The sequence below is a fragment of the Acidobacteriota bacterium genome, assembly GCA_040754075.1.
In the GTDB taxonomy this organism is placed as follows: Bacteria; Acidobacteriota; Blastocatellia; order UBA7656; family UBA7656; genus JBFMDH01.
The window spans coordinates 57672-100983 of the sequence record JBFMDH010000028.1 but is presented as its reverse complement, the minus strand read 5'-3'; the positions used below and the strand labels follow the sequence as shown (position 1 = coordinate 100983).

The 43312-nt window shown below is 51.2% G+C and carries 35 protein-coding genes (1 of these 35 running past the window's edge); 6 read left to right on the top strand and 29 right to left on the bottom strand.

Annotation, left to right across the window (positions count from 1 at the left end):
• Positions 1 to 220 precede the first annotated feature (220 nt).
• Entirely contained in the window at positions 221 to 1480 is a 1260-nt protein-coding gene (locus AB1757_24225; GenBank protein MEW6130165.1) for an exo-alpha-sialidase, read from the top strand.
• Positions 1481 to 1517: 37 nt separating this feature from the next.
• Here the strand turns inward: AB1757_24225 and AB1757_24220 are convergent, their stop codons facing one another.
• The 4 genes from AB1757_24220 to AB1757_24205 form a co-directional block, all read right to left on the bottom strand.
• Positions 1518 to 1910 (bottom strand): four helix bundle protein, encoded by a 393-nt coding sequence (locus tag AB1757_24220; GenBank protein MEW6130164.1) that lies wholly within the window; start codon positions 1908 to 1910, stop codon positions 1518 to 1520.
• A gap of 81 nt (positions 1911 to 1991) precedes the next feature.
• Positions 1992 to 3101 carry a M28 family peptidase gene (locus tag AB1757_24215; protein ID MEW6130163.1) on the bottom strand — a complete coding sequence of 370 codons (1110 nt, stop codon included), beginning with the start codon at positions 3099 to 3101 and terminating at the stop codon, positions 1992 to 1994.
• A gap of 44 nt (positions 3102 to 3145) precedes the next feature.
• Positions 3146 to 3610: a hypothetical protein gene (locus AB1757_24210; protein ID MEW6130162.1), complete on the bottom strand. Its 465-nt coding sequence runs from the start codon at positions 3608 to 3610 to the stop codon at positions 3146 to 3148.
• 52 nt (positions 3611 to 3662) lie between these two features.
• Positions 3663 to 5486: a DUF885 family protein gene (locus AB1757_24205; protein ID MEW6130161.1), complete on the bottom strand. Its 1824-nt coding sequence runs from the start codon at positions 5484 to 5486 to the stop codon at positions 3663 to 3665.
• Positions 5487 to 5725: 239 nt separating this feature from the next.
• Here AB1757_24205 and AB1757_24200 point away from each other — a divergent pair, with 239 nt between their 5' ends.
• Positions 5726 to 6895, top strand: a complete 1170-nt coding sequence (locus AB1757_24200) for an NAD(P)/FAD-dependent oxidoreductase (GenBank protein ID MEW6130160.1) — start codon at positions 5726 to 5728, stop codon at positions 6893 to 6895.
• Positions 6896 to 7022: 127 nt separating this feature from the next.
• Complete coding sequence (locus AB1757_24195; GenBank protein MEW6130159.1) at positions 7023 to 8990, top strand: DUF3857 domain-containing protein; 1968 nt, start codon at positions 7023 to 7025, stop codon at positions 8988 to 8990.
• A 68-nt stretch (positions 8991 to 9058) separates the two neighbouring features.
• Here the strand turns inward: AB1757_24195 and AB1757_24190 are convergent, their stop codons facing one another.
• The 18 genes from AB1757_24190 to AB1757_24105 all read right to left on the bottom strand — a co-directional run bounded on the left by AB1757_24190 (position 9059) and on the right by AB1757_24105 (position 28355).
• Positions 9059 to 9487: a surface-adhesin E family protein gene (locus AB1757_24190; protein ID MEW6130158.1), complete on the bottom strand. Its 429-nt coding sequence runs from the start codon at positions 9485 to 9487 to the stop codon at positions 9059 to 9061.
• 235 nt (positions 9488 to 9722) lie between these two features.
• A complete protein-coding gene (locus tag AB1757_24185; GenBank protein ID MEW6130157.1) occupies positions 9723 to 10634 on the bottom strand; it encodes a cytochrome c3 family protein in 912 nt (303 codons plus the stop codon).
• A 1-nt stretch (position 10635) separates the two neighbouring features.
• Positions 10636 to 11211, bottom strand: coding sequence for a hypothetical protein (locus AB1757_24180; protein MEW6130156.1), 576 nt, complete (start codon positions 11209 to 11211; stop codon positions 10636 to 10638).
• A 51-nt stretch (positions 11212 to 11262) separates the two neighbouring features.
• Entirely contained in the window at positions 11263 to 11838 is a 576-nt protein-coding gene (locus tag AB1757_24175; protein MEW6130155.1) for a DUF2231 domain-containing protein, read from the bottom strand.
• A gap of 115 nt (positions 11839 to 11953) precedes the next feature.
• Positions 11954 to 12634 carry a ferritin family protein gene (locus AB1757_24170; protein MEW6130154.1) on the bottom strand — a complete coding sequence of 227 codons (681 nt, stop codon included), beginning with the start codon at positions 12632 to 12634 and terminating at the stop codon, positions 11954 to 11956.
• A 221-nt stretch (positions 12635 to 12855) separates the two neighbouring features.
• Positions 12856 to 14259, bottom strand: a complete 1404-nt coding sequence (locus tag AB1757_24165; protein ID MEW6130153.1) for a sigma-54 dependent transcriptional regulator — start codon at positions 14257 to 14259, stop codon at positions 12856 to 12858.
• The gene (locus AB1757_24160) at positions 14237 to 15613 is read right to left on the bottom strand and encodes an ATP-binding protein (protein MEW6130152.1); all 1377 of its coding nucleotides are present in this window, start codon (positions 15611 to 15613) and stop codon (positions 14237 to 14239) included. The genes AB1757_24165 and AB1757_24160 overlap by 23 nt, the downstream gene beginning before the upstream one ends.
• A 287-nt stretch (positions 15614 to 15900) precedes the next feature.
• Positions 15901 to 16677, bottom strand: coding sequence for an enoyl-CoA hydratase/isomerase family protein (locus AB1757_24155; GenBank protein MEW6130151.1), 777 nt, complete (start codon positions 16675 to 16677; stop codon positions 15901 to 15903).
• A 98-nt stretch (positions 16678 to 16775) separates the two neighbouring features.
• Complete coding sequence (locus tag AB1757_24150; GenBank protein MEW6130150.1) at positions 16776 to 18155, bottom strand: tryptophanase; 1380 nt, start codon at positions 18153 to 18155, stop codon at positions 16776 to 16778.
• Positions 18156 to 18169: 14 nt separating this feature from the next.
• Positions 18170 to 18724 (bottom strand): hemerythrin domain-containing protein, encoded by a 555-nt coding sequence (locus AB1757_24145; protein MEW6130149.1) that lies wholly within the window; start codon positions 18722 to 18724, stop codon positions 18170 to 18172.
• Positions 18699 to 19013, bottom strand: coding sequence for a hypothetical protein (locus AB1757_24140; GenBank protein ID MEW6130148.1), 315 nt, complete (start codon positions 19011 to 19013; stop codon positions 18699 to 18701). The genes AB1757_24145 and AB1757_24140 overlap by 26 nt, the downstream gene beginning before the upstream one ends.
• Positions 19003 to 19815 carry an acyl-CoA dehydratase activase gene (locus AB1757_24135; GenBank protein MEW6130147.1) on the bottom strand — a complete coding sequence of 271 codons (813 nt, stop codon included), beginning with the start codon at positions 19813 to 19815 and terminating at the stop codon, positions 19003 to 19005. Before AB1757_24135 ends, AB1757_24140 begins: the two co-directional genes overlap by 11 nt.
• Positions 19812 to 20630: an acyl-CoA dehydratase activase gene (locus tag AB1757_24130; protein MEW6130146.1), complete on the bottom strand. Its 819-nt coding sequence runs from the start codon at positions 20628 to 20630 to the stop codon at positions 19812 to 19814. Before AB1757_24130 ends, AB1757_24135 begins: the two co-directional genes overlap by 4 nt.
• 19 nt (positions 20631 to 20649) lie before the next feature.
• On the bottom strand, positions 20650 to 21936 hold the full coding sequence (locus AB1757_24125) for a 2-hydroxyacyl-CoA dehydratase family protein (protein ID MEW6130145.1): 1287 nt from the start codon (positions 21934 to 21936) through the stop codon (positions 20650 to 20652).
• Positions 21937 to 21956: 20 nt separating this feature from the next.
• Entirely contained in the window at positions 21957 to 23123 is a 1167-nt protein-coding gene (locus AB1757_24120) for a 2-hydroxyacyl-CoA dehydratase (protein ID MEW6130144.1), read from the bottom strand.
• Between the two features lie 100 nt (positions 23124 to 23223).
• Complete coding sequence (locus AB1757_24115; GenBank protein MEW6130143.1) at positions 23224 to 23997, bottom strand: SDR family NAD(P)-dependent oxidoreductase; 774 nt, start codon at positions 23995 to 23997, stop codon at positions 23224 to 23226.
• 47 nt (positions 23998 to 24044) lie between these two features.
• A complete protein-coding gene (locus tag AB1757_24110) occupies positions 24045 to 24899 on the bottom strand; it encodes an amidohydrolase family protein (protein ID MEW6130142.1) in 855 nt (284 codons plus the stop codon).
• Positions 24900 to 25178: 279 nt separating this feature from the next.
• Positions 25179 to 28355, bottom strand: coding sequence for a putative Ig domain-containing protein (locus AB1757_24105; protein MEW6130141.1), 3177 nt, complete (start codon positions 28353 to 28355; stop codon positions 25179 to 25181).
• A 338-nt stretch (positions 28356 to 28693) separates the two neighbouring features.
• On the opposite strand from AB1757_24105, the gene AB1757_24100 reads away from it, so the two are divergent.
• On the top strand, positions 28694 to 29386 hold the full coding sequence (locus AB1757_24100) for a glycosyltransferase family 2 protein (protein MEW6130140.1): 693 nt from the start codon (positions 28694 to 28696) through the stop codon (positions 29384 to 29386).
• Between the two features lie 219 nt (positions 29387 to 29605).
• Positions 29606 to 32896: a fused MFS/spermidine synthase gene (locus tag AB1757_24095; GenBank protein ID MEW6130139.1), complete on the top strand. Its 3291-nt coding sequence runs from the start codon at positions 29606 to 29608 to the stop codon at positions 32894 to 32896.
• 93 nt (positions 32897 to 32989) lie between these two features.
• On the opposite strand, the gene AB1757_24090 is transcribed toward AB1757_24095, so the two are convergent.
• From AB1757_24090 to AB1757_24060, 7 genes are all read right to left on the bottom strand, one after another.
• Positions 32990 to 35509, bottom strand: a complete 2520-nt coding sequence (locus AB1757_24090; GenBank protein ID MEW6130138.1) for a DUF2339 domain-containing protein — start codon at positions 35507 to 35509, stop codon at positions 32990 to 32992.
• A gap of 87 nt (positions 35510 to 35596) precedes the next feature.
• Complete coding sequence (locus AB1757_24085; GenBank protein MEW6130137.1) at positions 35597 to 36064, bottom strand: tRNA (cytidine(34)-2'-O)-methyltransferase; 468 nt, start codon at positions 36062 to 36064, stop codon at positions 35597 to 35599.
• A 46-nt stretch (positions 36065 to 36110) separates the two neighbouring features.
• On the bottom strand, positions 36111 to 36548 hold the full coding sequence (locus AB1757_24080) for an NUDIX hydrolase (GenBank protein MEW6130136.1): 438 nt from the start codon (positions 36546 to 36548) through the stop codon (positions 36111 to 36113).
• 323 nt (positions 36549 to 36871) lie between these two features.
• Positions 36872 to 37597 (bottom strand): OmpA family protein, encoded by a 726-nt coding sequence (locus tag AB1757_24075; protein ID MEW6130135.1) that lies wholly within the window; start codon positions 37595 to 37597, stop codon positions 36872 to 36874.
• Positions 37598 to 37933: 336 nt separating this feature from the next.
• Positions 37934 to 40297 (bottom strand): glycoside hydrolase family 3 N-terminal domain-containing protein, encoded by a 2364-nt coding sequence (locus AB1757_24070; GenBank protein MEW6130134.1) that lies wholly within the window; start codon positions 40295 to 40297, stop codon positions 37934 to 37936.
• 334 nt (positions 40298 to 40631) lie between these two features.
• The gene (locus AB1757_24065; GenBank protein MEW6130133.1) at positions 40632 to 41888 is read right to left on the bottom strand and encodes a tetratricopeptide repeat protein; all 1257 of its coding nucleotides are present in this window, start codon (positions 41886 to 41888) and stop codon (positions 40632 to 40634) included.
• Positions 41889 to 41980: 92 nt separating this feature from the next.
• Positions 41981 to 43048 (bottom strand): diacylglycerol kinase family protein, encoded by a 1068-nt coding sequence (locus tag AB1757_24060; protein MEW6130132.1) that lies wholly within the window; start codon positions 43046 to 43048, stop codon positions 41981 to 41983.
• 177 nt (positions 43049 to 43225) lie between these two features.
• Here AB1757_24060 and AB1757_24055 point away from each other — a divergent pair, with 177 nt between their 5' ends.
• Positions 43226 to 43312, top strand: partial view of a dipeptide ABC transporter ATP-binding protein gene (locus tag AB1757_24055; protein ID MEW6130131.1) — the start only. 963 nt of this gene lie beyond the right edge of the window; only the first 87 of its 1050 coding nucleotides appear in the window; the start codon lies at positions 43226 to 43228; its stop codon lies off the right edge, out of view.

Sequence of the window (43312 nt, the reverse complement as noted above, 5' to 3'; positions counted from 1 at the left end):
TGAACAGTTTCTGGAGATGATTATTTCAAAGTTAGCTCTGGAGCCAAGTTTGATAAAAAATCATCCTGAATACGATTCGTTACGAAATTATGCGGTTATTGCCGCTTAGTTTTGTCCGAACCATTGATCATGAAGAAATTAAGAAATTAGCTAGTGATCAGGTTATCGGCATTTTAACCTTGTTTTAATTTATCTAAATTTTCTGCCCACGCTACGAACAATGAAAATCATAATTCCCCTTTCACTTTGCTTAATCCTCGTTTGCGCGCAGGTCATCGCGTCCAATCAAAAATCAGCCGCGCCGTTTTATGAAGCGGAAATTATTTTCCCGCTCGAACACTGGCACAATCACGCCTCGTGCATCGTTGAATGTCCGAACGGCGATTTGCTGGTTTGCTGGTTTCACGGTTCGGGCGAACGCACCGCCGATGATGTCAAAATCGAAGGCGCAAGGCTTCGCAAAGGCGCGCGCGCGTGGAGTCCGCGATTTACTATGGCAGACACGCCAGGCTACCCCGATACCAACTGCACCATGTTCATTGACCCGATGCGGCGTTTGTGGCTGTTGTACCCGACCATCCTCGCCAATCAGTGGGAAACCGCTTTGATGAAATACAAAATTGCCAGCGATTATCAAAGAGACGGCGTGCCGCGCTGGATAGTCAACGAAGTCCTGCACATCACGCCCGGCGCGGAATTCGAGCAAACCGTCAACGCATTCCTCAACGATTTTGAACCGCAAATCAATGCGTTTCCCGAACTGTTGCAAAAGCGCGCGCGCGACCTCGCCAGCGAAACCCGCAAACACGCCGCTGATAAATATTTTCGTCGAATGGGCTGGATGACGCGGGCGCACCCTTTCGTTTTGGATGGCAAGCGGCTCATTGTGCCGCTCTATTCCGACGGCTTTTCATTTTCACTGATGGCAATCACTGACGATTGGGGCGCGACCTGGAAGACCAGCACGCCGCTTGTCGGACTTGGCAACATTCAACCGAGCATCGTCAAAAAACGCGACGGGTCGCTCTATACATTGATGCGCGATAACGGTCCCGCGCCAAAACGTCTGCATCAGGCGACCTCAACCGACGAAGGTATGACGTGGAGCAAAGTCACAGATTCGGATATTCCCAATCCCGGCGCGGGCGCAGAAATCATCACTCTGCGTAATGGACATTGGGCGTTGATTTATAACGACACGGAAATCGGTCGCCATAGCCTCGCAGTTGCCATCTCCGATGATGAAGGCAAGACCTGGAAATGGAAACGCCATCTCGAATACGACGCGCCGGGCGCAGAAGCGGGCGCTTATCATTACCCATCCATCATTCAAGCCCGCGACGGTTCACTACATGCTTCGTACAGTTATCACCTCAACAAAAAAGATATTGGTAACGACAGCGACGGCAAACCCGCGAGAAAGACCATCAAACACGCGCACTTTAACGAAGCCTGGGTATTGGCAGGCGACGAGAAGTAAGAAGGGGAGAAGGGGAGAAAGGGACAATCGTACTGTTTTACTTTCTCCCAGATGGTAAAACCCAAGAGGTTGGATTGTTAATCATCGTGACTAAAATAGCGATTATCTCGTCATAAACTTTGAATAAAGAAACGGCTGTAGCTCTTTCCAAGTAGTCACAGCGCACAGCAAATTCAAGCCAAGTTTGTGTTTCGGCAGACTCTGCTTCTGAATCGTTCAATTTACTGACAAACGCTGCTTCATATCTTCGTTTTCTCCACGCCTCGGCAAGGTTAGCGCAAACAGAGCGTGATGCTCTACGGATTTGATCGGTTAAAGAATAGGTTTCTTCTTTTGGGAATTTTTTACTTATTTCAAAAATCCTCATAAAAGCTTCAAATGCTTTTTTGTAAACATCCAAATCCTGATGCCGGATAATTTTTTCACTCATTAATTGCGCCTCATAACTTTCAAAGTGAATTCCCCCCCTTCTCCCCTTCTCCCTTTCTCCCCTTCTCCCTTTCTCCCCTTCTCATTTCCCGTGTCGCGCTTTCCAGGCTTGCACGTACTTTGCCGCTTTGGGATTGGCTTCGTTCCATTTCGGCTCTTGCGGATTGTTGGCAATGGTCAACACGGCAAATGCGATGGTGCGATTGATTTTTGCCATGTTGTCGAAATCCACTTTATCCCAGTGGTCGCTGACTTTGTGATAGTCGGGGAAAATATAAGCGACGCTCACGGTATGCGCGGGAACGCCCTGGTCGGCTAAAGCTTGATTATCGCTTGCGCCGAAAAAGCGGTCGCTATTGACCGGGTGTTTAAAAATTTTCACACCGGTCGCTTCACCGGCTTTCTGCAAAAGGGTTCCGACTTCGGAAAAATCGAATCCGGTCACCGCAGCCGCGCTCACTTGCGCGCCTTCGGTGTCGTCTGTACGTCCGACATGTTCCAAATTTATATTGGCAACCGTTTTTTCAATCGGGAAAATCGGATGCGCGCCATAATAACGCGAACCCACAAGCCCGCGTTCTTCACCGAAAAAAGTCATAAATACCAAAGTGCGTTTCGGGCGCGTTTTCATCGCAGCGAATGCCGATGCAAGCTCTATCACCGACACCGTACCGCTGCCATCATCATTTGCGCCATTGAAAATTTTGTCGCCTTCGAGATTCGCGCGAATGCCTAAATGGTCGTAATGCGCGGTGATTAAAACATAAGTGTCTTTAAGCAGAGGGTCAGCGCCGCGCAGAATGCCGATAACATTGCGAACTTTGGTTGGTCCTTCGGTCGTGGGCGTGGCGTTCGGATTTCGCGCTTTCAGCAATTCATTCCAATCGGCGGTCTGGAAATAGCCGTCATCGCCTGCGGGTTCAAGCCCGGCGCGACGAAATTGTGCGGCGATGTATTCGGCGGCAAGGTCAAGCCCGCGCGAAGGCGTGCCGCGACCTTCGAGTAAATCCGATGCGATAAACGACAGATGTCCGCGCAAAGAGTTTGCGGAAATCTGATTCATCAGGCTTTGCGCATCAGGCGCTATTTTAGTTTTTTGCCGTGCCGCTTGTTGTGCGGCAACCGGCGCAATCGTCAAAGTGATGATGATGACAATGGCAAAGAATGTTTTAGTACGTGAATAAACGTGCATTCGCTGGTTAGCCTCCAAAATTTGTCTTGCTGGATTCCTAAAGTTTACTTGAAGAAAATATCGACGTAATCGGTGACCTGGTCGCAAGGGTTGTCCATCTCCTGCATGCGCCAGTAGCGGCGATTGCCTTTGATGGCAAAGGTCAACTCGCCTTCGCGTTTGCAGATTTCGCCTTGGTTGATGTGGCTGACGCGCATTTCCACTGTGCCGGTGAATTTGAATTCGCTTGCCGTGACTTCGGTAATCACGCCACGCATCTTGAGGTAATCGCTGCCCTTTCGCGCTTTCTGTTCGCCGGTGATGAATAAGCTGCCGCGTTTTTCGCTGACAATCGCTTTGCCGAAATAATCCCAGCTAATCCACTGCAAAGAGAAGCGGTGCGTGCCGAGCAGCATCTGTTTCGCCTTGGCGCTTTTGACAACGGTTTTCGGTACATCTTGCGCGAAGGCGCTCAGGCAAATACCGGTTAAGAACAACAGGATTGAGAAAAATATTTTTAAACGATTCATGGCGGTCTCCGCCGATTGCATACGTTGCAACCGGAATTGAAGTTTGACCGGATTATCTACCGGCAGGATTTTCGCCGTAAAATTTCCAATTGGTTTTATAATCGCGCGCCAGTTTCACGTTCATCAAACTGGCTCTCACCATTTCAATCGGCATACTGTTGTTTTTCAAAATCGCATCGTGAAATTGTCGATTGGTCAGCTTGTTCGTTTCCACCAACTCTTTTCTGAGCGATTTGATTTGCATGCCGCCGAGCAAATATGCCGCCTGATAAAGCGGTCCGTATTCGCCTGCAAACGACCGGCGCACTTCCGCTGTCGCATTGTCGAGTTCATGCCCGACACGCTTGACCAGCAAATTAACGCATTCCTGCGGCGTCATCTTTTCGAGATGGAAACTGAGCGAAAAAATAATTCGCGCGCATCTGTGCATACGCCAGAACAGCATGCCGATTTTATTTTCCGGCGTTTTCGCAAACCCTCTATCCCACAAAATCAACTCCCAGTAAAGCGCCCACCCCTCGCCCCAGAACGGCGTTCCAAAAATACTGCGATAGGGTTTGTAACGGTCGCGCATAAAGCCTTGCAGGTGATGCCCGGGAATCAATTCGTGATGCACGGTGGCACGCGAAAAATGAATATTGTTGCCGCGCATACTCATCATCTTGGCTTCGTGCGCCATAGTATTGGTCGGATAGGAAACCTGAATCATTTCGCCGCCCAGGAAAAACGGACTGACGAGTTGGCGTTCGGGCGTCATCATTTCCATGCGCCAGGTCTCTTTGGCAAGCGGCGGCACGGTGACGAGGTCATTTTTTTCAACATAGTCAATCGCTTCGAGCGCCAGTTGCTTGACCAGTTCGGGTTGTTTGCCGGGTTCAACATATAAGGTCTTTACATGTTCCAGAGCTTTGTGCCAATCGTCGCCGTAACCGAGTTCGCGCGAAGCTTTTTTCATTTCATTTTCGCACCAGTCCAATTCTTTATTGGCGATGGCGATTAACTCTTCGGGAGTGTAAGGAACCATTTCGTATTCGAGTTCGCTCATCAAGGCTTCGCGTCCGATAGGGTCGCCGATAATCGTTTCTTTGTCATCGGCTTTGACGCCCACCACTTTTTCGCGCAGGAAACCCGCGTACTCTTCGATTGATTTATCAAGTTGTTTGTAAGGTTCCGCGACCCACCAGGTAAACATCGGGTCGTAGCCGTTGTGAAAAGTAAACCAGTTTTTCAAAGTATTGCGCAGTGCCGCAAGCGTCACCGCAGCGCGATTGGCGACTGTCTTTTTCACCGGGATGTTTTCTTTATTGGCTTTGATTGCGGCATCAATCGTCTTACGTTTTTCGACGACCTGTTTTTGCAGGTCAGTAAACAGCGCAGCCGTCTTTTGACCGTTGACCGGTTCAAGGCGGCGACGCGCATCTTCGAGCGCCATAATCGTCGCGCCGAAGGGAATGAGCGATTCGATTTCGGCAAATTGTTTGACGCGAATATCGACCTGACGCAGTTCGTGTTCGAGATGATTTTTAAAGAGCACATAATCGACTTTGCCGTCCTGACTCATGGCGTCGAAATTCTGACGAGCGATTTCGGCAAGCCAGTCGGTATAAAATTTGGTCATCTTGGCGCGTCGGGCTTCGGAGTTTTGCACATTGTAGAAGCGATTGAGGCTGCTGCGGTCATCCGCGTAGCGTTCAATCAGCGGGCGCATTTCACTATTTGAAGTATCGTAATCATTGGCGACAGGCGCGGCAGGGTTTGCGGCTTTATGGTTTTTGCCATCCGCAGCCAGAACTTTTGCAGTCATCATCGTTGATGATGAAACCATCATCGCAATCATCAACAGTACAAAGACCAAACGAATTCGCGGTTTATTCATGGTGAATCCCTCTCGAAAAAGGATGTTTGGGAAAACCCTTCCACTGATAGTTGAAGCGGTGAAAAGAAACAGATGCAAGATACCGAACAAACCCCGTTTCCGTCGAGTCAACACGCTGTTTTGCGCGAAAGTTTTTGCTATAGTTTTTCCCCTGACGCAGTGATTTTTTAGAAAAGGGTTGAAAAACGGTTAAAAGCTCTGCGGAGCTTGGGTTTATCACGCCGGGAAATAATTTGAGTATCACAAAAGATGTCATCATCATTGGCGGCGGCGCGGCGGGATTGTTTTGCGCCATCGAAGCGGGTAAACGCCGTCGCCGGGTGTTAGTCGTCGAACATAACCCTGTAGTCGGCAAAAAGATTTTGATTTCCGGCGGCGGGCGTTGCAATTTCACCAACCTCTACACCGCGCCGAAAAATTATCTCTCCGCTAATCCGCATTTTTGCAAATCGGCACTGGCGCGCTACACCCCGCAGGATTTCATCGCGCTGGTCGAAAAACACCGCATCGCTTATCACGAAAAGAAACTCGGACAATTATTTTGCGACGGCAGCGCCCAGCAAATTATCAATATGCTCCTGGATGAATGCCGCTTTGCCGGTGTCGAAATCGGTGTGGGCTGTCGCGTCACTGGCGTAGAAAAATCCGCCCATTCGTTTATCATCGAAACCTCGCAAGGTCGCGTTGAAAGCGCGTCGCTGGTCATCGCTTCAGGGGGACTGTCGATTCCCAAAATCGGCGCAAGCGATTTCGGCTATCGCCTCGCCCGCCAGTTCGGACTCGCAATTCAAGCGACGCGCCCGGCGCTTGTGCCACTCACCTTCGCGCCGCAAAAACTCGAAGCCTTGATGAATCTGAGCGGCGTATCGGTTGATGCCATCGCGCGTTGTAACGCCGCCGAATTTCGCGAAAATCTGTTGCTCACGCATCGGGGACTCAGCGGTCCCGCGATTTTGCAAATCTCTTCCTACTGGCAACCGGGCGACACAATTGAAATCAACCTGCTGCCCGAACTCGATGCCGAAAGCCTGTTACTGGATGCGCGAACCAGCGACCTTCATCTGGTCAATCTGCTCTCGGAACATTTGCCGCGTCGTTTTGCGCAAATGTGGTGCGAGCAATTCGCGCCGTCGCGCGCGATGCGAACTTATTCAAACGACGAACTCACAGCCATCGCGGGGAAACTCGCGCACTGGCAACTCACGCCGGACGGAACCGAAGGTTATAAAAAAGCCGAAGTCACAGCAGGTGGCGTTGACACTCGTATGCTTTCATCGAAAACCATGGAAGCGCGTGAGGTTGCCGGGCTTTATTTCATCGGCGAGGTCGTGGATGTCACAGGGCAACTGGGCGGATACAATTTTCAATGGGCGTGGGCATCGGGTTTTGCCGCAGGGCAGCACGTTTGATGACCTGAAATAAAAGTTTTGAACTCAAGGCTGATAGCAGAGTAAAATCTGCTTGGTTTCAGCAGCCAGACGCTAGAATTTTTCGGCAATCTTAATCAGGCAGTTTCAGCAACGTGGTGAATTGGTTATGCGACACCGATTCATGTTTCTCTTTTCATTTTTACTGGTCGCGCCATTTGCCTTCGCAGCAAAACCGGCGGCAGGGTGGAAACCTGTCACCCCCGAAGATTTGCGCCTCACTGCCAAAGACCTGGGCGATGCGGAAGCCGACGCCGCGATTCTTTTCCGCGAAGGCGTGCTCAATGACGATGACAACCAGGGCACCAGTCTTCGCCTCTACATCCGCATCAAAATTTTCAATGACCGGGGGCGGCGTTTTGCAGACATTGAATTGCCTTACAAAAAAGAACTCGGAAAAATCACTGACGTCAGCGCCCGCACCATCAAACCCGATGGCACGATTATCGAAGTCGCCGACCGCGATATTTTCGATAAGTTGATTTTCAAAAGCAGCACGCGCACCGAACGCGCCAAAGTTTTCACTCTATCGGGCGTCGAACCCGGCACGATTATCGAATACCGCTATCGCCAAACTTACCCACAGGGCTTTCGCTATTTTGCCTTCGATTTACAATCCGAACTGTTCATCAAACAACTCAGCTACACCATTCAAACGCCGTTTATGACCAATGCGGATGTGCGCTGGGTAACTTTCAATGTGAAGGATGAAAAACGCTTTCATCCCGCCTGGGACGGTGCCTTTAAAATCAATGTCGAAGATATTCACCCGTTCAAACGCGAGCCGATGATGCCACCGGAACTTGCTGTGAAGATGTGGGGCTGGCTCTACTATTCAACCGAACTCGAACAGAAACCCGAAAAATACTGGCGCGATTATGCGCGACGCATGTATTACCGCGCGCTCGGTGAAACCACGCCGAGCAAAGCGATTCGTCAGGTGGTGGCAAGCATCACCAATCCGACCGATAGCCCGCAAGATAAACTCGCCAAGCTTTACAAGTATGTGCAAAACGAAATCCGCAACCTTGGCGATAAAGACAAAGCCGATGACGCAGACCCGGAAGGCGCAGAAAGCAGTGAAGACTTTAAGAAGAACGATACCGCCGATGACACCTTGAAACGCCGGTATGGCACGCCGCGCGAAATCAATCGGTTGTTTGTGGCAATGGCGCGAGCCGCAGGATTTGAGGCGCGCGTGATTGAACTCGTCACCCGCGACGAAAACCTTTTTCACCAATCGTTCACCGATGCCTTTCAATTCAATGGTGAAGCGGCAGTGATTATCAATCGCGACGGCGCTTTGCAATTTTTCGACGCCGGCACCGCATATTGTCCAGCGGGGTCGCTGGCGTGGGAAAAAGAAGCGGTGACGGCTCTGCTGTACGGCGATAAAGACTGGCGCTTTGTCGAAACTCCTGTAAGCGATGGCGAACGCAATAACGAAGACCGGAAATTGCGCGTCACGCCGTTTGCCGATGGTCGCGTCGAAGTGCAGGTTGAATCGAAAGTGACGGGTCTGAGGGCGCTTGAACTGCGCAACGAATTGCAGGGACTCACCCGCGAAGAACAGCGCAAGCGGATATTGTCGGCGGCGCGCGACCGTTTGCCGTCGGCGACGATTAACGAATCATCGGTGACGATTTCGGATGCCGTGAAACCGCCGAGCGCGTTAAGCGAAGCCTATCATCTCACCTTGCCGCAAGCCGCGACGGTGACGGAAAAGCGGTTGTTTTTAAAACCGGCATTGCTGACGCGGCGCGATGAAAATTTTTTACCATCAGCGACTCGCGCCAATAATTTGCGGTTTCATTTCGCCTGGTCAGAGAGCGAACAGGCGGTGATTGAAACGCCTGATGGTTACGAAATTGAACAGGTGCCCGAAGCCATCGAAGTTGACATCGGCGCGGCGCGTTACCAGGCGAAATTCACCCGCGCAGGCGACCACATCATTTACGAAAGAAAATTACTGGTAAACGGCATCAACTTCACGCCGAAACAATATGCGATTGTTAAAACTTTCTTCGACCGCGTCCATCAATCCGACCGCGCCTTGATTTCCTTCAAGCAGAAATGATGCGAATGAAATCCATTCCCGGTTTCACCGCGCTCGAATGAGCGACGAATTGTTTATCCCCCAGTGTTTTATGAATTGCCTTTCTTTTCCGCAATGAGGCGACACGCGGCAACCAACCATTGCTCCATAATGCCTCCGGCTCTTACAGATTGCCATTGGGTTTCGGGGGCAGGTTTTTCTACATCTAACGGTTTGCCTTTGCTATCGAACATCAGCGTCTCAAACACACGATATTTTCTCTCTTCGCAAATGAAATCTATGGTTTGAATCAGGCTCCGATATTTGAGAGTTTGCCCTTTCGATACCGGTTCAGATTTTGCAAGTTCAAGGCGAAACCGAACGCGCCCACTGAACGATGTGCTGAATGTTACGTTGGAAATATCAAGACTCACGATAGAATCTTCGTAAGTGGCAATGCGCTGCCATTTGGTTTTTTCCTGAGCTTGGACGAATGGCACCAATATGAAAAAGAGAAGTCCACCACCTATTAATCGCATTCTGCTACCCTCGGAATCGAAATTCTATGCTGTCCAATTTTGAATTGGCTTTGGCTGCGGTAAATTCGCTTTTAGCTGTACTCGCGTACAATGCGAAATCAGGTTGGGCTGGACAGGCAAATGATAATGGAATTTCGTATGACGAACAAAATCAATTTCCTGGTTAGCGGGTTTGCTATTGCGAGCAACATCTATTTCATATTCTTCCTGGACTATTCTTGTTCATACATTCAGCCTAATCATCATCCCGGTCGCGTTTCGTTTTGCCAGCCGCCGGGTTAGCATCTTGATTCGCTCTTCCTTCACCTTCGCGTCGGTGTTCCGCTTCATCAGCATTGCCGCTACGATGGCAGTTCACGCAGTTCTCATAGTTGCGAATTCCTTCTTCCAGGTGCTCGGCGGCGATATTTGCCGGTGTGTGTTCGTGACAACCATAGCAGGTGTATTCGGAAAAACTTTTGGTATTCACATGACAGGTGTTGCACGTTGAAGGGTGATTGCCATCAAATCGAAAGTAAGCGGTATGCTCGAAGGTCGCGCCGCGCCAGTTCGTCGTCGAATGGCATTTCGCGCAGTCATCACCAATCTGTTGGTGTAAAGGGTCAGCGGGTTTGTTTTTCTGGTGGCAGAAAACACAACTGTTCTGCCCTGCCAGCCGTTGATGATCGAAAGAGACAACGCGCCAGCCGGTCGTTTGATGACACACCACACATTGAGCGCCAACCTGTTGATGCAGGCTGTCGGCGGGCTTTTGCATTTGGTGGCAGGAAGCGCAGTTATTCTTTGCGGCTTCCTTCAAGAAGTTGTGTTTAAACTTCTCTGTCGCTCGCTTTCCCCTTGCGCTCGTGTGAAGGGTGTGGCAACCCGTGCAATCGGAATTTGCGAGGCTTTGATGGAAAAGCGATTTCCCGGCGCGCGCGAGCGCAACGCCGGTAGTGGTGATGCGCCCGATGTCGGCGGGCTTATGACAAAATATACATTTTTCCGCAGTCGCTCCCTGTAGCGGGGTGTGACAGGCAAGACAATCCTTATTCAATCGCTGATGCGCGTTTGACAGAACTCCCGGTTTGATTGCCCAGTTTGGATAGGCAAAAATAAAGGCGAGCGAAAAGACCAGCGTGCTGATGATTGCAATTAACGATTTCATTTTACCACCGCCAAAACAGCAGGATTGCCAGAATGTGCAGAATTGCCAGGGTCGCAAATATCGTCGTAATCGGGATATGAAAAGCGCGCCAGTTCTTCATCAAATCAACGGAGATACTGTCAAGAAACAGGCGCTTTTCAATCTCTTCCATGCCGATGCCCTGCTGGCGCAAGGCTTCCTGCCGCCACCTCAGTTTTTCCCTCGCCTCTTTGAGGAGAAATTTGCCTGTGAAGCCGCTCGCCACCACCACAAGCATCAACACAATAGCCAGCCAGGGCAGAACCGCGTTGAAATGCACGCCCGCATGGACGAGGATCAGGAGCACGCCCGCCCAACTCAAATACTCGTGGACATCGAGCAAAGTTTTGGGCGAGCCAACTTGCAGGATTTTGCGCTTGCGCATCGAGTAGGCAAACGAGCAGATGATGAACGCTGTGCCGAGGATGCCGAAATAGCGCCCTATCCAGGACAGGTTCGCGCGGTGCAAGACAAAATCCAGCGCGATTGCTGAAGCTACCAGCAAGACATACCCGGAGAACAGAGGAAGGACCCGTTTGACAAACAGAGAGTGCCGCATACTTTTTAAATCTCCTGCATGGCGACTGACTAACTTTTCTCAAGCCGAAAATCAGTCATCGTCATCACCATGTTTCGCCTCGCCCTTTTGAGCAGGCGGCGCTTCATTGGTGTTCGCTTGCGCGTTGCCGCCGTTGGTTGTGACCATTGCCCGCACGCCCAACTCATGAACCAAACGCCCGCCCTGATGCGCCGTGTTAGCCAGAACCAGCGCGCCCGCAAGGTAAAACACCAGAAAGGCGATGTTGAGAATCATTGAACTGGCGCGTCCCAGATTCTTTTTTAGTAGCGCGGGCAGAAAAAGCATGGCGGCGAAGATGATGGTCAACGCAGTGAAAGTCGTCCGCGTGGTTTCTGCCAGTTCTTCGTGCTGTTCGAGCACGTTTTCGACGTTCACCATGCGCTCGGCAAGTTCGCCCGCCGCCTCACCCGTAGATGTCGCAACGAACACGGCAATGGTGCCGATGATCATCAGCACCAGGGCGGAAAGAAAGAACCCTTTACTATACTTTGAAAGCGTCAGACCGAGGATGATCAAGATCGGCGCAATCAGCAGGAGCGCGATGGGAAAATGTACAATTAACGGATGCAGTCCATCCCAACTGGGAATCGGTGGAAATACGTTCATAATTTACCTCCAGAACAGATGAGAGAATTTGTTTAACCGGTCACATCCCGCTTTTTATCGGTCTTCACCTTGAACGATAAAGACCGATGAAAAGCAGGCAGCGACCAGGTTGTCATCAGCTTACCAGTTCAAATTGCTCGCGTGGCGAAAAGCAAGAGGGACACTTCTCGAAGTCCGGATCGGTCGTGGTGAAACCGCACACCGGACAGACATAGAATCCTTTCGCTGGCGTTTTCCAGGAAGCCAGTTCGGCACGCGCTTCGGAATAAAGTCTGGCATGTTCGGCTTCCGCAGACCTCGCAAGGTTAAATGTCCGAACTGCTTCTTTCAGGTTGTCTTCGCGAGCCTGCTTGAGAAATTCAGGATACATGGTGTCGCGCTCATAGGATTCACCTTCGACGGCGGCTTTGAGATTCTCGGCAGTAGAGTTCACTTCGGGCGTTTTGATGTCCGCTTTCGGTGTGCCGCCGAGTTCGTTAATCACCTTTGCATGATTGTTGGCGTGAATCTCTTCGGCGCGGGCTGCCGCCCGGAAGAGACTCGCAGCTTTGGCATATCCTTCGGCATCCGCTTTTTTCGCAAACGCCAGATAACGAGTGCGAGCATTGCTTTCGCCGTTATACGCGGCAAGCAGATTCTCCATCGTTTTCGATTTACTTCCCGCGACCGCCTCCGGCGCGCTGACTTTTTTATCTGCTGCGACCTTTGCAGAGCACCCCGTATAAAGGGCTGCGACCAAAGCAAGCAGCAGCAGTCCGAGAGTTCTTTGGCTGTATGACATCGGCACAATGTTCATTAAGAAACCTCCTGATAATAATCGTGCGTCAACTTGAGCTGACGCTTTACCATTTGGCAATGGCTGTGCCTTGGTTGGAAAAAGCGCGCGCGGTTTGTTTACAGGATTTAGCGAAGTGATGATTGAAAGGCGACGGTTAGGCTGTCAAAAAATTCGGACAACCAACCGGTCATCTGTCAAAAAACTTGAACGGAAATCAGGAAGCCGACGAGAGACAGTTATCAGGAATCTGTGAGGGCATATTTTTTCATCTTGTAGGCGAGGTCGCTGCGCGAGATGCCCAAACTCCGCGCCGCTTCGGCTTGAACGCCATTGGCTTCTTTTAAAGCTCGCGCAATCAATTCGCGCTCGGTGTTCTCAAGCATTGCCCGCATATCGAAACTTGCAGGCAAGGATGCCATCCAGCGCTGCAAAAGATCAGCCGATGGTTTCTCCGCATCTTCGCTTACAGGCGGGCTGCCTGTGGGATTGATGACAAAATCATCAGAGGCAAGTTCCGCGCCTTTCGCAAGAATGCAGGCGCGTTCAATCAGATTGCGAAGCTCTCTGATGTTGCCCGGAAAATCATAATGCGCCAACCTTTCGATTGCTTCATCACTGATGCGGCGAAACGGAATCTTCAAATCGCGGGCTACCTGTTTCATCAAATGTCCGATCAGCACCGGTATATCTTCGGGACGTTCGCGCAGTGGCGGAATTTCAATTGGCACGACTGCCAGGCGATAATAGAGGTCTTCGCGAAACCAGCCTTCCTTGACGCGCTGCTGCAAGTTTCGATGGGTGGCAACGATGATTCGCACATCCACTTTTCTAGGAGTTGTCGCCCCGACGCGCAAGACTTGCCCGTCGGTCAACACTCTTAACAGTTTCGCTTGCAGCGGCAGCGACATCTCTCCGGCTTCATCAAGAAAAAGCGTTCCGCGATGGGCGGCTTCAAACAACCCTTGACGCGCGCGGTCTGCTCCGGTAAACGCGCCGCGTTCGTGTCCGAAGAGTTCGCTTTCGAGAAGCGATTCGGGAAACGCTGCGCAATTGACTGCGATAAAGGGCGCGGCGGCGCGATGGCTGCCTTTGTGAATCGCCCTTGCCACAAGCTCTTTGCCGGTTCCCGTCTCTCCGGTGATGAGCGCAGTCGCGTCGGTCGGAGCCACCCGCGCAATCCTCTCTTTTACTTCATGAATAGCGGCGCTGTTACCAAGGATGTCGTCGTCGAAAGAGAGCCGTTTGACTTCGCCTTTCAACCGTTCATTTTCGCGCAGCAATTCGGCGCGTTCGGAGGCGCGTCGAACAACGGCGCGGACGACTTCGGGAACAAAAGGCTTGGCAATGAAATCGAAAGCGCCCTGCTTCATCGCTTCGACGGCAAGCTCGACCGTCGCAAACGCCGTCAACATCACAACAGGCATATCGGGGTCGGCTTCTTTAGCGGCGGCAAGAACCGCCAAGCCATCTCCGTCCGGCATCTTCTGATCGGTGATGACCAGATCGAGCGGCGTGGATTTGAGGAGCGCCAGAGCTTGTCTTGCGCCTTCCGCTTCCGTAATGGCATGACCATCCTCTTGCAGGATGACCGATAAAATACGTCGCATGTGCGACTCATCATCAACGATTAGAATGCGCGCCATTGGATACTCCGCCAGGTTTCGATGAAGAGAGCCGCGCGGCGTCTGGAATGGCGAGAAGAAATCGCACACGTCCGGTCTCGTTGATAGCCAGCGAAAGCTCGCCGCCGTGAGCGCGGGCGATGTTGCGCGCTATTGCCAGACCCAGTCCAGTCCCTTCGGGTTTGGTTGTAAAAAACGGCTCGAATATCCGCGCCTGAACTTCACTGCCGACCTCTGTGCCGGAGTTTTCCACGTAGATATTCAATTCATGGTTTGAGCCAGCGCGCGCGCCAATTATCACGTTGCCATTTTGCGGCGTCGCTTCGGTTGCGTTCAATGCCAGATTGAGCAGCGCCTGCTGAATCTGAAAATCATCAATCGTTGCCATCAAATCAACCGGGCAATCAACCTCCAGGTGAATGGAGGCTTTGGCGGCGCGGGCTTTCACAAGGCTGGCAATGTAGTGAAGCGTCGTTCCCACCGACACAGGCTTGCGTTGTGGCTCTTTGACGCGGGCGTAAGCCAGAAAATCGGTGGTCAATTTTTCAAGTCGCGTGGCTTCCTGTCCGGCGATCTCGAACATCTCTTCGCGCAGGTTGTGATTGGCGCTCGGTTGCCTTGCCATAGCAAGCGAGCTTGAAATCATCGCTACAGGATTGCGGATTTCGTGCGCTATGGCGCTCGATAATCGTCCCACTGCCGCGAGTTTTTCTTCGGCGACAAGCAGGTCTTTGGTGCGATGAAGTTCCGCGAGACTGCGCTTGAGGGCAGCTTGTTCATGGCGCAGGTAACCGACCAGCAACCGGACGACGAGCGCAATCACGATAAAAATAAGCGCCACCGTCGCGGCTTCAAAATACTCTGAGATGTCGGTGGGAGGACGCCTTTTGAAATACAACCAGACCTGCAAAAAGGTGAGCGAAACGGCGACCGCGACAACGCCGAAGGTTCCCACAATCCCGAACCGGAAAGCCGCCGAGATAATCGGCAGCACCATCAGCACCCAGTAGTGACTATCGGCGAGACCTCCGAGATTGGAAGCCAGAAAAGCAAACGCCAGATTAATTAAGATTGAAAATTGCGAATAAGCATTTGCGACTCGCGCAGACAGCGGGGCTTTCAGACTTTGCAGCCAGAATAACTCAAAGACCTGTGAAAGAAATCGCGCGGTCAAGACCAGAAGAAGAAGTTTTGAAGGCGCTCCAAGTAAGGAAAAGAACAGAATGTGAACCAGGAAAAGCGAGGCGAGCACCGCAAGATTCAATAAGATGAGAGAGGACTCTTGCTTTCTGAACACTTCAAAATCGGACAAATGGCTGGCGATGGAACGCAAGGAAAACAGGCTCAAAGATTTGATGCGACTGCGCAACGTCATAACAAAATCTCCGTATCGGGCGAGAGGGATGTTTGCAACTGTAGTTGATAAAATGATTTTGCCAAATCGCAACTACAAAGGTTATCCCCGAAGTCAAATATGATACACCAATTGATGACCATTTGAACCTGCTATCAGTTTGGGTAAAAAGCCGGTAAGAAAATTCGCATAAACGTCGCGGTGTTCACGAATTTGGCAAGTGAATTAACTTCAGATTACTTCCACGCGATGCGAAAGATGAAAGCCTGTGAAACCAGATTGTTGGAGACCTGGTTAAAATTGAAGCATTACGCGCTTTTGCCGAAAGCCGGCGGGCGTTTTTCAATAAATGCCTGCAAGCCTTCCCGGGTGTCCGGGTGGTGAAGCAACATCTCAAGGCACAACGCATCGGCAGCGTTAAATCCTTCGGCGAAATTTTTATCCAAGCCTTGCCGTATGGCGCGTTTCGTTAGCTTCACCGCATCCGGGCTGAGCGCGGTTAATTTTTTAGTGACGGCTTCCACTTCACTTTCCAAATCGCTATCGGCAACCACACGATTAACCAGTCCCAGGCGTTTTGCATCACGCGCTGTAATCGCATCGCCAATGAGCAGCAATTCAAAAGCTTTTTTTGCGCCGCACAATTTCGGGAGCAAAGCTGCGGCAACCGGCGGCAAGGTCGCAAGTTTGATTTCCGGCTGTCCCAGTTTGACGCTTTCGGCGGCAATCACCAGATCGCAAAAGAGCGCAACTTCACAGCCGCCGCCTAACGCTACGCCATTGAGCGCCGCTAAGGTCGGAGCCGCTATCTCAGACAATAAATCAAAAGTACGATGAAACGTTGCAAGCATCTCTCTGGCTTTATCCGGCAGATGCTCCGCGACATCAACGCCCGCCGAAAACGCTTTGCCGTTTCCGGTAATGATGAGCAATTTGAGCGCGCGGTTATCAAGCACCGCTTCAAGCGCGTGATTGATTTCATTCAACATCTCGATGTTGAGAACATTAAGCGGCGGACGATTAAACGTCAATTTCACCACCCCATCGGTGTTGGTTATGAGCATGTTTTGGTATTTTTCGGTCATGGTTTATCAAACTCCAGTAGCGCTTCACAACACCATTTACTGAGATTGAGCAAACGGTCTATGACCGCGTTGTTCGCTAAAGCTCAACTCATTGCTTATCAAATTTCTACAGGCGCAAATCGCGCAGTGAAGTGGCGCAGGTAAGGCGCTTGCTTGATGATGCGATAACCTGGAATCGCTTCGCGTCGCCTGTGAACTTCGAGTATCGCTTCAATCACATAATCAATGTGGCTTTGCGTATAGACGCGATGCGGAATTGCCAGACGCACCAATTCCATCGCCGCAGGTTTTTCTTCACCGGTTTCGGCATCGGTCTCTGCGTGCATCACCGAACCGATTTCGCAGGCGCGAATCCCCGCTTCACGATAGAGTTCAACCGCCAGCGCCTGCCCCGGATAGGCAAGCGGCGACAGATGCGCGAGCATCGCTTTCGCATCAATGTAAATCGCATGACCGCCGGGCGGTTGCACAATCGGCACGCCCGCTTCCGTTAAATGTTGTCCGAGGTATTGAATCGAAGCAAAGCGATAGTTGAGATAATCTTCGTGCAGAACTTCTTCGAGACCAACAGCAATCGCTTCCAAATCACGCCCCGCAAGCCCGCCATAAGTCGGAAAGCCTTCGGTTAAAATCAACAAATCTTTTTCCTGCTGCGCCAGTCGCTCGTCGTTGGCGCATAAAAAACCGCCGATGTTCACCAAGCCGTCTTTTTTGGCGGACATGGTGCAGCCGTCGGCATAGGAAAACATTTCGCGGGCAATCTCTAAAACGGATTTATCCGCGTATCCCGGCTCGCGCAATTTGATGAAGTAAGCATTTTCGGCAAACCGGCAGGCATCAATGTAGAGCGGAATGTGATGTCGCGAACAAATGGCTTTCACGTCGCGCAGATTCGCCATCGAAACCGGTTGTCCGCCGCCCGAATTATTGGTCACGGTCATCATTACCAGCGGAATGCGCGAAGCGCCGACGCGATTGATTAAACGTTCGAGCGCCGCCGTATCCATATTGCCTTTGAAGGGATGATAGACCGCCGGTTGATAAAATTCGGCTATCGGCAAATCAACCGCTTCGCCGCCGACATATTCCACATTGGCTCTGGTGGTATCGAAATGCGTGTTGTTGGGAACCACAGAGCCGGGTTTGCACATCACCGAAAAGAGTATGCGTTCGGCGGCGCGACCCTGATGCGTGGGAATCACCTGTTTGAAACCGAAGATGTTTTGCACGACGGATTCAAAGCGATAGAAACTGGCGCTTCCGGCGTAAGACTCATCGCCACGCATCAACGCAGACCATTGCGCGGCGCTCATTGCCGCCGTGCCGCTATCGGTCAGTAAATCAATGATGACATTTTCGGCGTGAACTAAAAACAGGTTATACCACGAGGCTTTTAAAATGCTTTCGCGTTCATCACGCGAAGTCATTTTGATGGGTTCGACGACTTTGACTTTAAATGGTTCAATGATGGTTTTCATAAATATTGCTGCGGCTATCTTGCCCAATCCTTTTCTAATTCTTTGGCAAGCTGTTCGTACCTGGCATAGGCATCTGCGCCAAAACGTGACGCCACTTCTGCAAAATCTTTATTGAGCGAATTGAGCGCATCGTTACTGAGCACGTTTCCCGAGATTTTGAACAGCACATTGTCTTCTTTGTAAATGTGAACGCTGAGCAGTTCGAGGTATTGCCGAGCCGCCGTGACGAAATCATTTGCCGCGCCGGCGTTTCCGTCAGCATAACTTTGCGCCGCTTGATGCATCTCGGCAACCAACTGCCGCCCGAGTTGATGTTCATAGAGCATTACGCCAATGGGTCCGCCCTGGCGCGGCACGCCGTATTCTTCAAGCGTCGGAAAGAGATGTTGCTCTTCTTTTTCGTGATGAAAGCGGTCGGCAAAGGTGCGGATGAAATCAACAATTTCGCTTAGCGGCTGGGCAGGAATTGTTTCTCCGCGCTCGATTCTCAAACAGATACCGTCAAGCGCGCGCAACACGCATTCGATGATGCGATGTTCGCGGCTAAGAATTTCCATTGGTGTGGTCATGGTTTACTCGCTTTCGTGTATAGATGGTTTGGTAATCGCGCTGCATTACCAACCGGCAATCATCGCAATCTTCGTCGGACTCAATGAGGCGCACAGGTTCTGCAAACACCTCGAAGCCCAGTTGCCGGTAAAGCGCGATGACTTCTGCGGCGCGCGCGGCGTCGGCAACAAAGCGGCGTTGCCAGCCTTCGCTTGCCAGTTCCGCTTCACGAGGATTTTCGTGACTCACGCGCCGACTCTCACGCTCAAGCAAAATCAGTTTCAGGTTTTGTTGGTCGCTATCCATCATTTTCCGTTTCGCGCAATTTCCGCAATCGTTGATGCCCTAAAATCGCCGCGCCCAGCGCCGCTGTAAATTGCACCATATCGCCTTCGGGCACATTGACTTCAGCCTGCAATTGTTCGCGCACGACCCGCGCCATGGTTTCAAAACGCAGAATGCCGCCAATCAAGGTGTATTCGGGCTGCATCTGCACGCGCTTCATCAACTGCACGGAACGATCCACAAGCGAAGCAATCGCGCCGTGCATAATATCTGCGGGGGCGCTGCCGAGTGATAGTTGATTGATGACTTCCGATTCTGCAAACACCGCGCAAACGCCTGAAATCGGCACCGCCGTTTTTGAAGTCGCCACCAGCGGTCCAATCTCTGCGGTCGAAAATCCCATATAACGCGCGGTCTTTTCTAAAAATGCGCCGGTTCCGGCGGCGCATTTATCGTTCAAGCGAAATGATTTCACCTTGGCGGTGTCATCCAAACGGCTGGCTTTCATGGTTTGCCCGCCAACATCCAAAATCGTGCGGGTGTTGGGAAACAAGCAGGTCGCGCCGCGCGCGCTCGCCGTCAGGTCTGTGACCGCAACATCGCAAAATGAAACCAGGTGACGCCCAAAACCTGTGGCGACCACATAATCGATATCGCTTTCCTGCAAACCGGCTTGCGCTAAAGCTTCGTCAAACATACGCCGCGCGGTCTCCGCCAGTTTGAAGCCCGTGTTCGTCAAAGCGCGACTCATCACCTGATTTTCGCTGCTTAAAATCAACGCTTTCGTATAAGTCGAACCTATATCAATACCGGCTGTGAATGTCATCGCTTTGCCTCCGCTATTGCCGACGGGGCGCGTTTGAGTCGTATGTGGTCAAGAGCAAAGAGCGCCGCTCCCAATGCGCCCATAAAATGCGAATCGTCGCTGACGTTCACCGTCAAACCCAAGCCTTTGTTGAGCGTTTCAATCATGCCGATGTTGCGCGTCACGCCGCCCGTGAAAGTGATTTCCTCTTCAATGCCGACCCGTCGCAACAGACCAATCGAACGTGAAGCAATGGATTGATGAACGCCGAGCAGAATGTCTGCAATCTTTTTGCCTTTGCCAAGCCACGACAAAACTTCCGACTCGGCAAAGACCGTGCACGTGGTGCTGATACGCACGGGATGTTCGGCTGTGAGCGCGACGCTGCCGAGGTCATTTAACGGAATGTCGAGCGCCGCTGCTGCTGCGCCTAAAAATCTGCCGGTTCCCGCCGCGCATTTATCGTTCATGCAAAAATCAATAATCTCGCCCGTCAAACTGACGCGAATGGCTTTGGTATCCTGTCCGCCCATATCGAGCACCGTGCGTGTGCGCGGAAACATCTCGACAGCGCCGCGCCCGTGACAACTGATTTCCGTCACCTGGGCGTTGCCAAAGGTCACGCGATAACGCCCATAGCCGGTGCCAATGACATACTCGACCTCTTCTTCCTGAATCCCGGCGTTGGCAAGCGCCTCAGCAAAAGCGTCTTCGGCAGCCAACACGACATTCGCGCCGGTGCTTATCAAAGCGCGCCCGACAATCTCTGCGCTTTCGTTGATGATGACGGCTTTGGTTTGCGTGGAGCCGACATCCACGCCTGCTACATAAGCCATAAGGTTTTCCTCTAAAGGTTCATCTGCAAGCTGCGGCGCGACGCGCTGCCAAGCCTTCAAAAAAAGCGTCAACGCGATTCTTGAGTTGCGCTTCGGATACCACACGCCGATCCATCATGTCCGATTCAATGAATAAACTCGGCACATCGCGCGCCGCCATCAAAGCGCGGCGATTATCCGCAAGCCCCGTTGACACCGTGCGACAACTTTTAATCGGGTGATAGATGATGCCGTCGATGTGATAGGCGTCGAGCATTTGTGTGAGCGCCTGTTCCTGATAAAACATACTGTCCATCGCATCGCGGACGCTGATGAGCAAGCCTTCCGCGAGGCTTTCAAGCGGCTGTTGCAAATCGTATTCAAACCCTAAATTGGCGCCGCCTGCGGCAAACCAGAGATAGGTCGAATTAACAAACGCCCCGCCCCATTCGGTGAACAGTTCATTGAAGCGGCGGAAAATCGGATAGCACGGAACGCCGACAAAAATCAGCCGGTACTTCTCTTCGGTGAGTGTGCCAATGCCGCGCGCCGCTTTGTACTGCATCTCTTCGACGAGTTCCTCGAAATACTTCGCGCCTTCCACAGTGCCGCGCAATCCATTGGCTACCCCCAGATAAATCGTGCCGTCGGTGAGCGCGTTAAACAGCGCCGGGCGATGTTGATTCAATTCCAAGACCCGTTTCCAACTGCGATTCAGGGCATTGGCATAGCGCATGGCTTGGCGCAATTTATCAATGTCAAAGTTGATGCCGGTGACTTCTTCGCACAGCTTGATTAACTCTTTGATTTGCGCCAGCACATAGGCGCGGTCATTTTCAAAATCGGTGTTGCCCGCCCAGGTTTGCCCGCCAGCCTCGCGTGTGCCGGGAATGTCGAGCGTAAAAACCGGAACGTCGTACATACGCTCCCAGATTTCCGCCCATTTGATATAGGTATTGCAGGCGTTCGTGAGCACAGCGATTGATGGTTTCGGGATGCGCCCCATCGGATGCTCGCCGCCTTTGAGTTGCACGGCGACATCGGCTTTCACATAACCGCAAATGTCTGGCGAGTAACCGTAATCTTCGGCTTGATTGAGATAGTCATGGGCGACGCGGCGCACGGCGGTTTGCAACGAATTGATTTCGGGAAAGACAATGGGCAGGTCGAAAACCCGGAGCAGTTCCGCGAGGCTGCCCATCACAAACACATATGCAGCGCGTTTGTCTTGACCTGCAACTTCGGTTAAATCATCGAACCATTCGCGGAACAGTCGCGCCCCTTCATTGTTGCCGCGCCCGACGATGGTTGGTTGAACATCATTCATGGTTGTCCTTCGCGTGACCTTTAGTTGAAGAGAATATTTTCAACGAAGGTCTCCAGTTGAATTTCCAAATGATCGAAACTCGTCATGTTTTCTTCAAATTCGCTGACGAAATAAGGAATGCCGGCTTCGTCGAGCGCGCGCGTGTAGGTCACCTGTTCTTCGAGTCCCGGTTCGCACATTTTTGCCGCCGTGATAATCGCCGCATCGGCACGCGCCCGGCGAATGCGTTCAAGCAACATCTTCTCTTTGGGCTTGCGCAAATCATGTTGCACAGGGCTATAAGAAGATTTTTCCAGATAACTTTCAGCGAGATTGAAAAGCGGATTCCCTGCGGTCGGCACGTCTTCCAAAATCCAGCGCGCCCCGATGAGCAAATCGTCATCCACGACGTAACACGAACGAGCGATAGCGCGAATCAAATCAAGCGGCGGTTGTTCGCAAAAACCGCCTTCAAAAACCACACGCACTTTGTCCTGCGGTTTGGCTTTGCGATTTTGCATCATCGGCAAAACGGTTCGCAATAATTCGTTATATTCTTCGCGTGGAATGAGTCCGCTGATTGCCACTAACACATAAGCTTCATCGGCTGAAAGCAAATGCGGGGTTTCGCGTTTGATGGCATAAAGGTCGCGCAACAATTTTCGACTCTGATTATAAAGCGCCAGCGAGCAGCGCAAATCTTCATCGGTGATTTTTGTATCGGCGACCGTTTCGATGGCGCGTTTCAAGCGGTCATATTCGCCATGCAGATAGGTGGCGGCGTGCGCTGAATTGGCATTTTGCGGCAGGTAAAGAATCTGGCAGGGGTAAGAACTATTGCGTCCCCAAATCGCCGCCAGGTTGCGCGCCGCATCGCAAATCGGATGAGTGACGAACATCTCCAGCGTGACGTGCTGGCTCAAGGCGAGTTCTAAAGAGGTTTTGATAATAGAGCAAAGATAAGAGCCAAAGCGTGAGTCGGCTTGTCCGGCTTCGACCGGCGAACCGCGAACTTTGAACGGCAACAAACCGGCGGCGTGCGCAATCTCTTCGGGGAAATAGACCTGAAAGTGACCTAAAACTTTGCCGCCCGCGTCGCGCCAGCGGCGCACCGTCGGAAAGCTGGTGTCTTCGAGCAACTCCCGACACTCAAACAGAATTTCATCAAGCGGCTTGTTCAGCCACTCATTAAACACTCGCGGTTTCATCAACGCCTCGCTTGTTTTGTAAAAGCGGTCACCAGGAAAGTTCCAAATCTCACTTACAGGCGAAAGAGTTATGTGGAATTCTCAATTGCTGACCGTTGTTTTATCCAACCATATTCAACCCGCCGTTGACGCTGATAGCTTGCCCTGTGATGTAGCTTGCCGCGCGCGATGCTAAAAAGAGCACCATCGGCGCAATCTCTTCGGGTCGCCCCAGACGTTTAAGCGGAATGTAGCCGACTATTGAACTCAGTATCTTGGCGGTGAATTCGTCTTCGCGCATCTCTTCGATGAGCGGCGTTTCCACCAGTCCCGGACAAACGGCATTGACGCGAATATTGTCGCGCGCATGTTCACGAGCGAGGGTTTTAGAAAAGGCGATGATGGCAGCTTTCGCAGAAGCATAAACGGCTTCACCAAATGAACCGACGCGAGCCGTATCCGAACTGATATTAACAATGCGCCCTTGTTTTCGTTCTGCCATGTGCGGCAAAACGGCGTAACAGGTATTTAAAACGCCGCGAAAGTTTATTGCGATAACTCGCTCCCATAAATCGGGGGTGGTCTTCAAAAAAGGCGTCAGCTTATCCCACCCTGCGCTGTTGACCAGAACATCGATTTTGCCAAACTCTTGTAAGGCAACCTGACAGAGATTCCGGGTGTCTGCAAGATTCGTCACATCCGCGCGCACCGCTTTGACTTTGCGCCCGGTCTGCTCAGAAATTTCGTGAGCCGTGGCTTGCGCGACTTCTATACGAAAATCGCCGATGCAGACATCCGCGCCCGCTTCGGCAAAGGCTTGCACGATGGCGCGACCAATACCGCGCGCGCCGCCCGTCACAATGACGGATTCACCATTAAAATCGAGTAAGTTCATTTGCTTAATCCCCTGAAACTGGCTCCGGTAGCCGGTTTTGTGTCGCTTTACGCGAGTTTGAAAAGTTCAATGGCATTCTCGCGCAGCAGTTTGCGTTTGACTTCTTCTTTCAATCCCAGTTCATCGAGTTGCGCGAGCGTCTCTTTCCACGGCAACCCATTCGTTCCCCAGACCGAGCGGTCGCGTCCCAGACGGCTGCTGATGAATTGAATGATTTGCGGCGACAGATATTTCGGCGACCAGGCATCAACCCCGAACCAGACGTTTTCCCACTTGTAACAAACCGAAATCAGTTCATCGACCCAGGGCCAACCCGTATGCGCGCCAACGATTTTCAAATTCGGAAAGTCGCAGGCGATGCGGTCGAGATGAATCGGTCGCCCGCAATCACTCGGCATGGCTTCAAGCACATGACCGACCTGCATGGAAACCGGCACATCCAACTCTTCGCACTTCGCATAAAGGGGATACATCTTGCGGTCGTCGAGCGGAATATCGAATCCATAAATATGCACATAGACGCCTTTGAAATCGTATTTGGTGACCGCCAGTTCGATTTCGCGGAGGCTCTCTTTGATGCGAAACGGATTGTAGCCTGCCAGACCGACAAAGCGTTTCGGGTATTTTTGGGTGTACTGCAACACATCTTCCAACTGCGTATCCATGTACATCCACTTGCGCCAGTACGACCACATTTTGCACTGGGTAATGAAAACCCGTTCGACATTCGCTTCGTCCATGAGTTGCAGCATGGTTTCGATGCTTTCATAACGTGGCAATCCGCCGATGGCTTTTTCCATGCGGCAAATGAGTTCGCCCTCTTTGGCTGTGTCCCACTGCTGCATAAATTCGCGGGTGGCGACGTAATACATGAAATCTATTGCGCCTGTTTTTTCCGGCATTTCTCTAACCTCTTGATGAAGACGATGACAAATTTATCGGTTATATTCCTTGCGTATAACTTTCTCCACTTATCTATAGTTCAGGTTTGAATTATTCCGGGCAATAATCAGAAGGCATCATTTTTATGGGTAAAATGTAGAGAGAAAGTTGCAAGAGAGCGGAAAGCGCGATGGCAACGGATAGCCGATAAACCTGTGGCGATAAAACGGCGCGCCCGATTCATCCCTCTTGAGCGACAGTAACTCAACTCGGAGGCAGGGGCGCGCCGTTTATCTGAATTACTCTATGCGGAAGACGAAAGCCTGTGACGCGATGCTGTCGGGGTTGATAATGACGACTTGATGATTGCCCGCAGCAAGCGGATAACGTTTCAAAACGAAAATGCCGTCATTCAATTTCGCATTGACTTGCGCGCCATCAACCAAAACGATTGCCGCCGCGTCAAAGCGTTCGCCGAATATCTGCAACATCCGTTTCGCGGGTTTGTATTTAGTTCGCGTAATCAGCGCAATCGAATTCGGGTCAATCACTTGAATTCGCAAACTCGTCGTAATGATTTCCGGTTTCTGGTCGCGCACACTGATGACCATATCGAATGTGCCTACGCTTGTCGGCGTGCCGGTGATCAGTCCGGTGTTGGCATTCAAAGATAACCCTACGGGCAAACCGCCTTGCGTAAAGTTCCAGGTGTAGGGCGCGACGCCGCCCGTCACCTTCACCAGATAAGAAAACGCCACACCTTTCATGACTTCAAAACTCGCGGAAGTTTTTTCAAGCGCGAGTGGCACATTGACGATATTGATAACGAAATCTTTTCGCGCGGTGCGCGAACCCGTATCGCGTACTTCAATCGTAAAATTAAAAGTGCCGGTGGCGGTCGCGGCTCCCGTCAGCGCACCGGTCGCGGCATTGAGCGTCAATCCTTCCGGCAAAGCGCCCGCAACAATCGCCCACGTGTAGGGCGCTTGCCCACCGGTTGCTGCAAATTGCGTATTGTAATTTGCGCGCACCAGCGTATTCGTCGGCAAGGTTGTGGTCGTCAGTTCAAGCGGCGGCGGGTTGACGGTAATGCTTAAAGATTTTTGTGCAGTGAGCGATTGCGAATCGCGCACCTGCACAACGAACAGAAAATTGCCAACGCTTGTCGGCGTGCCCGACAACATACCGGTCGTTGGATTAAGCGTGATGCCTGTGGGCACACTGCCGCTGGCAATGCCCCAACTGTAAGGCGCAGCGCCGCCGGTTGCGGTAAGCGGCGCGTTAAAACTCACACCCGTGGTTGCGGTTGGAAATGACGCCGTGGTGATGTCAAGTCCTACGGCTCTCACATTGATGGTGATTTGCTTTTGCGCAGTGCGCGAAGCGGCGTCTGTCACTTGCGCGGTGAAGGTCGCGCCGCCAATCGCGCTCGGCGTTCCGGCAATCAAGCCAGTCGTTGTGTTCAAAGATAACCCTGCGGGTAAACTTCCCGAAACGATTGACCAGGTGTAAGGCGTTTGTCCGCCGGTCGCCGCGAGTTGTTGATTGAACGACGCGCCAACGGTCGCATCATATGACGACAAACTTGTAATCGAAGGCGGGTTGCTTGCGCCAATGACGGTGATTTGCAAATTAGTAGAGAGTTGCCCGAACGCGCCAACGCCTTCCTGATAGAGTTGCCATTGAAAATTGTAGGTGCCGCCCTGTTGTGGCGCGCGCGCCGTAAAGGTGATGTCGAGTTGCCTGCCTGCTTCAACGCGAAAGCCGATGAGCGAAATGCTATCGCCGCCCCAGGTGGTATTGCCCGCGGGGTTCATCGCCGCGAGTCTGCAACCGTTGAAGCCATCCCAAGCCTCAGTGCCTGTGTTGTTCCATTTGAGATTGGCGCTGAAGGTCTGTCCTGCCTGTACGGTGGTTGCAACATTTTGCGAAACGAATTGCGCATTGTATGCCGATTGTTCGGCAGCAATGACCAGCGTAAAAGACTTTTCGGCGGTCGCCTGTGTTGCATCAATGACGCGCACCGTGAAGGTAAAACTCCCGCTTGCAAGCGGCGTCCCGCGAATCAGTCCGCTTGGCAACAACACGAAACCGCCTGGCAAACTGCCGGAACCCGCAACCAGGCTCCAGTTGAAATTCGGAACCCCGCCGCCCGCCATCAAGGTGTATTCATAAGTTGTGCCGATGTAAGCATCGGGCAGAGCTTCGGTGAAAATTCTCAGTTGACTGCCCACCGTTCCGTCAGCCGGATAGATGAATCGCATACCGGCTTTGTCATCGTCTTTTACGGTGGCGCATCGCCCATCGAAATGCGCTGTGCCAGCCATGGTCGCCGCAGGGTCTTGCGAATGTCCGAGTCCCAAGGTGTGTCCGAGTTCATGCGTGGCGATTTCCTGAATGTTGCAATGATTGTCGTAGCTACAGGCTGAATAGGGATTGAATGAAATGTGCCCCTGATAAATTTGCGCAAACGTCACACCGTTGACCAGACGTGTGCGACTGGTATCCCAGTTGATGCTGCCAAGCGCGATGATGGTGGCGCAGTCGGGCGTTTGCGCAAAAGCATTGTCACAGTTATTAAACACCATCGTATTGCCTGTGCCGTGCGGGTAACAATCGCTTGTCGTGCCAGCGTAAGTGACGCGAATTGCCGAACCGGAAATGCTCGACCAGGCATTCATCGATGCGACGATGTCATCAACGACTTGCGGATTGGGCGCGCCGTCAAGGTTGACGGTAAAACTGATGGCTTGATTGCTGTCGGGTTCAAACCACCGTGAAGGTTGCGAAGCGCGCAGGAAACGAAATTGCGGTTGAATGCCGCCGCGCGATTTTTGCCTGGCGTATTCGGCAGGCTCTGTGACAATCGGTTGGTTGCGAAAATAGGTTTCTTCAAACTGCGCGAAGCGTTCGCTTGTCAGTTCAACTTTTTCGCGCACCATCGCGGTGTATTGCGCAAGTTCCATGCGTTCGGTGATTTCACCGGGCGCGGTTTGCGAATTTAACACCACAACATTTTCATCGGGGGCGGCACGCGAGACAAAGAGTTTGTTTGTGGCTTCATCTGCGATGATGTTGTATTTGCCGAGGAACATATCGTACACGCGGAGGCTGCCGTCGCTTCTGGTCGTCAAATAAACCAGCACCTGTTCATCAGGGGTAAATTGCGGCGTGCCCCAGGTCACACTGCCGAGACTGCCGTACTGGCCGCCTTCTTCTTTGATAACGATTTTACGGGTTGTGAACTGACCTTTTAAAACTTCCTGAATGCGCAGGGTGATGTAGGTATAAATGCGTTGGTTATCCATCGCGCATTCAACGGCGAGGATTTTGCCGCGAACGATGGCGCGCGCGCCGAGCGCCAGTTCTTCGTCTCTGGGAATTCTCACCGTGGTGGCAAACGCAGACGACGCAGTAAGTAAAATGGCAATGAATAAAATGGCTCGAAATCCGCAAACACCAGACAGACGTTTCATAAAGCCTCCGCTTGGGCGGGCAAACTGACATTTCAGGGGTGTTGAATAAGGCTATTCCTGCAATGTGTGTAAACAGTCGGATTTCGTGGGGAAAATCTAACTTTGGGACTTATCCTGCGGCGTCAACTGCAAGCGTTTTCATAAGCCGGATTTTTTTAGTTGTGGGAGTACGAGGCGCTTATGAAACGGCTTGCTTATTGCGGCAAAAAGCTTACTGCCTGATTTGAAGGTGTGTCAATCAAAGCGCGTTTTTATTGACTCTGCGACTTTCGACGTTTACCATAGGCTTGCTTCCAAGCCCCGCGACTTTGAAGACGCAACATCCCCAGAAAACGCCTATGAAACTTTCAGTAGTGATTCCTGTGTTTAATGAAAAGGCGACCATCGCTGCACTGGTCGAGCGCGTACAGGCGGTTGAGGTGCCGAAAGAAATTTTAATCATTGATGATTTTTCAACCGACGGCACGCGCGATATGCTGCCGCAACTCGAAAAACATTATGACAATGTGCGGGTATTTTATCAGTCGAAAAATTGCGGCAAAGGCGCAGCCTTGCGCGTCGGTTTTCAAAACGCGACGGGCGATTATGTCATCGTGCAGGATGCCGATTTGGAATACGACCCGGTCGAATATCCCATCTTGCTGAACCCGCTTATCGAAGACAAAGCTGATGTGGTTTACGGTTCGCGATTTTTGACAACCAGAGAGCGGCGCATTCTGTTTTTCTGGCATTCGGTGGGCAACCAGTTTCTCACCTTGCTCTCGAATATGTTTACCAATTTGAATCTCACGGATATGGAGACCTGTTATAAAGTGTTTCGCCGCGAAGTGATTCAATCGCTCAAACTGGAACAGAACCGTTTCGGCTTTGAGCCGGAAGTCACCGCCAAGATTGCCAAGATTAGAGGCTTGAGAATTTACGAAGTGGGCATTTCCTATCACGGGCGCACCTATGAAGAAGGCAAAAAAATCGGCTGGAAAGACGGCGTCAAAGCCCTGTGGTGCATTTTGAAATATGCGGTGAAAAATTAAAACGGTGTGATCGTTAATTTCTGGTTGAAAATTATCTCTGCAAATCAACATTCGCTTGTCACGCCCTGCAAAATTTTGTCACAATAAAATGGCTCTCAGAACAGAGTGTGCAATTCTCTGATGTCCCAGCCCGACAGGTGTTTCAGTCCGGTGACGGGCGCTCACAAGAGGTGGCGGTCTGGAACACTGTATTCATCTTCTCAAAGCAGCGTTGACCTCATGGATTTATCTGAAGTTGGAACCGTTAATCATCGAGCAAACGTAGCGCGAGCCATTCTCATCTGTTTTTTCGCTTCGGGTTTTAGCGGACTGGTCTATCAAGTCATCTGGGTGCGCGAACTCGTCCTCGTCTTCGGCGCAACCACTTTCGCAGTGAGCACCGTACTCACAGCCTTTATGGGCGGGCTTGCGCTTGGCAGTTATTATTTCGGACGGCGTTCGGAAATCGTTAAACACCCGCTCAAACTTTACGCCCTGCTTGAAATCGGCATCGGCATATACGGGCTTGCGGTGCCGTTTATCTTCGCTGCGCTTCCTTCAATCTATCAACCCATCTGGCGCATCCTGCAACTGTCGTTTTTCTTTTTAAGCATCGTGCGATTTTTATTCGCCGCGTCAGTGTTGATTGTACCGACCGCGCTGATGGGCGCGACCCTGCCGATTTTAGCGAGCTATTATGCGCGCGAACGCAGGCGCATCGGCTTGCACGTCGGCACCCTTTACACCTTGAACACCTTTGGCGCAGTGCTCGGCGCATCGGCAACCGGCTTTGTGCTTATTCCGGCGCTCGGGATGCGGATGGCGACGTTTATTGCCGCGGCAATCAACATCGCGCTCGGTTTTGTGGCGCTCAACTTTTCAAAACGCTACGAATCAACCGCAGAGACCGATTCGCAGGTTGCCATCGAAAAGGAAGCGGATACTCCCGCTGATGAAAAACCTAAAAATCAGTCGCGCAAAAAACGCCGCAACCCGAAATGGGCTACAGCAGCCCTTTTCGCGCCACAGTATTCCTCAACCGCGATTGTCATCGTGCTCGCGTCGTTTGCTTTGAGCGGATTTATCGCGCTTTGTTACGAAGTCATCTGGAGCCGCATTCTGGCTTTAATCATCGGCTCCTCGGTTTATGCCTTCAGCATTATGCTGGCGACCTTTTTGATTGGCTTGGCGCTTGGCGCGGCGATCATTTCGCGATTCGTTGACCGCATTAAAAATCATATCTTCGCTTTTGCGCTCATCGAACTCGGTGTCGGACTCACGTCATTTGCGGGCGCTTATTTGTTTAATGAACTGCCGTTCACCTTTGTTCGCCTGCATCACTCGTTTGCATCGTCTTCGATAGGGGTGTTGCTGTTGGCGCGGTTTTTAATTGCCGCGTCGGTGATGATTGTGCCCACCTTGCTGCTTGGCGCGCTCTTTCCATTGGTCGTCAAAATCGTTTCTTCAAATGAAAAATCAACCGGCAGGCTGGTGGGCAACGCTTATTCATCAAATACGCTTGGGTCAATCGCCGGGTCATTCGTAAGCGGCTTCATCATGATTCCGTCGCTTGGTCTGCTTGGCAGTTTAAAAGTCTGCATCGCCTTGAATTTCGTCATTGCCACGGCGCTCTTTTTCATTAAACGCCAATCGCCTTATACCAAACCCGGCGCATTGCGATTTGCCATTCCGCAACTTGCCGGCGTATTCACCTGCATCATGTTGATGGCGGCGGTCGCGCTTGCCGATTTGCCGTGGAATTCCGACATCATGTCGTCTGCCGTGTATCGTTACGCGCCTTCGATGAATAAATTCACCCGCGCCGATTTTCTGGAATATGTGAAAAAAGGTCAGGGCGAAACCATCTTTTACAAAGAAGGCATCACCGCGACGGTTGCGGTGCAACAAATCGGCAAAGACCGTGTGCTCAAGGTCAACGGCAAACCCGAAGCTTCAACCACCGGCGATATGCCAACCCAGGTATTGATTGGCGCGATGCCATTGTTGGTGCGCGATAAAACCGATGAAGTGTTATTGATAGGACTGGGAAGCGGCGTCACCCTCGGTTCCATCGAACAGTTCCCGATTCGACGGGTCACCTGTGTTGAACTCGAACCCGCCGTTGTTGAGGCATCCGAACAATTCAATGATGTGAACAATCGCCCGCTCGAAGATGAACGCCTGAGAATGATTTCCAATGACGGGCGCAATTTTATTTTTACGACCAGCGAAAAATTCGATGTCATCGTTTCCGAGCCGTCCAACCCCTGGCTGACAGGCATTGCCAATCTCTTCACGCTGGAGTATTTCAAACGCGGCGCAGACCGTTTAACCGATGACGGGGTGTTCTGTCAGTGGTTGCAGATTTATGAAATGCACCCGGAAGATGTAAAAACCCTGGTGGCGACTTTCAGAGCGGCATTTCCAAATGTCTATCTGTTTCGCGGCGCGGAAGGCGATTTGATGTTACTGGGCAGCAAGAGCGAAAAGAAGTTGGATTTGTCGGTCATCAATTCGCATTTTGAAAATCCGCAAATCGCCGCAGAACTCCGACGCATCAACACCATTGCCGTGAGCGATGTGATGTCGCGGTTTTATTTGGGCAGCGATGAAGTTGCCAAATTTTCGGCGGGCGCAAAAATCAACACCGATAACAATGCGTTGATTGAATTCAGCGCCCCGCGTCGCGTCGGCACTACCGAAGAGACAGTTGAAAAAAATGTCAAAGAATTACTCGCCTTTGCCGCTTCGCCTTTGAAATATGCCGAAGGCAGGCTTGATAAAAAAGACGATGCGTTTCTGGTTGAAACGACGCTTGGCGCGGTCAAGCGCGAAGACCGTGGACGCGCCGAACAACTGGTGAATTACGCGCTGGAGATTAATGAAACCGCCGAAGCGCGCAGCGTTCTCGGCGAATTGCGATTTGCGCGCGGCGATGAAAACGGCGCGATTGATGAATGGAAAGCGGCGCTGCAACTTGACCCCAATCATTTTTATTCGTTGGTCAATCTCGGCAAGTTTTATTTGACCAAACAGGATGCGCCGCGTTCTGCGCCTTATCTTGACCGGGCGCTGAAAAGCGATCCGTCAAATGCCCGCGCTCACCATTTGCGTGGTCTTGCCTTTCAAGCCTCCAATGACAATACCAGTGCGGTGATTGAATATCGTAAAGCGCTGCCGGATGTAAAATATGCGCGCAGCATTCCAACCTTCTATTTGAATTTTGGCACTGCGCTCACATCGCTTGGACTCTATCAGGAAGCGGCGGAGATGTTTGAACAATACACCAGACTTGCGCCTGCGGACGGCGAAGGCCATTTTCAACTCGGCGCGGCTTATGAAATTCTCGCCGAGCGTTCGCTTGATGACGCCTTGACGCGCAAAGCTGTTGCTTCGCTTAAACGCGCCCTGACGATTAACCCGCAGCATCCGATGTCGCATTATTATTTGAGCAAAGCTTATCGTCGCCTGGAAGAATTTGATTTGGCGGACGCTGAGTTTGAATTGTATGAACGTTACTTGCCGCGATAAATCAACCTAAAAAAAACAAACTACGGAATAAACGGAAAATTTTTGCAGTTTCTTTTTCCGTTTATTCCGTAATCTCTCTCCACCTTTAAAAAGTTAAACTTCCTTGATTGGGGTCGCCGCATCTTTTTCGGCTTCCTTCTTTTCATCGAAAAAGAGAAAGCGGAAACGTTGATACAGAAACGACACGGCAAGCAGGATGACGCCCAGCACTGTAAAGGAAATGATGCGATAGATTTTATCGAGCGCCGCGAGGTCTACGAAAAACACTTTGAGAATTGTCAGGCTCAATAAAATCAGCGCCATCATTCTCAATAACACCTGACGTTTTAAAATGCCGATGGTGAGCAACACGCCGCTATAGATTGTCCAGATGACCGACAGCGAAAGTTGTTGCATCAAGCGATAATCGCGCCAACTTTCGGAATCAAAATCCGGCGACGCGATAATGCGCTCGAAATAACCGAAGGCTTCAACACTCAGGGCAATCACCGCCAGCACGTTTGCCGCAATCACCAGTAAAGGAATAACCAGTCGTCGTTCGCTTTCGTCAATCGCTTGCGAATTTGAGTAGAGCCACGCGCCGATTGCCAAAGTCAGAATAACCAAGGCAAACGACGCAAAGGTTTGATTCACCAACAGCGTGTGCCAGTTGGCATCATAATAAATCGTTGCATCTCGTAATATTTTTATCGTCGTGATGGATAGCAATAAAAGCAACGCGGCATAACGAATCACTTTCACATTCCGCTTCACGCCAACAAATAAAGCCACCATTCCGTAAAACGACCAGAGCACGGCGAGCGTGAGTTGTTTGGTGTCATCCAGTATGCGCCAGTTATCGCTGATAACATCTGTGGCAAGGGTTGCGAGCGCCTTCTTTTGTTCAAAGTAGCTGCTGGCATCGAGGCTTAATAAAGTTATTGCGAAGAGGTTTGCGCCAAGCACATAAAGGTCATGGAAAAGCGACCGCTCGTCTTCGGCAATATGTTCGCCCAGACGCTTGAAAAATTGCACGCTGGCAATCAATGCCGCAATTAAAACTGCGGCTGACAAGGCGCGCGGATTCCAAAGCGGACGAAAGACTTTATCCGCTTGATAAGCGAAATCCGGCACATCTATAACTATCCAATGAAATGCCGCAATAACGAATAAAATCAGCGCTGCGTAAAGCGAGGTTTTATCTTTGACCCGTAAACCAACCCAGGTCATTATCGCGCCTTCAATCGCCCATGCCATAGTCACCCATTGCTGGTCGAATTGAATCGGCACGGCAAGCACTAAAAACAGAACCGCAAGCCCTGCGAAGGTGTAAATCAACAAGCGGTCTTCGTGGTCGCGTTTGTTGGTGAAATAGCCAAGCCCGCCATAAAACAGCGACATCAATACCGCAAAGCCGCCAAGATAAGCGTGATATTTGTTGCGGTGCGCCGATTCGTTCAACAAAGCGTAACTCAATCCGAAATAGGCAAGCGCGTTGGTAAACACCATCGCCAGGTCTAACCAACGGGTCGGATGATGATTGATGACGTTATAGAGAATCGCCAGCAACGCAAAAATCATGAAAAACAACGTGAGAAAGAAAAGTGTCGGCCATAACTTCGATGCGTCATACCACTCATTCATCCACGCCAGCACCAGGAGTCCCGTCGCGGCAAATGCCATATAGTTCAAACTGCGCCATTGTTTGGTGAATGCCAGAGCAAGCACGCCTGCATCCAGCAAAGCGATATAGCTAAATAGTCCGACTTCGTTATCAACGCCGGTCGAAAGCAAAATGGGCGTCAAAAATCCGCCGATTAAACCGAGCACGGCAATCAGCAAAGCGTTATAGCGCGCCGCGAGCACAGATGCGGCAATGGTGATGAAAGCCATCGTAGCGAAGACCACAGGTTGCGGAAACAGATTGTAGAGACGAAACGAAGCCCACGCCGTCAAATACAGAATCAAGATGCCGCCGCCCGTTAGCCCATAGGCATAGCCCGCATATTTTTTTCGCAGGCGTTCGCCCATCGCGAGAAAACCCACACCGATGACTGCGCCGGTCAACACGCGATAAAGCGGGGTAATCCAGCCTTTATCAAAAGCGTACTTTAAGAAAAAAGCGACAGCGAAAGTGATGGCGATGAGTCCGATGATTTGCAACCAACTGCCGCCAATGCGGGCTTCGAGTTCGCCGGTTTTTTTGTGCGCTTCGGGCTGCGGCGCATACTTGCCAAACGGTGGTTGAGCAGGTCTTGCCGTTTGCCATTGATTTGCCCCTTGCGGTCTTACAGGCGGCGCGACCGGTGGTGAAAATGGTTGTTGCGGTCTTGGCGGTTGAACCGGGGTTGCGCCTTGGCTCGCGGGTCTTGGCGGTTGTTCAACGGTTGGCATTGGCGCGGGCGGTTGATAACGTTCAGGCGACCGCTGTGGCTTTTGTAACGAATGTGTGAGGTCAGGCGTTACGCCAAGCCTTAGTTCAATTTGATAGATTCGCGCCAACTGATCGCGCAGCACGCGCTCCATATAATCCATTCGGGTGAGAACTTCCTGAAGCTGTTTTTGCATTGCGCCGTCATTGCGGCTTTGGTCGGAATGGTCTTCGGGCTGATTAATCGGCTTATCATCATCCATAAGGTCTCCTTGATTCGGTCGCCGATTCTAACACACGCTGGTTAGCGGCGTTAGATGACGGAATGCGAATTTGCGTCTGACCTGCGTTTAATATTTTCTTATTTGTCTGAGGGCTTCGTAAAGCACAATGCCAACGGAAGTGGCGAGATTGAGCGAGCGCACATTAGGGTTAGGCATGGGAATCGTCAAACATCTCTCCCAGTTCGCTTGCAATAAATCTTCGGGAAGTCCGCGGGTTTCGCGCCCGAAAATCAAACAATCGTTTGGTTGAAATTTGAAATCGCTATAACAATGTTCGCCTTTGGTTGAAAGATAGAGAAAGCGACTCGCGGGCAAGGCTTCATAGAGGGCTTCGAGGTGCAGGTGGCGATGGATTTCGACTTCGTCCCAGTAATCGAGTCCGGCGCGTTTGACGGCTTTGTCATCAATGCGAAATCCGAGTTTGCCTACGAGATGCAAAGGCGTGAAGGTCGCCGCGCAGAGCCTTGCAATATTGCCGGTATTCGGCGGAATCTCCGGCTCAATCAAGGCGACATGAAGTTGGGATTTCGTCATTGGTCATTCGTCCTTTGCCATTGGTTACTGGTCATCATTAGTTTAACTACGATTTAATTTTCTCAAGCGCGGCGCGGATGATTTTTTTGTGGTCGAAGGCGAGTTTCGGCAAACGATTGACCGGGTGCCAGGCGGCGTCTTTGGCATCGTCTGAACCTTGAACTTGCGGTTTGCTTTTCAGTTGTGCGGTGAAAGCAATGCTTACGGTATGACCGCGCGGGTCGCGTCCGGGGTCGCCGAATGCGCCAACCTGTATGAACCGGGCGCGGCGCAGACCGGTTTCTTCCACCAGTTCACGGGCGGCGGCAGTTTCGAGTGATTCATGCTCATCTACGAATCCGCCCGGCAGCGCCCAGAGGTCAGCGTATGGGTCGTGACGACGTTTGATGAGCAGCAGTTCTAAACCATTTTGTGATTCATGAAACAGGACAATATCGACGGTAACAGAGGGACGTGGATAATCGTAGCAATGCTGTTTTTTCATGCTACGGATTATCCACGAAAGGAGTCAGGAAAAATAGTCTTAGAAAGAGGGAAACTTGCTAAAATAAGCAAACTGCAAAAAGACGGCGACCAAACATAACAGGCACAGAATAACAATTGTATAATTCAGTTTGCTGAGTTCAGATGCCGCAGCATACAGCCCCTTTTCTTCATTTTTAAGCGATTCTGCATTAATCATCGGTCTCATCATTTCAAAAGTACCTCACTTGAAAATAAAAAGTGATGAGTCAGAAGGGCAAGCCTCGTGACTCGCCCTTTTGCTCCTCCGGGGGCTGCGTTTAGCAGAGAGGAGAATTCAATAAGCTATGACTTTGAGCCTTGCGCTTTCGAGGTTGTCGAAGGTGCATTGTTATTAATGGTTCGGCTCAATAAATGAATCTCCACACGACGATTCATTGCACGGCCCTCAACCGTAGTGTTATCAGCGACAGGACGAACTTTGCCAAACCCCAAAACGTGCATGCGATGCAGCGAGATATTATGGTGTTCGGCTAAATAGCGACGCACGCTTTCGGCGCGTTTCTGGGTCAGTTGATGATTATAGCTTTCAGAGCCTTGGGCATCGGCAAAGCCCTGAATTTCGAGAATAAAATTGTTGCGGTCTTTAATCTGCCCAGCCAGTTGATCGAGAGCTAACTGGGCTTCGGGATTGAGTTCCGCGCTATCGACTTTAAAATTTACGGTTGCGGAGTTCTGCAAGGTGAATTTATCAAGATTTTCGCGTAAATCGGTCATTGACTGTTCAACGACGCCAGCGCGGTTGTTGGCGGCATCGGCGCGAGCCAGAGCGGTATCAGCTTGCGCCTGGGCGCGGTCAACCCGACCGCTGACATCTTTGACACTGTTGGTCAGACCGGCAATATCCTGGGTGTTGCGCCGAGAGGTTTCTTCCAACTCGCCTGTGCGCTGTTCAAGGGGGGCAACGCGCTCGTTGACGCGGTTGCGGGCATACTTGCGGGTAGCGCAGGCGCTCGTTGCAAAAATTATAAAAACGCTCAGAGCAATGATCGTTAGGATAGGTGTTTTCATTGAGTGCTTTACTCCTCTTTGCGCCCCGCTTTAGTGCAACAGATGTGCCGTAAACTGCAACCGCATAAGTTAGTTAAAAATCAAGGGCGGGCGAATTTATCGCCGATTCGGGGAAGGATTTTTGGGTAAAGATTACAAGGCAGCTATGTAAGTTTTTCCTCTTGTTTCCGGTAGAAACTATTTCTCAGTCAGTCAAGATGACCGTATCGTTAAAAGCGGGATTACGAGCAAGGAATGAACGCCTGTCAGTACCGCCTGCGTAAGCGGAAGATTCAATGGCTGCATTCGTGAGCTTGTCACGCCCGCTCACACAGGTGGTACTGACTCATTTCAAGTTCATTTCGCAAGCAGGGTGAATTTCTCTTTCAACGCGCCGGCCATTACTTCAAAATCGCCGGGTTCAACCGTCGGTTTATTGTTCGCCGCGATGAACGAAAAATCATCGCGCTTCAAAGTGAAACTGAGGGTTTTGCTACTCCCCGGTTCGAGATAAATTTTCGCAAAGCGTTTGAGGCGTTTGCCGGGCGGGGTGATCGAAGCCACCACATCGCGCACATACAGCAACACCGCTTCTTTGCCTGGGCGATTGCCGGTGTTGGTGACTTTGACGCTGACGTTGATTGCGCCATTTAAACCAACCGTCTTTTTATCGAGTCGCAAATCGCTATAAGCGAATGTTGTGTAGCTCATGCCATCGCCGAAATTCCACTGCGGTTTGAATGCCGTGTAGCCGAAACTGGTCGCGCCGTCTTCCCAGATTTTGTGGTCATAGGCAAGCAAGGCGTTGGGATGACGCGGATAGGTGAAGGGCAATTTGCCGCAAGGGTTGAAATCGCCGAATAGTACATCGGCAATCGCCTGACCGCCTTCGTTGCTCGGATTGTAAGCCATTAAAACGGCAGTCATTTTGTCGGCGATGCGACTGATGACGCGCGGGCGACCTTCGGCTAAAACCAGGACGACGGGCTTGCCGGTGGCGGCGACCGCTTCGGCAAGTTCCAATTGCGCTTCGGGCAAGGTTAAATCATCAATGTTTCCGGGCGTTTCTGCATACGCGCCTTCGCCAAGACAGAGCACCACAACATCTGCATCCCGCGCCGCCTGTGTGGCTGCCGCGACATTTTCTGCTTTCTCAAGCGATGCGCCTTGCACGAAATTCACATTGTTACTACCGACCTTCGCTTTGATAGCTGCAAGAATCGTGGCGCGGTCTTTGGGATAGAGATTTTCATTTGTCCCCTGCCAGACATACGTCCAACCATTGTTGAGCGAACTGAGCGAATCGGCGGTGGGACCTGCGACCAACACCTTCGTATTTTTTGCGAGCGGCAAAATATTTTTATCGTTTTTAAGTAACGTCAAAGATTCGCGCGCCGCCTGCAAACTCACGGCTCGCGATTCAACCGAACCGAATTTCGCTTTCAAAGACGCATCGGGCATCGGCTTTTCAAAAAGTCCAAGATCGAATTTCAAATACAACACCCGTCGCACCGCTTCATCAATGCGCGTCATCGGTACTGCGCCTTCTTTGACAAGCGCCATCAAGTGGTCGCTGAAACTGTAACTGCCGGGCACCATACTCATATCTATGCCAGCCATAATTGCCATGCGGGTCGCTTCTTTTTCCGAAGCCGCTACGCCGTGTTGCGTAACCATTTTTTTTATATCTTCCCAATCGCTTACCACCAAACCTTTGAAACCAAGTTCGGTGCGCAAAATATCCGTCAAAATATGTTTGCTGGCATGCACAGGCACGCCGTTGATTTCCGCAGAGTTGACCATCACGGAACGCGCGCCAGCGGCAACCGCTGCCTGAAAAGGCGGCAGAAAATATTCGCGCAAATAATTTTCGGGAATCCAGGCGGGCGTGCGGTCTTTGCCACTCAAAGGGAAGCTATAACCCAGGTAATGTTTCAAACAGGCAGCGACTTTATTCGGCGCGGCGACGTTCGCGCCTTCGTAACCGCGCACCGATGCGACGCCCATCACCTTTGCGAGATAGGGGTCTTCACCAAAGGTTTCATAGTAACGGGGCCAGATCACCTGTCTGCCCAAATCAAGCACCGGCGCGAAATTCCAGGGAATGGCGCTGGCGCGGGTTTCCATTGCGGTGATTTCCGAAGTCCGCATCATCAAAGCCGGATTCCAGGTCGCCGCCATTCCCGTATTTTGTGGAAAGAGCGTCGAGCCTTGCGCGTAATTCAAACCGTGAACCGAATCAATGCCGTAGATGACCGGGATTTTCAATCGCGTTTTTTTCGCGGCTTCCTGAATCTGTCCGATAATTTCGTGCCATTTATCCACGGTCAAGGCTTCGCCGCTGACGTTCAAAATCGAACCGACGCCGTATTTGACAATCGCCTTTTCCAACTTCTCAGGATTGATGCGTAAATCCTGATTGCTGCCATCGCAAATCATGCCGATTTCAAGTTGCGTCATCTGCCCGACTTTTTCTTCGAGCGTCATCTTTCTCAGCAAGACTTCGACCTTTGCATTGATAGCCGCTGAAGGACGCGGCGCTTGACTGGCTTTTTCAAAAAACGCCTGGCTATCCAACAGGTCTTCATTTACAGGGTCTTTGCCATTGATTAATAGCAACGAAGTGGAATCCGAAGAATCGGAATTGAATGCGACTGATTGAAGGTTGAAGGTCTGGGAGCAGATGAATAAAAGAAGCAGAACAACCGACAGCTTTCTCATAGAGATAAACTCATCCTTAGAAATGAAAGTTTTGTCGGAACCGTTTAGCCGGAACAATCAAACATTTTGCCCGCAGGTTGCCAGCGGGCTATCACAAAATTTATTTCGCAGGCTTTACCCCTGATGCTTGAACAATTTTTTATCCGTTACCTGATGTTTGTTTAATCGTTTTAAAGGATTAGAGATGTCGGGACCGTGCGATTATTAGACATCAATCAAGGGCAATTGGCAAGTAGCAGAATTTTAGCTACGGAGGCAATCACAGCAGCAATAATTGGTCGGTGGGTGAAAGGAGATGTGGGCAGGGTTGCGCCTGCCCATAGATTATTTGCGCTCAACTTTTGCGCTTCGCGGCTTCATCAACAAAAGGTTTCTCGATATAGGCTTTTGCCTGTTTATGCGAATCGAAAATATTTTCGCGTTTTAAAACGGTTTGATACTGAGCAACCGCTTCATCGCGTTTGCCGAGCGTGTCGAGTGCCTGCCCCAACCGCAGATGCGCTTGCGAGACCAGCGATTTTTCGGATTTCGCCCATTTAATCACCTCTTTGTAATGGTCAACGGCGGCGGCAGTTTCGCCGGTTTTCATCAATGATTCCGCCCATTGATAATTAATCAAATCGGTTACCAGTGAAGCCGTGCGCTCATCTTTGAGCAATTCGGAAAAGACCTGCGCGCCTTCCGCGCCGCGATTTCGTTGATAGAGCATGGTGGCGCGTTCAATACCGAAGAGATAATTGCGGGGATATTTCTTTGATAAATAACTAATCAACTCCAGCGATTTTTCCGGTTGTTTTTCGCGACTGTAAACTCCGATTAAAACCACCCGCGCATCATCGGCGGTGAATTTGCCTTTCTGCGTGACCGATTCCAGATATTCGATACCTTTTTTCTTGGAGCCGCGAATGCCGACGACGCGCGCCAGCGTCCGCCAGAAAAATGACAGATTATCAACCGTGTACTCATAAACCCCTATGCTCAGATAAGCGTCCGTGTAATTGGGGTCGAGTTTGACGACCTGCTTTTGAATTTTCACGGAACCATTGGCATCACCGATGGCTTTACGAAAACTGCGCTTGACCGTAACCGTATAAGCGGCGCGCAGCCCTTGCGCCGCACCTTGATAATAGAGCGCCTCGACATCTTTAGGATTGGCAGCGAGCCGCGCTTTTGCGACCTCAATGGCTTTCTTGATTAAATCCTGGAATTCTTTATCGCGTTTGGGGTCGAATTTATCCTCCTCGGCGTCCTGATTGTAAAAAGAGCCGCCCGAATAAAGCGAGGTGCTCAATCGCCGGTTGGCATTCAACCATTCCAACCACATATTGTTGGCGAGATAAATATATCCGGCAGGGTGGTCAGGTATGAGTTTGACCATCTGTTGAAAGGTGTTTGCGGCAAACTTGTAATCCATATTGTAAACCGCATCGTTACCCGAAAATCGCAGGCGATCAAATTCGGCAGCGGTTGATGCAGCCGACGCAGTCGCCGCTCCCGCATTCGGTTCCACAGCAGCCTGCACAGGGGTTGATTGAGCAAGGCTCAAAGCCGGAAGAGTGAGAATGAGAATAAATAAAAGCAGGGAACGCATAAAACTACCTCCAAAATATCTTTGCGTTATGGCTGCCCGTACCTTTTATTTTCGTTCAATCTTCGCTGTCTGGCAAAGCGGAAAATAAACCTTCACGGCACGATAACCGATAACGCATCAGGCACGGCTTCAAAGGTCATCGGCAAGGTGCCCGCGAGTTCGCCATCAAGCTCAACCCAAATTTCCTTATCGGAATTGACCTTGATGCGTTTGGCGCAAAGAATGGTTGCGCTCGAACGTTCGGGCTTGCCTAAAAAGCCTTTCAATAAATCAATCAAATAAACAATGTTTCTTTTGTGGCGCGGCAAGATGAACAGTTCAAATTCGGGCTGTTCGAGTTTGGCGTTCTTCGCCATTTTGATGCCGCCGCCATATCCTTTACCTTTGCCGACCAGGGTAAAGGCGCTCTGATATTTTTGACCATCAACCTGAACATCGAATACCGGGGCATCCCAGGCAAAGAGATGCTTAATGCCGGACACCCAGAAGGCAAATTCACCGGTCTTGCGTTTAAGTTTCGCATTCACGCCCCGCGAAATCGAAGCATCAAGCCCGATACCCGCGAACATGAAAAAATATCTTTTAAGAGTCTGGAGTTTGGAGTCTGGAGTCTGGAGTCCGTTGTTTGAAATATCTGGTTGCCGTAAATCGCTTTGCTGGTCAATCGCCGAATCGGATTCGACTTTTTGCACACCAGGTTCATTGTCAAAGGCATCGGACGCCGGACACCGAACACCAGACTCTCGACTCCAGACTCCTGACTCCTGACTGCGCGAAGCGCACCCTAAAGCGATGCGTCTGGTCTTTCCGGCGGCGATGACATCCGCAAGACGTTCGCTGTTTTTCGGCAGATGTAAATCTTTCGCTACGACATTTGCCGTGCCACCTGCCCATACCGCAAGCGCGACATCGGTGCCGACCATCGGTTGAATCACTTCGTTCAAGGTTCCGTCGCCGCCATAACTGATGATGAGGTTCGCGCCGTTGGCAATCGCTTCGCGGGCAAGGCGCGTGGCATCGTGCGGCGCGGTCGTGGCACAGGCTTCCGCCTGAATGCCGCGCGTTTCCAAAAGCCGCACCATCTCTTTGGCTTTCTCGGTTCGTTTGCCTTTTCGCCCGGACATGGGATTGTAAATTATCGTTGCCTTTCTGTAGGTCATGGCGAACATGATAGCTAAGAGCAACTCTGATGCCAGCCGAAAGTTCACCCTAACTGCTGAAAAATCGGGCTTTTTTCCAAACTATTCCAACTCCAAGCGCAATAATTCCCCGACACTTGGCGTATAAATTTTGTTTGTTGCTGCCACCGATGGGCTGTGTTACCTTGCTCACAGGTTATGAATGAACTGCTCACGGTTGAAAATCTCGTCAAACACTATCCGATTCGCAAAGGCATCATTCCACAAACCATCGGCGTGGTGCGC

Excerpts from the sequence above, each read along its gene's own strand:
- AB1757_24175 (MEW6130155.1), bottom strand. The coding sequence starts at position 11,838 with ATGAACGTATTTCCACCGATTCCCAGTTGGGATGGACTGCATCCGTTA.
- AB1757_24120 (MEW6130144.1), bottom strand. The coding sequence starts at position 23,123 with ATGAAACCGCGAGTGTTTAATGAGTGGCTGAACAAGCCGCTTGATGAA.
- AB1757_24160 (MEW6130152.1), bottom strand. The coding sequence starts at position 15,613 with ATGACGTTGCGCAGTCGCATCAAATCTTTGAGCCTGTTTTCCTTGCGT.
- AB1757_24115 (MEW6130143.1), bottom strand. The coding sequence starts at position 23,997 with ATGAACTTACTCGATTTTAATGGTGAATCCGTCATTGTGACGGGCGGC.
- AB1757_24190 (MEW6130158.1), bottom strand. The coding sequence starts at position 9,487 with ATGCGATTAATAGGTGGTGGACTTCTCTTTTTCATATTGGTGCCATTC.
- AB1757_24125 (MEW6130145.1), bottom strand. The coding sequence starts at position 21,936 with ATGAATGATGTTCAACCAACCATCGTCGGGCGCGGCAACAATGAAGGG.
- AB1757_24135 (MEW6130147.1), bottom strand. The coding sequence starts at position 19,815 with ATGACATTCACAGCCGGTATTGATATAGGTTCGACTTATACGAAAGCG.
- AB1757_24210 (MEW6130162.1), bottom strand. The coding sequence starts at position 3,610 with ATGAATCGTTTAAAAATATTTTTCTCAATCCTGTTGTTCTTAACCGGT.
- AB1757_24085 (MEW6130137.1), bottom strand. The coding sequence starts at position 36,064 with ATGACGAAATCCCAACTTCATGTCGCCTTGATTGAGCCGGAGATTCCG.
- AB1757_24220 (MEW6130164.1), bottom strand. The coding sequence starts at position 1,910 with ATGAGTGAAAAAATTATCCGGCATCAGGATTTGGATGTTTACAAAAAA.
- AB1757_24195 (MEW6130159.1), top strand. The coding sequence starts at position 7,023 with ATGCGACACCGATTCATGTTTCTCTTTTCATTTTTACTGGTCGCGCCA.
- AB1757_24205 (MEW6130161.1), bottom strand. The coding sequence starts at position 5,486 with ATGAATAAACCGCGAATTCGTTTGGTCTTTGTACTGTTGATGATTGCG.
- AB1757_24165 (MEW6130153.1), bottom strand. The coding sequence starts at position 14,259 with ATGGCGCGCATTCTAATCGTTGATGATGAGTCGCACATGCGACGTATT.
- AB1757_24225 (MEW6130165.1), top strand. The coding sequence starts at position 221 with ATGAAAATCATAATTCCCCTTTCACTTTGCTTAATCCTCGTTTGCGCG.
- AB1757_24090 (MEW6130138.1), bottom strand. The coding sequence starts at position 35,509 with ATGGATGATGATAAGCCGATTAATCAGCCCGAAGACCATTCCGACCAA.
- AB1757_24185 (MEW6130157.1), bottom strand. The coding sequence starts at position 10,634 with ATGAAATCGTTAATTGCAATCATCAGCACGCTGGTCTTTTCGCTCGCC.
- AB1757_24140 (MEW6130148.1), bottom strand. The coding sequence starts at position 19,013 with ATGATGGATAGCGACCAACAAAACCTGAAACTGATTTTGCTTGAGCGT.
- AB1757_24065 (MEW6130133.1), bottom strand. The coding sequence starts at position 41,888 with ATGCGTTCCCTGCTTTTATTTATTCTCATTCTCACTCTTCCGGCTTTG.
- AB1757_24170 (MEW6130154.1), bottom strand. The coding sequence starts at position 12,634 with ATGAACATTGTGCCGATGTCATACAGCCAAAGAACTCTCGGACTGCTG.
- AB1757_24070 (MEW6130134.1), bottom strand. The coding sequence starts at position 40,297 with ATGAGAAAGCTGTCGGTTGTTCTGCTTCTTTTATTCATCTGCTCCCAG.
- AB1757_24080 (MEW6130136.1), bottom strand. The coding sequence starts at position 36,548 with ATGAAAAAACAGCATTGCTACGATTATCCACGTCCCTCTGTTACCGTC.
- AB1757_24130 (MEW6130146.1), bottom strand. The coding sequence starts at position 20,630 with ATGGCTTATGTAGCAGGCGTGGATGTCGGCTCCACGCAAACCAAAGCC.
- AB1757_24105 (MEW6130141.1), bottom strand. The coding sequence starts at position 28,355 with ATGAAACGTCTGTCTGGTGTTTGCGGATTTCGAGCCATTTTATTCATT.
- AB1757_24145 (MEW6130149.1), bottom strand. The coding sequence starts at position 18,724 with ATGACCACACCAATGGAAATTCTTAGCCGCGAACATCGCATCATCGAA.
- AB1757_24060 (MEW6130132.1), bottom strand. The coding sequence starts at position 43,048 with ATGACCTACAGAAAGGCAACGATAATTTACAATCCCATGTCCGGGCGA.
- AB1757_24180 (MEW6130156.1), bottom strand. The coding sequence starts at position 11,211 with ATGCGGCACTCTCTGTTTGTCAAACGGGTCCTTCCTCTGTTCTCCGGG.
- AB1757_24110 (MEW6130142.1), bottom strand. The coding sequence starts at position 24,899 with ATGCCGGAAAAAACAGGCGCAATAGATTTCATGTATTACGTCGCCACC.
- AB1757_24075 (MEW6130135.1), bottom strand. The coding sequence starts at position 37,597 with ATGAAAACACCTATCCTAACGATCATTGCTCTGAGCGTTTTTATAATT.
- AB1757_24095 (MEW6130139.1), top strand. The coding sequence starts at position 29,606 with ATGGATTTATCTGAAGTTGGAACCGTTAATCATCGAGCAAACGTAGCG.
- AB1757_24215 (MEW6130163.1), bottom strand. The coding sequence starts at position 3,101 with ATGCACGTTTATTCACGTACTAAAACATTCTTTGCCATTGTCATCATC.
- AB1757_24155 (MEW6130151.1), bottom strand. The coding sequence starts at position 16,677 with ATGACCGAAAAATACCAAAACATGCTCATAACCAACACCGATGGGGTG.
- AB1757_24150 (MEW6130150.1), bottom strand. The coding sequence starts at position 18,155 with ATGAAAACCATCATTGAACCATTTAAAGTCAAAGTCGTCGAACCCATC.
- AB1757_24100 (MEW6130140.1), top strand. The coding sequence starts at position 28,694 with ATGAAACTTTCAGTAGTGATTCCTGTGTTTAATGAAAAGGCGACCATC.